The organism is Pseudonocardia yunnanensis (assembly GCF_039534065.1).
GTDB lineage: Bacteria > Actinomycetota > Actinomycetes > Mycobacteriales > Pseudonocardiaceae > Pseudonocardia > Pseudonocardia yunnanensis.
Window position 1 is genome coordinate 114,641 of the sequence record NZ_BAAAUS010000023.1, and the last position, 56,388, is coordinate 171,028.

The 56,388-nt window shown below is 67.8% G+C and carries 57 protein-coding genes and 2 pseudogenes (2 of these 59 only partly in view); 32 read left to right on the top strand and 27 right to left on the bottom strand.

The annotated features are described in order from the left end of the window. Positions 1-768, bottom strand: partial view of an amidase gene (locus tag ABD743_RS20285; protein WP_344723698.1) — the 5' end (the start) only. Its footprint begins 777 nt before the window's first position; only the first 768 of its 1,545 coding nucleotides appear in the window; its start codon is at positions 766-768; the stop codon falls past the left edge of the window. A 48-nt stretch (positions 769-816) separates the two neighbouring features. Continuing rightward, positions 817-1,110 (bottom strand): hypothetical protein, encoded by a 294-nt coding sequence (locus ABD743_RS20290; protein WP_344723699.1) that lies wholly within the window; start codon positions 1,108-1,110, stop codon positions 817-819. A gap of 339 nt (positions 1,111-1,449) precedes the next feature. Here ABD743_RS20290 and ABD743_RS20295 point away from each other — a divergent pair, with 339 nt between their 5' ends. The 3 genes from ABD743_RS20295 to ABD743_RS20305 all read left to right on the top strand — a co-directional run bounded on the left by ABD743_RS20295 (position 1,450) and on the right by ABD743_RS20305 (position 4,410). Then, a complete protein-coding gene (locus ABD743_RS20295; protein WP_344723700.1) occupies positions 1,450-1,863 on the top strand; it encodes a MarR family winged helix-turn-helix transcriptional regulator in 414 nt (137 codons plus the stop codon). A 167-nt stretch (positions 1,864-2,030) separates the two neighbouring features. Then, complete coding sequence (locus ABD743_RS20300) at positions 2,031-3,215, top strand: serine hydrolase domain-containing protein (protein ID WP_344723701.1); 1,185 nt, start codon at positions 2,031-2,033, stop codon at positions 3,213-3,215. A 118-nt stretch (positions 3,216-3,333) separates the two neighbouring features. Then, positions 3,334-4,410 (top strand): class I SAM-dependent methyltransferase, encoded by a 1,077-nt coding sequence (locus ABD743_RS20305; RefSeq protein ID WP_344723702.1) that lies wholly within the window; start codon positions 3,334-3,336, stop codon positions 4,408-4,410. Positions 4,411-4,445: 35 nt separating this feature from the next. On the opposite strand, the gene ABD743_RS20310 is transcribed toward ABD743_RS20305, so the two are convergent. Further along, positions 4,446-6,047: an APC family permease gene (locus ABD743_RS20310; protein ID WP_344723703.1), complete on the bottom strand. Its 1,602-nt coding sequence runs from the start codon at positions 6,045-6,047 to the stop codon at positions 4,446-4,448. Between the two features lie 151 nt (positions 6,048-6,198). Then, positions 6,199-7,170 carry a helix-turn-helix domain-containing protein gene (locus ABD743_RS20315; protein WP_344723704.1) on the bottom strand — a complete coding sequence of 324 codons (972 nt, stop codon included), beginning with the start codon at positions 7,168-7,170 and terminating at the stop codon, positions 6,199-6,201. A gap of 264 nt (positions 7,171-7,434) precedes the next feature. Here ABD743_RS20315 and ABD743_RS20320 point away from each other — a divergent pair, with 264 nt between their 5' ends. The 4 genes from ABD743_RS20320 to ABD743_RS20340 all read left to right on the top strand — a co-directional run bounded on the left by ABD743_RS20320 (position 7,435) and on the right by ABD743_RS20340 (position 9,804). Beyond that, positions 7,435-7,908 (top strand): hypothetical protein, encoded by a 474-nt coding sequence (locus tag ABD743_RS20320; RefSeq protein WP_344723705.1) that lies wholly within the window; start codon positions 7,435-7,437, stop codon positions 7,906-7,908. After that, complete coding sequence (locus tag ABD743_RS20325; RefSeq protein WP_344723706.1) at positions 7,908-8,234, top strand: winged helix-turn-helix domain-containing protein; 327 nt, start codon at positions 7,908-7,910, stop codon at positions 8,232-8,234. Before ABD743_RS20320 ends, ABD743_RS20325 begins: the two co-directional genes overlap by 1 nt. 103 nt (positions 8,235-8,337) lie before the next feature. Next, positions 8,338-9,336: a DMT family transporter gene (locus ABD743_RS20330; protein WP_425566953.1), complete on the top strand. Its 999-nt coding sequence runs from the start codon at positions 8,338-8,340 to the stop codon at positions 9,334-9,336. Positions 9,337-9,618: 282 nt separating this feature from the next. Beyond that, positions 9,619-9,804, top strand: a complete 186-nt coding sequence (locus ABD743_RS20340) for a hypothetical protein (protein ID WP_344723707.1) — start codon at positions 9,619-9,621, stop codon at positions 9,802-9,804. A gap of 593 nt (positions 9,805-10,397) precedes the next feature. Here ABD743_RS20340 and ABD743_RS20345 read toward each other — a convergent pair. Beyond that, on the bottom strand, positions 10,398-11,609 hold the full coding sequence (locus ABD743_RS20345; RefSeq protein ID WP_344723708.1) for a CaiB/BaiF CoA transferase family protein: 1,212 nt from the start codon (positions 11,607-11,609) through the stop codon (positions 10,398-10,400). Between the two features lie 120 nt (positions 11,610-11,729). Here ABD743_RS20345 and ABD743_RS20350 point away from each other — a divergent pair, with 120 nt between their 5' ends. The 4 genes from ABD743_RS20350 to ABD743_RS20365 all read left to right on the top strand — a co-directional run bounded on the left by ABD743_RS20350 (position 11,730) and on the right by ABD743_RS20365 (position 15,407). After that, the gene (locus ABD743_RS20350) at positions 11,730-12,512 is read left to right on the top strand and encodes a crotonase/enoyl-CoA hydratase family protein (protein ID WP_344723709.1); all 783 of its coding nucleotides are present in this window, start codon (positions 11,730-11,732) and stop codon (positions 12,510-12,512) included. Then, entirely contained in the window at positions 12,512-13,837 is a 1,326-nt protein-coding gene (locus tag ABD743_RS20355) for an MFS transporter (protein WP_344723710.1), read from the top strand. The genes ABD743_RS20350 and ABD743_RS20355 overlap by 1 nt, the downstream gene beginning before the upstream one ends. A 74-nt stretch (positions 13,838-13,911) precedes the next feature. Beyond that, positions 13,912-14,607: a TetR/AcrR family transcriptional regulator gene (locus tag ABD743_RS20360; protein ID WP_344723711.1), complete on the top strand. Its 696-nt coding sequence runs from the start codon at positions 13,912-13,914 to the stop codon at positions 14,605-14,607. Between the two features lie 350 nt (positions 14,608-14,957). Continuing rightward, positions 14,958-15,407: a hypothetical protein gene (locus ABD743_RS20365; RefSeq protein ID WP_344723712.1), complete on the top strand. Its 450-nt coding sequence runs from the start codon at positions 14,958-14,960 to the stop codon at positions 15,405-15,407. A gap of 80 nt (positions 15,408-15,487) precedes the next feature. On the opposite strand, the gene ABD743_RS20370 is transcribed toward ABD743_RS20365, so the two are convergent. Both ABD743_RS20370 and ABD743_RS20375 read right to left on the bottom strand, forming a co-directional pair. Further along, positions 15,488-16,981: a SulP family inorganic anion transporter gene (locus ABD743_RS20370; protein WP_344723713.1), complete on the bottom strand. Its 1,494-nt coding sequence runs from the start codon at positions 16,979-16,981 to the stop codon at positions 15,488-15,490. Positions 16,982-17,269: 288 nt separating this feature from the next. Then, a complete protein-coding gene (locus tag ABD743_RS20375; RefSeq protein WP_344723714.1) occupies positions 17,270-17,818 on the bottom strand; it encodes a sigma-70 family RNA polymerase sigma factor in 549 nt (182 codons plus the stop codon). Between the two features lie 753 nt (positions 17,819-18,571). Here ABD743_RS20375 and ABD743_RS20380 point away from each other — a divergent pair. Next, positions 18,572-18,925 (top strand): hypothetical protein, encoded by a 354-nt coding sequence (locus ABD743_RS20380; protein WP_344723715.1) that lies wholly within the window; start codon positions 18,572-18,574, stop codon positions 18,923-18,925. 111 nt (positions 18,926-19,036) lie between these two features. Here ABD743_RS20380 and ABD743_RS20385 read toward each other — a convergent pair whose 3' ends face one another. The 7 genes from ABD743_RS20385 to ABD743_RS20415 form a co-directional block, all read right to left on the bottom strand. Beyond that, positions 19,037-20,362 (bottom strand): ammonium transporter, encoded by a 1,326-nt coding sequence (locus ABD743_RS20385; protein WP_344723716.1) that lies wholly within the window; start codon positions 20,360-20,362, stop codon positions 19,037-19,039. A 56-nt stretch (positions 20,363-20,418) separates the two neighbouring features. Continuing rightward, positions 20,419-22,050 carry a glutaminase A gene (gene glsA, locus ABD743_RS20390; RefSeq protein ID WP_344723717.1) on the bottom strand — a complete coding sequence of 544 codons (1,632 nt, stop codon included), beginning with the start codon at positions 22,048-22,050 and terminating at the stop codon, positions 20,419-20,421. Between the two features lie 433 nt (positions 22,051-22,483). After that, positions 22,484-23,365 carry a LysR substrate-binding domain-containing protein gene (locus tag ABD743_RS20395; RefSeq protein ID WP_344723718.1) on the bottom strand — a complete coding sequence of 294 codons (882 nt, stop codon included), beginning with the start codon at positions 23,363-23,365 and terminating at the stop codon, positions 22,484-22,486. A 204-nt stretch (positions 23,366-23,569) separates the two neighbouring features. Further along, positions 23,570-24,160, bottom strand: a complete 591-nt coding sequence (locus tag ABD743_RS20400) for a DinB family protein (protein WP_344723720.1) — start codon at positions 24,158-24,160, stop codon at positions 23,570-23,572. A 66-nt stretch (positions 24,161-24,226) separates the two neighbouring features. Continuing rightward, positions 24,227-29,206: an AAA family ATPase gene (locus ABD743_RS20405; protein WP_344723721.1), complete on the bottom strand. Its 4,980-nt coding sequence runs from the start codon at positions 29,204-29,206 to the stop codon at positions 24,227-24,229. A gap of 76 nt (positions 29,207-29,282) precedes the next feature. After that, positions 29,283-29,657: a glycosyltransferase gene (locus tag ABD743_RS20410; protein ID WP_344723722.1), complete on the bottom strand. Its 375-nt coding sequence runs from the start codon at positions 29,655-29,657 to the stop codon at positions 29,283-29,285. Positions 29,658-29,685: 28 nt separating this feature from the next. Next, on the bottom strand, positions 29,686-30,717 hold the full coding sequence (locus ABD743_RS20415) for an alcohol dehydrogenase catalytic domain-containing protein (protein WP_344723723.1): 1,032 nt from the start codon (positions 30,715-30,717) through the stop codon (positions 29,686-29,688). A gap of 919 nt (positions 30,718-31,636) precedes the next feature. Between ABD743_RS20415 and ABD743_RS20420 the strand changes: the two genes are divergently transcribed. The 5 genes from ABD743_RS20420 to ABD743_RS20440 all read left to right on the top strand — a co-directional run bounded on the left by ABD743_RS20420 (position 31,637) and on the right by ABD743_RS20440 (position 37,368). Continuing rightward, positions 31,637-32,824 carry a branched-chain amino acid ABC transporter substrate-binding protein gene (locus ABD743_RS20420; protein ID WP_344723946.1) on the top strand — a complete coding sequence of 396 codons (1,188 nt, stop codon included), beginning with the start codon at positions 31,637-31,639 and terminating at the stop codon, positions 32,822-32,824. Positions 32,825-32,910: 86 nt separating this feature from the next. Continuing rightward, positions 32,911-33,840 carry a branched-chain amino acid ABC transporter permease gene (locus ABD743_RS20425; RefSeq protein ID WP_344723724.1) on the top strand — a complete coding sequence of 310 codons (930 nt, stop codon included), beginning with the start codon at positions 32,911-32,913 and terminating at the stop codon, positions 33,838-33,840. A gap of 118 nt (positions 33,841-33,958) precedes the next feature. Beyond that, entirely contained in the window at positions 33,959-35,686 is a 1,728-nt protein-coding gene (locus ABD743_RS20430; RefSeq protein WP_344723725.1) for a branched-chain amino acid ABC transporter permease, read from the top strand. A gap of 114 nt (positions 35,687-35,800) precedes the next feature. Then, on the top strand, positions 35,801-36,649 hold the full coding sequence (locus ABD743_RS20435) for an ABC transporter ATP-binding protein (protein ID WP_344723726.1): 849 nt from the start codon (positions 35,801-35,803) through the stop codon (positions 36,647-36,649). Continuing rightward, positions 36,646-37,368, top strand: coding sequence for an ABC transporter ATP-binding protein (locus ABD743_RS20440; protein ID WP_344723727.1), 723 nt, complete (start codon positions 36,646-36,648; stop codon positions 37,366-37,368). The genes ABD743_RS20435 and ABD743_RS20440 overlap by 4 nt, the downstream gene beginning before the upstream one ends. A gap of 7 nt (positions 37,369-37,375) precedes the next feature. Here ABD743_RS20440 and ABD743_RS20445 read toward each other — a convergent pair whose 3' ends face one another. Further along, positions 37,376-37,819, bottom strand: coding sequence for a hypothetical protein (locus tag ABD743_RS20445; protein ID WP_344723728.1), 444 nt, complete (start codon positions 37,817-37,819; stop codon positions 37,376-37,378). Positions 37,820-37,919: 100 nt separating this feature from the next. On the opposite strand from ABD743_RS20445, the gene ABD743_RS20450 reads away from it, so the two are divergent. Further along, a complete protein-coding gene (locus tag ABD743_RS20450) occupies positions 37,920-38,420 on the top strand; it encodes a GNAT family N-acetyltransferase (RefSeq protein ID WP_344723729.1) in 501 nt (166 codons plus the stop codon). On the opposite strand, the gene ABD743_RS20455 is transcribed toward ABD743_RS20450, so the two are convergent. The 4 genes from ABD743_RS20455 to ABD743_RS20470 form a co-directional block, all read right to left on the bottom strand. Then, positions 38,417-38,953, bottom strand: a complete 537-nt coding sequence (locus ABD743_RS20455) for a dihydrofolate reductase family protein (RefSeq protein WP_344723730.1) — start codon at positions 38,951-38,953, stop codon at positions 38,417-38,419. The two genes, ABD743_RS20450 and ABD743_RS20455, sit on opposite strands and share 4 nt — an antisense overlap. 61 nt (positions 38,954-39,014) lie before the next feature. Then, positions 39,015-39,722: a helix-turn-helix domain-containing protein gene (locus ABD743_RS20460; protein ID WP_344723731.1), complete on the bottom strand. Its 708-nt coding sequence runs from the start codon at positions 39,720-39,722 to the stop codon at positions 39,015-39,017. Positions 39,723-39,751: 29 nt separating this feature from the next. Next, positions 39,752-41,074 (bottom strand): MFS transporter, encoded by a 1,323-nt coding sequence (locus tag ABD743_RS20465; protein WP_344723732.1) that lies wholly within the window; start codon positions 41,072-41,074, stop codon positions 39,752-39,754. Between the two features lie 115 nt (positions 41,075-41,189). Next, positions 41,190-41,414, bottom strand: coding sequence for a hypothetical protein (locus ABD743_RS20470; RefSeq protein WP_344723733.1), 225 nt, complete (start codon positions 41,412-41,414; stop codon positions 41,190-41,192). Positions 41,415-41,581: 167 nt separating this feature from the next. On the opposite strand from ABD743_RS20470, the gene ABD743_RS20475 reads away from it, so the two are divergent. The 3 genes from ABD743_RS20475 to ABD743_RS20485 all read left to right on the top strand — a co-directional run bounded on the left by ABD743_RS20475 (position 41,582) and on the right by ABD743_RS20485 (position 44,119). Beyond that, positions 41,582-42,175, top strand: a complete 594-nt coding sequence (locus tag ABD743_RS20475) for a hypothetical protein (RefSeq protein WP_344723734.1) — start codon at positions 41,582-41,584, stop codon at positions 42,173-42,175. Positions 42,176-42,212: 37 nt separating this feature from the next. Next, positions 42,213-43,256, top strand: coding sequence for an FAD-dependent oxidoreductase (locus ABD743_RS20480; protein WP_344723735.1), 1,044 nt, complete (start codon positions 42,213-42,215; stop codon positions 43,254-43,256). Positions 43,257-43,411: 155 nt separating this feature from the next. After that, positions 43,412-44,119: a DUF1345 domain-containing protein gene (locus ABD743_RS20485; RefSeq protein ID WP_344723736.1), complete on the top strand. Its 708-nt coding sequence runs from the start codon at positions 43,412-43,414 to the stop codon at positions 44,117-44,119. Positions 44,120-44,144: 25 nt separating this feature from the next. On the opposite strand, the gene ABD743_RS20490 is transcribed toward ABD743_RS20485, so the two are convergent. After that, positions 44,145-44,732 (bottom strand): hypothetical protein, encoded by a 588-nt coding sequence (locus ABD743_RS20490; protein ID WP_344723737.1) that lies wholly within the window; start codon positions 44,730-44,732, stop codon positions 44,145-44,147. 244 nt (positions 44,733-44,976) lie between these two features. On the opposite strand from ABD743_RS20490, the gene ABD743_RS20495 reads away from it, so the two are divergent. The 5 genes and pseudogenes from ABD743_RS20495 to ABD743_RS20510 all read left to right on the top strand — a co-directional run bounded on the left by ABD743_RS20495 (position 44,977) and on the right by ABD743_RS20510 (position 47,157). Then, a complete protein-coding gene (locus ABD743_RS20495; RefSeq protein ID WP_344723738.1) occupies positions 44,977-45,474 on the top strand; it encodes a CinA family protein in 498 nt (165 codons plus the stop codon). Between the two features lie 253 nt (positions 45,475-45,727). Continuing rightward, positions 45,728-45,960, top strand: a pseudogene (locus ABD743_RS20500) (FAD-binding oxidoreductase); the annotation flags it as partial. A 31-nt stretch (positions 45,961-45,991) separates the two neighbouring features. Continuing rightward, positions 45,992-46,045: pseudogene (locus tag ABD743_RS44530) on the top strand (hypothetical protein); the annotation flags it as partial. Between the two features lie 62 nt (positions 46,046-46,107). Continuing rightward, complete coding sequence (locus ABD743_RS20505; RefSeq protein WP_344723947.1) at positions 46,108-46,506, top strand: STAS domain-containing protein; 399 nt, start codon at positions 46,108-46,110, stop codon at positions 46,504-46,506. Positions 46,507-46,566: 60 nt separating this feature from the next. After that, complete coding sequence (locus tag ABD743_RS20510; RefSeq protein WP_344723739.1) at positions 46,567-47,157, top strand: ATP-binding protein; 591 nt, start codon at positions 46,567-46,569, stop codon at positions 47,155-47,157. Positions 47,158-47,193: 36 nt separating this feature from the next. Here the strand turns inward: ABD743_RS20510 and ABD743_RS20515 are convergent, their stop codons facing one another. From ABD743_RS20515 to ABD743_RS20525, 3 genes are read right to left on the bottom strand one after another with little or no spacing between them, the layout of a single operon-like run. Beyond that, positions 47,194-48,819, bottom strand: a complete 1,626-nt coding sequence (locus tag ABD743_RS20515) for an efflux RND transporter periplasmic adaptor subunit (RefSeq protein ID WP_344723740.1) — start codon at positions 48,817-48,819, stop codon at positions 47,194-47,196. A gap of 23 nt (positions 48,820-48,842) precedes the next feature. Continuing rightward, positions 48,843-50,063: an ABC transporter permease gene (locus tag ABD743_RS20520; RefSeq protein WP_344723741.1), complete on the bottom strand. Its 1,221-nt coding sequence runs from the start codon at positions 50,061-50,063 to the stop codon at positions 48,843-48,845. Then, positions 50,060-50,764, bottom strand: a complete 705-nt coding sequence (locus ABD743_RS20525) for an ABC transporter ATP-binding protein (RefSeq protein WP_344723742.1) — start codon at positions 50,762-50,764, stop codon at positions 50,060-50,062. The genes ABD743_RS20520 and ABD743_RS20525 overlap by 4 nt, the downstream gene beginning before the upstream one ends. 389 nt (positions 50,765-51,153) lie before the next feature. Here ABD743_RS20525 and ABD743_RS20530 point away from each other — a divergent pair, with 389 nt between their 5' ends. From ABD743_RS20530 to ABD743_RS20540, 3 genes are all read left to right on the top strand, one after another. Then, positions 51,154-51,510 carry a hypothetical protein gene (locus ABD743_RS20530; protein WP_344723744.1) on the top strand — a complete coding sequence of 119 codons (357 nt, stop codon included), beginning with the start codon at positions 51,154-51,156 and terminating at the stop codon, positions 51,508-51,510. Positions 51,511-51,591: 81 nt separating this feature from the next. Next, complete coding sequence (locus ABD743_RS20535; RefSeq protein WP_344723745.1) at positions 51,592-51,945, top strand: YbjQ family protein; 354 nt, start codon at positions 51,592-51,594, stop codon at positions 51,943-51,945. Next, positions 51,938-52,294, top strand: a complete 357-nt coding sequence (locus ABD743_RS20540) for a DUF1707 SHOCT-like domain-containing protein (RefSeq protein ID WP_344723746.1) — start codon at positions 51,938-51,940, stop codon at positions 52,292-52,294. The genes ABD743_RS20535 and ABD743_RS20540 overlap by 8 nt, the downstream gene beginning before the upstream one ends. A 4-nt stretch (positions 52,295-52,298) precedes the next feature. Here ABD743_RS20540 and ABD743_RS20545 read toward each other — a convergent pair whose 3' ends face one another. Next, entirely contained in the window at positions 52,299-52,493 is a 195-nt protein-coding gene (locus ABD743_RS20545; RefSeq protein ID WP_344723747.1) for a hypothetical protein, read from the bottom strand. 200 nt (positions 52,494-52,693) lie between these two features. On the opposite strand from ABD743_RS20545, the gene ABD743_RS20550 reads away from it, so the two are divergent. The 3 genes from ABD743_RS20550 to ABD743_RS20560 all read left to right on the top strand — a co-directional run bounded on the left by ABD743_RS20550 (position 52,694) and on the right by ABD743_RS20560 (position 54,733). Further along, on the top strand, positions 52,694-53,281 hold the full coding sequence (locus ABD743_RS20550) for a GNAT family N-acetyltransferase (RefSeq protein WP_344723748.1): 588 nt from the start codon (positions 52,694-52,696) through the stop codon (positions 53,279-53,281). 143 nt (positions 53,282-53,424) lie between these two features. After that, positions 53,425-54,324, top strand: a complete 900-nt coding sequence (locus ABD743_RS20555) for a TIGR03619 family F420-dependent LLM class oxidoreductase (protein WP_344723749.1) — start codon at positions 53,425-53,427, stop codon at positions 54,322-54,324. A gap of 88 nt (positions 54,325-54,412) precedes the next feature. Further along, positions 54,413-54,733 carry a hypothetical protein gene (locus tag ABD743_RS20560; protein ID WP_344723750.1) on the top strand — a complete coding sequence of 107 codons (321 nt, stop codon included), beginning with the start codon at positions 54,413-54,415 and terminating at the stop codon, positions 54,731-54,733. A gap of 11 nt (positions 54,734-54,744) precedes the next feature. Here ABD743_RS20560 and ABD743_RS20565 read toward each other — a convergent pair whose 3' ends face one another. The 3 genes from ABD743_RS20565 to ABD743_RS20575 form a co-directional block, all read right to left on the bottom strand. Next, the gene (locus ABD743_RS20565) at positions 54,745-55,047 is read right to left on the bottom strand and encodes a methyltransferase domain-containing protein (protein ID WP_344723751.1); all 303 of its coding nucleotides are present in this window, start codon (positions 55,045-55,047) and stop codon (positions 54,745-54,747) included. Between the two features lie 79 nt (positions 55,048-55,126). Further along, a complete protein-coding gene (locus tag ABD743_RS20570) occupies positions 55,127-55,330 on the bottom strand; it encodes a cold-shock protein (protein ID WP_344723752.1) in 204 nt (67 codons plus the stop codon). A 218-nt stretch (positions 55,331-55,548) separates the two neighbouring features. Next, positions 55,549-56,388, bottom strand: partial view of an acyl-CoA desaturase gene (locus tag ABD743_RS20575; RefSeq protein WP_344723948.1) — the 3' portion only. Its footprint extends 63 nt past the window's final position; 840 of the gene's 903 nt are visible here — the last part of the coding sequence; its start codon lies beyond the right edge, outside the window; its stop codon occupies positions 55,549-55,551.

The following is a 56,388-nucleotide window of genomic DNA, read 5'->3' on the forward strand; positions in this document are numbered from 1 at the left end:
TTGACGCGGGTCGTGGCCGTCCCGACCGGCCATGACACCGAGCAGCAGGGCGGCGTCGGCCACGGTGCGCGTCATCGGCCCGAGGTGGTCGACCGTGTGGTCGACGGGGAGCGCGCCGGTGTAAGGCACCAGGCCGTAGGTGGGCTTGTGGCCGACGATTCCGCTGAAGGATGCCGGGATGCGGATGGATCCGGCCTGGTCACCGCCGGTGGCGAAGTCGACGGCACCGGCTGCGACCAGAGCGGCGCTGCCGCTGGAGGTTCCGCCGGAGGAGCGGGTGGGGTCCCACGGGTTGCGCACCGGCCCGGTGCGCGACGTGTGCGAGCCGCCGGAGGTGCAGAGGTCCTCGCACACGGCCTTACCGGTGATCGTGGCGCCCGCGTCGAGCAGCCGGGAGACGATCGTGGCGTCGCGACGGGGGACGAAGCCCTCCATGATGGCGGAGCCGACCATCATCGGTACACCGGCCACGGCTGTGTTGTCCTTGATCGCCACGGTGCGTCCGGCGAGCGGGCCCTGGTTGCTTCCGGTCACGGTGCAGGTGACGTACCACGCGCCGAGCGGGTTGTCCGCGGGCTCCGGGCGGGTCCAGGCCCGCTGCGGAACAGCCGGCTGCATCTGGTTGTGCAACTCCTCGACCGCGTCCCAGGACCGGAGCACACCCTGCACCAGCGGAGCGAAGGACGCCACGTCGGCCTCGGAGAGCCCGAGGCCGTAGCTCTCGGCCACAGAGATGATGGCCGATACGTCGGGCGGTTGAAGGGACATCCAGGATCTCCTCACAGTCGGCCCTCGCGCCCGGCTCGCAGCACGTCGTCAGTGCTGGTAAGGCCGGGATGAAGTCCTCGGCGCTGATGGCGTGTCCGTCGGCCTGGCCGCCTTCGTGACGATGCCGAGACCTGTCCGATCGCCGCTGGTCCAGTTGACGAGCTTCACCGTGGGTCTCGTTCCGGCTGCCGCCCCAGGTAGTAGCCCAGGCGCGAACACCGCCACGCGTAGGTCGGGTGCGGCTTCCATCTGGTCGATCAGCTCCGGGAGCTCGGTGAGCATCTCCGGGTGACCAGGTCGCCTGGTCTCGGCGGTCACGGAGAAATGGCTCGACCGATTCACGGTTTCGTTTCCTCTTCCCTCTTCTGTGCCGCCATGCCTTCCGTCGCCCGTGGGGCGTCGTCAGCGACCGTCTTGTCAGGAAGGAAACGCGTTCTCGGCAGTAGCACAGGTGTAGACGGGCATTGGTGCCGTCCTGTCCTGTACGGTTGGAATTGTTAACTGTACGAGCTCGTACTATCGACGCTAGGCTTCTGTATTGGCTAGGGTCAACGGCCTGGGAGGATGGATTTCGTGTCTCAAGTCACGGGCGGCTGGGTGCCGACCGCGTCGCCGATACACCTCCTGCGAAGGGCCTTTCAACATGTGACGGCCTGTTGGACGGCCACGGTCTCCACGACCATGACCGCTCCACAGTTCGCGATTCTTGACGTCCTGATGACCTATGACGAAGACTTCGACCAATCGATGATCGGTCAGCGCCTGAGCTTGGACAGTTCAACCGGGAGCTACCTGATCAAACGTCTGGAGCGGGACAAACTCGTCGCCACGGTCGTCGACCCGGATAACCGTCGCCGCAAACTGATCACGATCACCGAGAAGGGGTTGACTGTGGTCCGGGGAACCATGGCCGACGCACGTGCCGCCGAAGACCTCATACTCGCCCGCCTGACCCCGAGCGAGCAGACGCAGCTGAAGCGCCTCCTGAAGCGGTTGGTTGGAATTGACGCTGACGACGAGATGACCTGCGACGGGCGTCCGGCGGCAAGCTCGGGAGAGTCGGCCTCGCCAGCGACCACAAGCATCAGGCAGTAACTGGTCTGCCTCCCCTCAGGAGGAAATGCCTCTCCGCAGGCGAGAAAACGCCCCCCATCGAGAAGGTCCGGTGCGGTCAACTGGGGTGACCCGGTTGGGCTCGGAAAGGCGCACATCCCGGCCCTCTGCAAGCGGAGGAACCACATCGGCACGGGGAGGATCTCCGGTTGAGTCCCATTTCTGATGCCTCGAACATCGATCCCGAGGCGATCGACGCCCTGCTCCGCAAGCCTGTCGAGGCCGGGACGGTGCCCAGTCTGGTCGCGATCGCGGCCGACCGGAGCGGTGTGATCTACGAGGGAGCGGTCGGCTCCCGGGTTCCAGGTGCTCAGGAGCCGGTGTCGGCCGACACCGGCTACCGGATGCAGTCGATGACGAAGATCGTGACGACGGTCGCCGCGTTGCAGCTGGTGGAGCGGGGGATACTCGATCTGGATGCGCCCGTCGACACCTATCGGCCGGAGTTCGCCGAGGTCCAGGTATTGGACGGCTTCGACGGCGACATCCCTCGGCTGCGTCGGCCGGCGAGCCGGGTTACGGTGCGGCAGCTGGTCACGCACACGAGCGGGTTGGTCTACTCGTTCTTCAACGCCGACATCGACCGCTGGGAGAAGCTGACCGGCACCCCGAGCGTCGTCTCCGGCAAGGAGATCATCTTCACCGCGCCACTGGCGACCGACCCAGGCACGAGGTTCGAGTACGGGATCAGCACCGACTGGCTCGGCCGGGTCATCGAGGCGGTGTCCGGGGTGACGCTCGACGTGGCGTTCGATCGGGGGATCACCGGCCCTCTCGGGATGCACGACACCACGTTCACCCCGACGGATGCGCAGCGGATGAACCTGTCGGCGCTCCACGCCAGGGGGGAGAGCGGTGAATGGGTGGAGATCGACGACCCGTTCTCCGCTTCTCCGGAATTCTGGGGCGGAGGGTACGGGCTGCACTCGACGCCGCGTGACTTCCTGAAGCTCCAGCGGGTGTTGCTGGGCGACGGCACGTTCGAAGGCACGCCGATCCTGAAGCCCGCCACTGTGGAGGCGGCATTCTCCAACCAGATCGGTGATCTCGAGATTCCGGCGTCGATCCCCACGGCGGACCCCCGGTTGAGCTGCGACTTCACCGTCGGTCCCGGCCTGAAGTGGGGCTACGGGCTGATGCTGAACACCACTGACGCCCCCGGGATGCGCCGGGCCGGCTGTGGCGCGTGGGCCGGGTTGATGAACACCTACTACTGGATCGACCGCGCCGCCGGCATCACCGGCGCGATCTACAGCCAGTTCCTGCCTTTCGCCGCCCCGGAAATGCTGGCCGTCAACGTCGAGTTCGAGAAGGCTCTCTACGCCGGCCTGTGATCCGCCGAGCGCAACGAGGAATACTCGGCCGACGCTCATGAGATTTCAGGAATTGGCTTGTTCGCCAGGAGGTGGAATGACCAGAAATGACCGTATGACTCAGGGCAATGCTGAAGGGATGCAGATCGACGAAACCGTAGCCGGGCTGCTGCAGGAGCGCATCATCGCCGACGCCGGCGGTGCGATGGCCATCCCCTTGGCACTGCTGGGTGACCGGCTCGGTCTGTTCGACGCGCTCGCCGGCGGCGGGCCGGCCACAGCCTCAGAACTCGCCGAGCGCACCGGGCTGGCCGAGCGCTATGTGCGGGAATGGCTCCTGGTCATGGCTGCCTCCAGATACATCACCTACCAGAACGACCCCGAACGGACGTCCGCGTCCACCGCCATGTATTACCTTACGCCCGAGCAGGCGGCTTTCTTCACCGACACCGAGAGCCCCTACTACATGGTGGGCGCCTTCCAGACCTTTTCGTCGGCGCCGCGGACATTCGACAGACTCGTCGAGGCGTTCCGCACGGGCGACGGGATCGGCTGGCACGAGCACGACGACGACACCTACATCGGCAATGAGCGGTTCTTCCGGCCGGCGTACAAGGCCCACCTGGTCCGCTCGTGGATCCCGGCGCTGAACGGCCTGCACCAGCGGTTGATCGACGGAGTGCGTGCCGCGGACGTCGGATGCGGCCTCGGCGCCTCCACGATCATCCTGGCGCAGGCCTATCCCGCCACCGAGTGGACCGGCATCGACTCCCACCCCCGCTCGATCGAGCTGGCCCGCTCACGCGCGGCCGACGCGGGAGTCTCCGACCGCATCGACTTCCAGCAGGCCAGCGCCGCCGAGCTGAGCGGGCCCTACGACTTCGTCGCCTTCCTGGACTGCCTCCACGACATGCCGGACCCCCTGGGCGCGCTGCACGCAGCCCGTGCCGCGATGTTCAGTGACGGATACGTGATGCTGGTCGAGCCCAAGAGCTCGGATGACATCACCGATGGGCTCCATCCGCTCGGACGGATGATGGCCGCCGCATCGGTGTTCGTCTGCCTGCCCAGCGGCCTGTCCGCAGCGCCGGCCACCGGCCTGGGCAACCAGGCCGGCCCGACCAGAACACTGCAGCTCGCGCACGAAGCCGGATTCAGCACCGCGCGGATCGCCCTCTCGACGCCGTTCAACCTCGTCTACGAGCTGCGGCCCTGACCCACCTGCCGCCGCGGTGCGGGGACGCGCACTGGTCAGCTCGCCGCCTCGATCGGCTGGTCGGGGCGGCGCAGGGCCTCGGGGCGGTGGTCCCGCAGATAGGCCGTTCCGCTCGCGACACCCCAGAAGTAGACGCCCAGCGACACCACCGCGACGATCAACGAGTCCCACGGCGCCGGGATCAGCCCCGACCCCTCGAAGCTGCCCAGCGCGGACATCAGGTACAGGAACGCCAAGTGGACGATCAACCACACGCCGCCGGACAGCTCGCTGACACCCTGGTTCTGCCGCACCCAGGTCACCGCGAACCAGATCAGCCCGGCCACCACGATCGGGATGGTCTTGGTCAGGTCCGGCCAGCCGACCCAGTAGATCACCAGGGCGCTGATGACAAAGGCCAGCGGCGCGATCACCGCCATGCCCGGGAGCCGGTTCGCCGGCCCGGTCACACCGGTCTTGCGGAAGGCGAGCAGGCTGATCGAGCCGACAGAGAAGGTGAACGCCACGAGGCTTGCGGTCACCGACACGATCTCGTGCCAGCTCGGCAGCGGCAACAGGAACAAGATGCCTACCAGGAAGTTCGTGATCAATCCTCGGGTCGGCACACCCCATCGGCCGTTCACGGTGCGCAGCCACGCGGGGAAGAACCGGTTCTTGGCCAGCCCGTAGGCGTTTCGCGCATTGGACGCGGTCCAGGCGATGGCCGCTCCCGACGGCGAGATCATCGAGTCGGCGATGAGGGTCCAGTACAGCCAGCTCAGCCCCAGCAGCATGGCCAACTGTGCGAACGGTGAGTCGAAGTCCACCCCGTGCCAGCCGCCGGCGAGCATGCTGCTCGGCACCGCACCGAGGAACGCCACCTGGAGCCCGAGGTAGAGCACGATGGTGACCAGCAACGTGGTGACCAGCGCCGCCGGAATGTGCTTGCGCGGATGGCGAACCTCACCGGAGAGCTCGACGATGTTGCGGAACCCGGTGTAGGCGAACACCATGCCGGCAGAGGCGATGGTGCCCAGCGCTGCCCCGTAGCCGTAGGGGGCGAACCCACCGTGCTGGCTGATGTTGCCGCTGTCGAATCCGGAGGCGATCAACAGCACCACGGTCACGGTGGGAATCAGCACCTTGACCGCGGTGACCACGTTGTTCGTCTTGGCGAACAGGTGCACGCCGAAGTAGTTGATGCCGACGAAGACGGCCATCAGCACGATGGCCAGCAGAATTCCCAGCCCGGTCAGCTGGTCGCCCTGGTAGATGCCGGGCAGATAGGAACTGGCGTATTGCAGCGCTCCGGCCGCCTCGGTGGGCGGGTTGCCCAGGTAACACACCCACATGCTCCAGCCGACGATGCCGGCGGCGAACCGGCCATTGGAGTACAGCGGGTAGCGAACCAACCCCCCGGACTCCGGATGGGCGATGGCCAGCTCAGCGAACACCAGCGCGACGGTCAACATCAACACCCTGCCGATCACCCATGCGATCAACGAGGCCGGCCCGGCGGACTGTGCGGCGTACATCGCCGAGAACAACCACCCGGAACCGATCACACTGCCTAGCCCGGTGGCCAACAACGACCAGAAGCCAAGCGTTCTACGGAACTTTGCGTCTTCGTTCAGTGTGGGTTCCAGGGCCACCGTCATGATCTCAGCTTGGGTGCAGCTAACCGATCGTGCAGACGGGGCCGCCACAAATCATATGATTGGTCCGGCAATGTGCTGCTGAGCGCGGTTGACCCAGTTCTGTTTCATGTGCTTCGTCTGGTCCGGCCGGGCACACTGGGGGCTGGACTGCTCAGCGTGGAGGCATCTCCTGCGTCAGGGTTGCGGGACCGGATCCGTAGTGGCGGTGCTGGCGCCGCCAGCCGGCCGGCGTCGTCCCGTACTGCCGCCGGAACCCCCGCTCGAACGTCCTGCGGTCGACGAACCCCACCGCATCCGCAATGTCCGACGTCCCGAGCCGGGCGTACTTCGGGTCGGACAGCATGATCTGTGCCGCGAGCAGCCGCTGTTCGCGAAGGTACGCACCGGGTGTGGTCCCGATCCGTTCGAACAGGGTGTACATCCGGCTGACCGAGACGTGGTGGCGCCGCGCCAGCTCCTCGACCCGCAGGTGCGGATCGGCCAGGTGTTCGCAGACGTGCGACCGCATCATCTCGAGCAACACGTCATCAGGGCCGTCCCCGCCCGGCACAGAGGGTGTGACGTCTCGCAGTACCATCGCGAGCAGGTCGATCGTGGCCTGCCCGGCGTCCAGCCGCTGCCTCTCGGTGAGCTCGTCGGCAATCTCGAACAGCCGGCCGAGGTAGCCGGATAACATTTGCATGGCCGGGGCTGCAGGGTCCACGCTGCGCGCACACGCCTCGGTGATCTCGGTGGTCCGGAGTGGGAGCAACTCGCGGGAGAAACGCAAGCTCATGCGCTGGGTCTCGGCTGACGAGATCCGCTCGTAGCGGCTACGCGCCTCGGTGAGCACTCCCGTACCGCCCGCCAGCTCGACGTATCGGTTGTGTTGGCCGACGCGGCCCCGGCCGTCGGTGTATATGCAGAAGAGCATCAGGTTGTCGACCGACGCTCTCGCTGCCATCCGGTTGGTTCGGACCGCGGACATCTGCCCCGAATGCGACCGAGAGAGAGTCAGTGTCTTGCCCAGCCCCTGAATCGCCGCCCGCCCGCGGAAGTCCTGACCCGTCCTGACGATCACCGGAAGGAAGAACTCGGGAGCGAGGTGTTCCAACTCCTCACCGGAGTACTCGAGGATCCGCACGGCCCGAGGCTAGCTCCGGTCATCGTGATGCTGAGCAGGCATCGCTGCACACGTTGAGGGCCCTGGCCTGGTCGCCTGTCTGCACGGCATATGAGGGCTCAGGCAGACCCGAACCGGGTTGGGGGCCGATCACCGAGCGCGTCGCCGCTTGATCCCCGGCCCGGGGGTGGTCACGCGGGCGCCCCGCACGACTGCTTTCCTCTGAGGAAAACAGTGTGCTACTTTCCTCGAAGGAAAGCAGTCCAACGATCAAGGATGGGGCCGATGCACCCTCACGATGCCCAGTCGTCGCTCGATGACATCCGGCGCCTCCAGGACAGGACTCGGCAGCAGGTCGTCCGCCAGAGCTTCGCCCGCTCCTATGTCCTGCTCGCAGCGTTGGGACTTCTTGTCGGGCTGGCCTCCATCGATCTCCAGAACCCTTGGCGCACTGCCGCGTTCCTGCTCGGGTTCGGACTCTTCGTCGGAGTGGGGATCGTGCACGAACACCGGGCCCTCGTGCAGCGAAAGCCGACCGGCCTGGAGTGGCTGTTCTGGGTGGGATTGTCGGGTGGGATCATGCTGCTGTTCGGCATCTTCCGGATCGTCGGCTGGGCGGTGTTCGGTCTTCAGTCGCAGGGGCTGCTGTCGCAGGGCGCCGTCGCCGCCGCCGCCACGGCTGTCACCTATGTCGCCATAACGCCCCTGATCCGCCGGGCCTTCACGGTGATCGTGCTGCGCGACGGCGGACGCGCCTGATGGACCCCCGCTTCGACGAGTTCCTGCATGTCCCGGCGCGGTTGTCGATCGTCGCCCTGCTGGCACCGGCCGCCTGGGTGGACTTCGGTTTCCTGAGGGACACGATCGGGACCAGCGATTCGGCGCTGTCGAAGCATGTCTCAGCATTGGCCGAGGCCGGATATGTCACGGTTCGCAAGGACCAGCAAAGCCGCGCGCGACGCACCTCCGTGCAGCTCACCCCGCAAGGTCGGCACGCCTTTCAGCAGCATGCGGCTGCGCTGGAGCACATCGTCGCGGCCGCCCATGCCGCTCATGGAGCCACCGAGGCCGGCCGTCCGAGCTAGCGCCGGTCACTTCGTCGTAGAGCGTGATCGCTGGTAGCTCTCACCCTGGCCGGCGTCCGCGACAGTCAGGTGAGAATCCGGTGGGCCAGCCACTGGAGCGGTGATGATCGCGGTTCTCCTGGCGAGCGCCCTCATGATCGGGGGTTTGCTCGCGGTCCAGGCCTCGGCGAACCTCCAGCTCACGAAGGCGGTCGGCACGCCCTACGGCGCTGCCACGCTCCAGTTGTGGGTGGCGGCCGGGCTGCTCGGGGCTCTCGCCGTCGCGACCGGGACGTTCGTCGCCCTGACGCGCCTCGGCGACGTGCCCTCGTGGTACCTGCTCGGTGGGCTCGCTTCGCCGCTGTACATCACCAGCGGCATCCTGCTGTTCCCCCGGATCGGGGCCCTTGCCGCCGGCGGGCTCTTCGTCACCGGTCAGATGCTCGCGTCGATCGCGCTGGACGGCTTCGGCCTGTTCGGGATCGCACGGCAGACGCTGGACGCCGGGACCCTGGTGGGATCCGTCGCCGTGCTGGCCGGTATCACCGCGATCGTCCGTGGCCGGCGTGTGAAGATCCCGGCTGCCATCGGACCCGGACGTCCTGCCGACGCGCGACCGCCACTCGCGCACGCGGGTGTCACGCCTGGCTGGCTCCTGCTCGGGCTGCTCGCCGGGGCTGCGCTGCCGATCCAAGGTGCGGTCAACGCACGCCTGCGGACCGTCGTCGTCGAGCCGGTCGCAGTGGCGCTGGTCAGCTTCCTCGTCGCGGCGCTGACGATCACGATCGTGTTCGCGGTGCTGCGGGCGACCGACCGCACGCCCACGCCACAGCTCGCCCGGCTGGGCGGTATGCCCTGGTGGGGATGGTTGGGCGGGGCTCTGCGCCGTGGGGTACGTGACCGGCACCTTCATGCTGCTGCCCCAGATCGGCGCAGCCGTCACGGTGGCGCTCACCGTGACGGGCCAGCAGCTCGCGTCCGCCCTCATCGATACGCGCGGGCTGTTTCGGCTGCCGCAGCGGACCTTCACCGCGGCCCGCGGGGTCGGGTTGCTCCTACTCGTGGCCGGGTCCTTGCTCATCCAGTTGTTCTGAGGGGCTCTACCTGGCGATTACTCCCATGAGGACGAAACGAGGAGATCGTGGTGACGCTCATCGGCAACCTACGTGTGGCCCGGCCCACACGTAGCGGACGGGTCATGATCGGCTGTTGCCCTCCTGGAGGTTCTGCATCCATGACAGATGATCTCTGGTCCAAGCCTGATGGAGGGCGCACCTACAACGGGGCTGCCTCGCCCTGGCCCTTGTCGGAGATCCCATCCCCTCAGGGTGGTCCCACGCTCCCCTGGTATCGGTCCAGAATCAGGGAAGAAGATAGCGAGCGTGCACGGCGAGATGCTCGTTTCGTGACCATCGGCGCCCTGGGTGGCTTGGCGCTCGGAGCGCTCACGGCGACTGTCCTGGCGGTAACCGTCCCGGAAGCGATGGGACGCCCGTGGATCGAGATGTTGGTGGTTCTCACCGGTGTAATCGCCGGGATCCTCATCGGGCTGATGCCAGGTCTCCGGTTTCACGCCGGCAAACTCAAGTAGCTCCGACCGGAACTTGATCAAGCCGCCGGATGGACACCCATCCAGCGGCTCGATCCGTTGTGAACGTTGTCTTCTTCGAGGAAACCAGCGTCCCTCGGCGCCGGTCCGACGTGGTCGGGTGAAGTGATGAGATACCCCTCGAACCCCACCTACCGTCCGGCCACGCCCTCCCCCGAAGTCACACCCGGCCTGTGCACGCATACGTTTCTACGGTGGAAGCTTCATCCGGCAGCGGTGTATCTCAGGCCGGTACGGGCATCTGACCGATCCAATATCGACTTTCGCGCACTCCCATCCATCTTTTGACTTTCTGAATGTTTTCGTCACCTCGAGGTCGGCAGCACGGTAGGGCGTGCCTGTCCGATAGTGGATGTGCTCGCAGAACACAGGGCGAGCTAGCATTTCGGGGTCGAATGTCAAGCGATAACCCATTGCTTGCGAGATCAGGACGGCCTGCTCGTCCGTCTCAAAGGCCAATGTCAGCTGGGGGGCTGCGCCGACCTCCCACTGCCGCACCACCCCTGAACGCCACTACGCAGCCAAGCCCGAGCTCCGCAGACTCGATCACCTATCGAATGCTGGGTGACGTGGCACTAGCTGCTGGTTCCGAACTCCGCTCGAATCGCCTCGCCGTGCTGGTCCAGGCTCGGCACAGCCCCGACCGGCGCTGCGGGGACGGACCACAGCGCGGGCGGTGCGGGAACGAGGGCGGTGCCACCTGGCGTCGTGACGACGAGATTGCGCAGTTGGGGGTGCTCGGCGAGACCGCGGACGTCGTTCACCCTGGCACAAGCGATGCCGGCTTTGCGGAGCGCGCCGGTGGCCGTGTCGAGATCGACCGAGCTGGTGTACTGGCTCACCAGCTGGTCCACGGCTTCCCGGTTCTCCACCCGAGCGACGTTCGTCGCGTAGTCGGGGTTGTCAGCGAGGTCGGGTGAGCTGAGTACGACCGACGCGAGGCGTCGCCATTCGGCGTCGTTCTGCAGCCCGACCATGACCAACCCACCGTCAGCGCACGGGTAGGCGCCGTACGGCGCGATCAGCGGATGCGACAGGCCGAGTCGCGGCCAGATCTGGCGGCCCGAGTGTTGGTGGTGCAGCAGCGGCACCGCCATCCACTCGGCCATTGCCGCGAACAGCGACACGTGGATCCCTGAGCCTTCGCCGGTCTGCACGCGGAGGAGGAGCGCTTCGAGGATCGCAGCGTGCGCCGAGAGCCCGGCGGCGATGTCGCAGGCCGACACTCCGATTCGCCCCGGGGCATCCGGGGTTCCGGTGACCGAGGCGACACCACTCTCTGCCTGGATCAGCAGGTCGTAGGCCTTGTCGTCGCGGAGCGGACCGTCGCGCCCGTAGCCGCTGATGTCACAGGTGATCAGGTGTGGGTTTCGTGCACGCAGTGTTGCGCTGCTCAGGCCGAGCCGGTCGACGGCCCCCGGGGCGAGGTTCTGGATGAACACGTCGGCCTGATCGATGATCCTGAGCAGGATCTCCAAGTCCCCGGGCGCCTTCAGGTCGAGCGCGACGGACTCCTTGCCGCGGTTGGCCCAGACGAAATACGTGCTGTCACCGTGGACGAGCGAGTCGTACCCGCGGGCGAAGTCGCCCCCGTCGGGTCGCTCGACCTTGATGACCCTGGCTCCTGAGTCGGCGAGTCGGCAACTCGCCAACGGCGCCGCCAGCGCCTGCTCGAGACAGACGACCAGAGTTTCGGAAAGAGTGTTGGGCATCGCGTCCCCCCCATCGCGTCGGATCGACAGTACTACTAGGTAGGATCCCAGGTAAGCGTGCTTGTAATCACGCATTGCCGGTCGTTGCGGCTGCTCCAGATACCGAGTGGTATGTCAGTGCAGCGAGGCATCCCGGGTCCCGCCCGCCAAAGGACGGCCGCGCCGCGATGCACCCCGGACGAAGGGAGCAACGTCATGACAGAGGTTGGACAAGCCGACGGACCAGATGTGCTGGTGGAGCGCAGTGGAGCGGTCGCGATCATCACCCTCAACCGGCCGGAGCAACGGAACGCTCTCGACTCCGCTTCATCACTGGCGCTGACGTACGCGCTGCGCGAGTTCGAGCAGGACCCGGATGCGCATGTCGGCGTTCTAGCGGGCGGTGGGGGCCACTTCTGCGCCGGCGCGGATCTCAAAGCTGTCGCGAACGGTGAGATCTTCGATCCATGGGGGGCCGGGGAGAACGGCCCATGCCGCGACCAGCTGAGCAAGCCACTGATCGCGGCCGTCGAGGGGCATGCGTGCGGGGGTGGCCTCGGCCTCGCTCTTCGGTGTGACTTGCGGGTCGCTGCGACGTCGTCGCGTTTTGCGGTGCTGTCGCGTCGCTGGGGTGTCCCCGTGAGCGACGGAACCGCCGTGCGCCTTCCGAAGCTCGTCGGGATGGGACGCGCTCTCGATCTCCTCCTGACCGCCCGCGAAGTGCCGGGCCCGGAAGCTGTGGCGATCGGGTTGGCCGACCGGGTCGTCGACGACGGACGCGCGCTCGAGGAAGCCGTCGCGCTCGCCGAGCGGATCGCGGTCTTCCCGCAGGCCGCGATGCTCGCCGATCGGAAGTCGACGTACGAGGCCTTCTCGTTGCCGACTGCTCAGGGGCTGATGCGAGAGGCAGAGATCTCCCGTGCGGCCCGGCTGGACTCGCCGGCGGGGGCAACGCGATTCGCCAACGGCGCTGGGCGGCACGGAGTGCTGGGCGAGTGATGGTCTCCGAGAAGTCGGCGCAACGACCGCCGGACCGGCTCGCAATGTTGACCGCCATCGGCATCGGAAATGCCATCGAATGGTACGACTGGAACATCTACGCAATATTCTCTGTATTCTTCGCCGCACGGTTCTTCACCAGCGGAGATGCCAGTAGCGAACTACTCAGCACACTCGCTGTCTTCGCGGTGGGGTTCGTCGCACGTCCCTTCGGGGGCCTGCTCTTCGGATGGCTGGCCGACCGGACCGGACGGCAGCCCGCCATGACGTTGACAGTGGTCACCGCCGCAGCAGGAAGCCTGATCATCGGTGGCACGCCGTCAGCGGCCACGATCGGCATCGCAGCACCGATCGTGCTGCTGGTCGCCCGGCTCCTCCAAGGGCTCGCGCAGGGCGGTGAACTTCCCGCAGCACAGACCTATCTCGCCGAGGTCGCACCGCCGGCCCGGCGGGGCCTGTGGTCGAGCCTCATCTACTTCTCCGGCTCCCTGGGCACACTGCTCGGCACGGCCCTCGGCGGGCTCCTCACCGCCGTGCTGAGCGCCGACGACATGAGGTCGTTCGGGTGGCGGATTCCGTTCCTGCTGGGGGGCGTTCTCGGATTGTTCGGGGCCGTGATGCGACGACGGATGACCGAAACGGCCGTCTTTCGGCGCAATCGGGCGTCCGCGCCGTCGATCTCACTGCGGCGGCAGTTCGCCGGCAACCCGAAGGCCGTGCTGCGTGTAATTGGTTTCACCGCAGGAGGGACGGTCGTCTACTACGCGTGGGCGGTCGCCACAGCCCCGGTCGCCATTCAGCAACGCGGCACCGATCCGGCGGGAGCACTCTGGGCCGCGTCGGGCGCCACCGCGCTCTATATCGTCGTCCTCCCGTTCTGGGGTGCCCTATCCGACCGCGTCGGTCGCAAGCCGATCCTGCTGGGCAGCGCGGTGCTGTCCGCGGTGCTGTTCTTTCCGTTGCAGGCGTTGATCCAGGGAAGGACGTGGCAGCTGTTCGTGGCGATGGGCATCGCGCTCCTGCTGGTCGCCGGTGCCTCCGCCATCGGGCCGGCCTATTTCGCGGAGCTGTTTCCCACCGGCATCCGCGCCGTCGGGCTGGGCGTGCCCTACTCGTTGACCGTCGCGCTGTTCGGGGGAACTGCGCCGTACCTGGAGACCTACCTCGAGCAGCACCACAACGGTGCGGCCTTCTCGGGGTGGGTGATCGCGCTGCTCGCGATCTCGGTCATCACGATCGCGCTGACACCGGAGACACGGGATCGGGACCTCACCGTCGACGAGTCGGTCGGGCGGGGCGCGCGGGCCGAGTGCATGCGAGGGTGAGGACGAGCCGGGGGCGCGGTCGCGCGGGAGATGGACGCCGAGGTTCGGCGGCGCGGCTTGGTAGCGTCCGGGACATGTCGAAGCCGCCACCCGACGGACCCACGCGAGTGGCACAGACCGACGGCGCCGATTCGACGGCCTCCCAGCAGACCCAGCGACGGGCGGAGATCCTCGACGCGGCTGCGCGGGTCTTCACGGAGTTGGGCTTCGCAGCGGCGTCGGTCGATGCGATCAGCCGGGACCTCGGCGCTACGAAGGGCTTGATCTACCACCACTTCTCGAGCAAGTCGGAACTCTTCGTCGCCGTGAACCGCACGGCCATGGAGATGCTGCGCGCCGCTCTGCTGCGCCCGGGCCTGGAGGAGTTGGCACCCCCCGACAAACTCTTCTCGATGGCGATGGCCCACGCGCTGCTCATGATGGAGCAACTGCCGTATCTCCGCGTCGCAGGCCAGGGGTTCGAGTCTGTCCTGTCGGGCCGTACGACGGCCGTCGAGCGTGCCACCCTCGCTGAGGTCATCACGCTGCGCGACAGCAATGAAGCGATCTACATCGACGTCCTCAGCGAAGGCCTCGCGGACGGATCGTTCCGGAACATCGCGCCGAGGCAAGCCGTCAAACCGCTGCTCGGCGCACTGAACTGGACCTCACGCTGGTACACGCCACGGCCCGGTGAGACCCGTGCCGATCGTGAGGCACTGGCCCGTCAGATCGCCACCTTCGTCGTGCGGGGAGTCGTTCAGATCGGTAGCTTCTGGGCTCCTAGCTGACTTCGACCAAGCGTTGCCCTCGGGGGGTATACCCGCACCCGACCGTATCGTCAGAATGCCGAGGCATGAGTTACGACCGGTATCAAGGTCCGCCGGGGCCGCCGCCTCGCCGTGGTCCCGCGGCGGCTCGCCGACCGGATCAACCGTATCCAGGCGAGGCGCGCGGCCGTCGCCCGCAACCGCCGCCCGACCCTGGCGCGTACCAGCAGTCCGCGCGGGGGCTCGGTGGATATCCGCCGCGGCCGCACGGCCCTGGCGGATACGTGCAGCCGCCAGGTCCCACCGAACCGCCGACGACACCGGTTCGTCAGTCGAGCCCGCCCACGAGGTACTACGAGCAACCTGCTCCGGTGCCGTATGAGCAGGATCCCGACCCGTACCAGCGCGAGCGGCCGCCAGCGCGGTATCAGGTTCCGGCTGAGCCGTACGAACCGGAGCCGAGTTCGCGTGACTACCCCGGCCAGGCGTATCGGCAGCCCGAGGAATCTCCGCTGGAGTACCAGCGTGAGCGCGATCGCCGTGCCGACCGGACCGCTGTCATCGCCAACACCATCCGGGTGGCCACGGCTCTCATCGCACTCGTTTTCGTCCTGCACATCGTGTTCACGTTGTTCGGTGCCAATCCGAACAGCGGCTTCGTTGCTTTCGTCTACGGTACGGCAAGGATATTCGTGTTCGGCTTCGGAGATGTCTTCACTCCGGGCGATGCCACGATAGGCCTCATCGTCAACTACGGACTGGCAGCGATCGTCTACCTGGTGGTTGGCCGGGTCATCCACCGAACACTTCGGCAACGCTGAGCGCTCTGTCTGCGAGACCGATCGTCGGGCTGCGTCTCTGACACTGGAATTCTTCCCTCTCGGGAGGGGAGGTTCGGGAGTCAGTGAGCGGGCGTGAGGCTGCCCGCAAGGGCCGCGTGCCGGAGCCTGCTCGGCTCGTTCATGCCGGTGATCGTCGCCGTTTTTCCCCGGGCCGAGTACTTGGTGGTGATGGCGTCGAGTGCGGCGACGGTGGAGGCGTCCCAGATGGTGGCTGCGGACAGGTCGATCACGACGTTGTCGGGATCGTTGGCGTAGTCGAACTGGAAGACGAGGTCATTGCTGGAGGCGAAGAAGAGCTGGCCGTCGACTCTGTAGATCTTTGTCGCGCCCCCGGGGTCGAGCACGCTGGTGACCTGGACGACCCGTGCTACCTGCCGCGCGAAGAGGATCATCGCGACTATCACGCCGACGCCCACGCCGTAGGCGAGGTTGCTGGTGGCCACGGTGACGGCGACGGCTGAGAGCATCACGGCGGTCTCGCTCTTGGGCATCCGGCGGAGAGTGCGCGGGTGGATGCTGTGCCAGTCGAACGTCCCGACCGACACCATGACCATCACCGCGACGAGTGCGGCCATCGGAATCTTTGCGACGACGCCGTCGAGCGGGATGACGAGGATGAGAAGGAACGCCCCGGCGAGAAACGTGGACAACCGCGTCCGGCCACCGGAGACCTTGACGTTGATCATCGTCTGGCCGATCATCGCGCAGCCGCCCATGCCGCCGAAGAAGCCCGTGACGATGTTGGCGACTCCTTGGCCCCAGGATTCGCGGGTCTTGTCGGAGTGCGTGTCGGTGATCTCGTCGACGAGCTTCGCGGTCATGAGTGACTCGATGAGTCCGACCACCGCCAGAGCGAGTGCGTAAGGCGCGATGGTGCGCAGTGTCTCCCATGTGAAGGGCACCGCAGGCAACCCGGGCATCGGCAGGCTGTCGGGCAGCGCACCTTGATCGCCCACGGTCGGCACCGCCATCCCGACGGCGACGGTGAACAAGGTCAGCACGACGATGGACACCAGCGGAGCGGGCACGGCCCTGGTGAGCCGGGGAAGCCCGACCATGATGACGAGTGCGGCCGCCAGCAGGGCGTACACCGGCCAGGGCACGCCGATGAGGTAGGGCAACTGTGAGATGAAGATCAGGATTGCCAGTGCGTTGACGAACCCGACCATGACGCTGCGCGGCAGGAACCGCATCAGCCGGGCGATGCCCGCCACGGCCAGCACGATCTGCAGCAGGCCGCCGAGCACGACAGTGGCGAACAGGTATTCGACGCCGTACTCGCGGGCTACCGGTGCGACGACGAGTGCGACCGCACCGGTCGCCGCCGAGATCATCGCCGGCCGCCCGCCGACGAAGGCGATGGTCACTGCCATCGTGAATGCGGCGAAGAGACCGACCCGTGGGTCGACGCCGGCGACCAGCGAGAACGCGATCGCCTCGGGTATCAGGGCGAGCGCGACGACCAGGCCGGCGAGGACCTCGGTCCGTAGCACCCGGGGGGAGAACCAACTGGGGCGAGCAAGGCGCAGGGTGAAGCCGGCAGAGCGGGACATCGCTTCTTTCCGCAGAGAAAGGGGGAGGAGCCACACGCACTGGGGCCCGAGTCGCGCACCTTACTCTCACGAGAGAGGCGGTATGCGGCCCATGTGATCGCGGCAACGTTGATCACCACGATGGACGCGGGCACCGGCGTTCGGCGAATCAGGTGCCTGCGTAGCATGGGTCTGCGATTGACAAGGGTCGCAGCGGCCCGACGACAGTTGCACACTGCACCTGCGTGTCGAATTCCCCGGAAATCGCCCGGAGAATCGGCCGGAGCGACGTCGGGAGCTGACACTGCGTCAGCCGGGCACGGCCACGGGGGCTTCCGAACGGTCGGGACCCCGCAGCAGTCGGTTCAGAGCGCGCAAGGCGAAATGGGTGCGAGATTTCACCGTGCCGGGCGGAATTCCCAGCGTCTCGGCTGTCTCGCGAACCGTTTTTCCGTGGAGATAGACGTCTTCGAGAACCGCCCGGTGCTCCGGTGACAGCGAGTCCAGCGCCTGGGAGACCAGCATCGAATCCACGACCCGGTCGGCGTGATCACGCTCGACGGGATGAGTCAACTGCGTCTCGACCACTTCGATCGGCCGGGAGTTCTGGGCACGGAACCGGTCGACCACAAGGTTCCGGATCACCGTGAACAACCACGCGCGCACTGCAGTCTTACCCGCGATCGGGACAACGCGATGGCGCCAGGCCCGCACCAGCACTTCCTGCACGATGTCCTCGGCGGCCGAGCGGTCGCTGGTGAGCCGCCTGGCGTAGGCGAGCATCGCCTTTCCATGTTCCTCGAACAGCTTGCGGACCCATTCTTCGTCCGTCACTTCCGACTCGAACAGATCGGTCACCTCGGACGGCATGACGTCTCACCGACGATGTGAACCAACGGACGCACCGGCAAGAAATGCCCTCGCCTCCTGGCCGAATTCTCAATCTGTCGTGGTCTCACGTGCAGTCCTTCCCCGGCATGGTGGCGTCAACAAGAGCGATACATCGACGCTAGCGCCCGTGCGGCACGCGATCATGGGTCACTTCCGGGTAGATCGCAGGGGCCACTTGAGCGTGAACATGCCGAATCGACCGGAGGATGACCAGCGCTCCGGCTGCCATCGGCGCCTGGGAGACGCCGCGGCCACGGCGAACACGAGGCCGATCAGCGCCCACCCCGACATGCGGCGGACCTTCTCCGTCGACGGTCTTACGGTGCGATCCGCCGACGGCATCAACTACACGGAATTGCCCGATGAGTACGCGACCGCGACCGGACGGCCGTTGGGTCGGGGTGGTGAGCATGTCGGGTGCGCCCCACTGGGTGGCCGCGCCGGCCGCATCGGTCCGTGACATATGAGATGTCGCTTTCCTGAAAAATAGACGGGGGCGTCGGAGGCTCTCTCCGCCGGCAGTGATCTTCAAGACAGTGACCACTTGAACGCAGGCGGGCCGCTGATGCGTGTGATCGGCAGCGGATAGCGCATCGGCACCTGGTCCCCGCGAACCGATCAATTGCGCATCGCATTGTTTGCGAACCCCTCGAAACTACAACGGAGCACACAATGAAGACGTTGATTCAGAGAACTCTTGCCGGAGCCACAGTCGCCGCAGTGACCACGGGCGTCGTTCTCGCCGCCACCGCCACCGCCACCGCCACCGCCACCGCCTTCGCAGCTCCCGCTGAAGCGAGCCACTCGACCCTCGCCACCATGGAAAGCGCAGCCGCCGCAGGAGCCGACAACCCGAACGACGACGGAACGGACCCACAGACCCGGATCTCGATCGGAGGGACGATTGCGCGGGGTGAGTTGGGCAGTGCTGCGGGGGACGCGTTGCAGCCGTCCGATCCGCCGCCTGCGGACCCGGCTCCGCCCGCGGGTCCCGCTGACTTCGACGGCCCCGCGCTTCACAATCCGGGACTCCAGCGGTCGATCGACGCGGCAGAGGGCGTGCTCCAACATTGATCCTGACGACAACGCCCGACGTCGGCCGGCCGTGAGAAGGCCCGTCATCAAGGGAATGCCGACTCGACGTGAGGCGTCTGCGATTGGTGCGCCGGTGAACAGGAAACCGCTTCAGCCGGGATTGTGGGTGAGCAGGGAAGTCAGACTGGAGTAGTCGTAGCCGCGTTGTGCGTGTTCTTGTTCATCGATGCCAGCGATCTCGGATTGCTCCTCGATGCGGAAGCCGATCGTCTTCTTGATGAGGATGCCGATGGCAAAGGCCACAGCGAACGAGTAGAGCATCACTGCGCCGGCAGCGGCGGCCTGGCGGCCGAGTTGGATGAAGCCGCCACCGTAGAACAGGCCGTTCTCGCCCAGGGCTGCGGCGTTGACACTCCTGGTGCCGAGGAAACCGATCAGCAGGGTGCCGACCATTCCGCCGACCAGGTGCACACCGACCACGTCGAGGGAGTCGTCGAACCCGAACCTGTACTTCAAGCCCACCGCAAGCGCGCACAACACACCGGCGATCACGCCGATCACGAGCCCACCCACCGGGGTCACGAAAGCACAGGCCGGCGTGATCGCCACCAGTCCCGAAACGGCGCCCGAAGCCGCACCCATGGCGGTCGGTTTGCCGTCGCGGATCTGCTCGACGAGCAGCCACCCCAGCACCGCGGTGCAGGCGGCGACGGTGGTGTTGGTGAACGCGACCCCGGCCAGGTCGTTTGCGCCGAGCGCGGAGCCGGCGTTGAAGCCGTACCAGCCGAACCACAGCAGGCTGGCGCCCAGCAACACGAAGGGCAGGTTGTGCGGGCGCATCGATTCCCGCGGCCAGCCGGTGCGGCGACCCAGCACGATGGCCAGCGCGAGCGCGGCGGCGCCTGCGTTGATGTGTACCGCGGTGCCACCGGCGAAGTCCTCGGCTTTGAGCACGTTCGCGATCCAACCGCCGTGCGATGTCGGGCCGGTGAAGCCGTCGAAGGAGAACACCCAGTGCGCCACCGGGATGTAGACGACGGCCACCCACACGATCACGAACAACGTCCAGGACCAGAATTTAACCCGGTCTGCGACGGCACCCGAGATCAGCGCCGGGGTGAGGACGGCGAACATCAGTTGGAACATCACGAACGCCGTCGCCGGCAGCGCATCCGGCCCCGGCCACGGCACACCGGGCCCGGCGACGCCGACGAGGTGACCGATCGTCGGGCCCAGACCGACGAACTCGTTCCCGCCGAACAGGCCGGCGAACGCATCGTTGCCGAACGACCAGCTGTAGCCGAAGGCCATCCAGAGCACGCCGACCACTGCCAGGCAGATGAAGTTCATCATCAACATGTTCAGGACGCTGTTGCTCCTGACCATGCCGCCGTAGAAAAAGGCCAGCCCTGGGGTCATCAGCATCACCAACGCCGCGCCGACGAGCACCCAGGCGGTATCGCCCGCGTTGAGCATTCTTCAGTCCTCCTGCAGAACGGGTGTCATTGTGGAGAGGTGCCGGGATGGCCGAATTAGGAAACGGCGGCGGCGGGTTTCTCGCCCTGGAAGTCCTGGGTGAGCAGTTGCGCGACGGCGGGGTGGCCTTCGCGTTCGGCATCGGTTGCCGGGGTCCCGCCCCAACGGTCACGGGCGTCGGGGTTGGCCCCCTGATCGAGCAGGTAGCGCACGACCTCGAGTTGTCCTTCCGATGCCGCGAGGTGCAGGGCGGTGCGGCCGTCGTAGTCGGAGACGCTGGGGTCGATGCCCGATGCAATCGCGGCGCGGACGTCGTCCAGATCGCCTTGGCTGGCCGCCCAGCACAGGCGCACCACACCGTCGGCTGTTGTCTGGTTCTTGCGGCGCCTGGGGTCGCGCTTACCGGTTTCGTCGTTGCCGACAAGTCCGTCGTAGGCGTGGAAGTTGTACTTCTCGGTGAGCATCCGCGAGAACTTGATCCCGCGCACCGAGTTCCCGAGCGCATCGAGCCGTGGCGACCACACCGCGATGCCCATGACCTGTGGGACGACGATCATCAGAGCCCCGGACACGCCGCTCTTGGCGGGCAGGCCGATGCGGAACGCGAACTCTCCCGAGTAGTCGTACATGCCGCACGAGGACATGAGTGAGAGGCATTTCTGCACGTTCTCCGTGTGGAAGAGCCGGTTCTCGGTCAGCGGTGAGACGCCGCCTGCGGCCAACGCGGCGGCGGCAGCCGCCAGCGACTCCGTATCGATCTCGATGGAGCAGCACTGGAAGTAGAACTCCAGCGTGTTGACGAGCTCGGTGCCCTTCGGGAACGCGTTCTTCTCCCGCATGAAGTAGCCCAGTGCGAAGTTCCGGTCGGCGCTGTCGCGCTCGGACAGGTACACCGGGTTGTTGAACCCGACGCGCCCGCCGCTCGCGAGTTGCCGCCACATGTCGGCGACGTGGTCGAACCGGTCGGCCATCATGTCCGACGGCCGGATCAGCGAGCTGCACATGATCGCCCCGGAGTTGATCATCGGGTTGTGCGGGATGCCCTTCTCGCTGAGTGACAACTCGTTGAAGCGGACGCCGCTCGGCTCGCAGCCGACATGCCGGTGAACGGTGTCCGCGCCGTGCTCCTCGAGGGCCAGCAAATAGTTGATCGGTTTGCACACCGACTGCAGGCAGAAGTTCACATTGTGGTCGCCTATCGAGTGTCGCTGACCGTCCGTGGTGCAGATCGCGATGGCGAGTCGCTCCGGGTCGACCCTCCCCAGCTGCGGTATGTAGTCGGCAACCGACCCGTCCCGCTCCTCGAGCAGCTCCTGATACATCAACTCGACGTCCTGTGTGAACCGTGGGAAGTCGGGTATCACCAGTTCGCCTCTGATGGCCCGGGAGATGATGCCGCTGTTGCGCTGGCAGACGGCGATGAACCTGTCGAGGTCGAGGCGGCCACTCTCTTGGCCCGGATTGTCGAGTGCGCTCCACGCATCCTGTATTCGCCGGTCGTCCGGCCGAATTCCTGCGCTCTTCAGCCGGGTGAGCACCTCGAACGGCGAGATCTTCCCTTGCGAGTCCTGCGTGAACGAGTCGAAGAGCGCCTTGTAGGTTCTCAGCTTGTCGCCGGGTGCGGATGCGTGTGAATTGCGGCCCCCGATGGTTCCCACTCGAGTAGGAGTGAGCTGCGCCTTGCCCATTTCCGTTCCCCTCCGGATCACGGGATGACGTGGTGATTAAGCGAGCGCCCTGCAGTGAGGTCGGTGCGACTCCGGGTCGGCTTCGCTCTGGATCATACAGAATTTTTTTTGCGTAGATCGAGCCGAATTGGGTTCAGGCTCGCCGTGGATGAGGGGAGTGGTCGGCGTGCCGGATGTCCCGAATCGGGAGGATCTGGCGCTTGACGGTTCCAGGCGGCGTTATGTCCGAGGTCGTGGACGATAGCGAGATAGGCGAAAGACCGAAATACGCCGGATGCACGTCATGAGCTGGTCGGCGGTAGCGGTGACGTCGGCACGGGCCGGAAGGTTTGTCATGCGCTCAGCATGCGTCGACCGGCCGTCAGGCAGAAGCGCGGAACTCTCACGGCATATCAGAAACGCTAATGGTCGCGCCTCCGTACGGCAGGCGCCGTCACACGGGCTGGGTCCGGGTAGCGCGGAGCTCGCTGATCAGCTCGGCGACCAGGGCCGACGGGCGGCACGCATGCACGATGTAGATCTCGCGAGTGGTGGGCGCGCGCAGGTTCCGCACGGCGACGCGGTCGTCGTGGCGCAGCATGCTCGCCGGCACGAGGGAGATCCCGAGACCTGCCGCGATGAGCGCGAGGGTGACCTCGTAGTCCGCCGTCTCGTACGCGACGTGCACCGAACCCAGGGACTCGAGGAACACCCGGTACGACACGCCTGGCGCGCCCGAGATCCAGTCGTCGTCCTGGAGGTCGGCAAGCGCGACCTCCGCCGATCCGGCGAACCGGTGTCCTCGCGGAAGCACCAGACGTAGCGGGTCCCGGAACAACAGTTGCCTGCGCAGGCCTGTAGCCGGGGGCAGGACTGTGCCGGGGTAACGGTGAGTGATCAACAGATCGAGCTCCCGGGCCACGACCAGGCCGTACCCGTCCGGTGGTTCCACGTCGACGAGTGAGAACCGAACCCCCGGCCGCTGCGTCCGGAGCACCGCGAGTGCCTGCGGAAGCACCGTGCGTGCCGCCGTCGAGAAGGCGCCGACCGCGATCTGCTGCGGCTGATTGTTGATCGCCGACTGGACGGCTCGCTCCGCATCGCGAAGCTCACCGACGACCCGTTCACCGTGCTCCAGAAGGATCCGGCCCAACTCCGTCAGTGTCGTACCGGCCCGCCCCCGGTCGACCAGAGGTGCGCCGACCTCCCGCTCCAGCTTCGTCAGCTGCTGGGACAACGCCGATGGCGTGAACCCCATGCGTGTGGCAGCTGCGGCGATCGAGCCGGCGTGTGCGACTTCGACCAGCACGTGCAGGCGAGAGGCGTCCAGAAGCATTAGTGTCTCTGATGTTCCATGAGGATTGCGTACTTCAGCTCAACGAACGGTTGGCGCATGGTGGACCCATGCCACCCCTTCCTACTCCTGCCGGCGTGGTTTGCCGATCCCGGCAAGGCGAGCACGGTTTTCTGCTGCCGGCCTCAATGTCGAACTCGCGCGTAAGTGCCTGGACCGGGAGCGTCCATCAGGAGACCTGACTGCTCACTGCCGGCCGAACTCCTGCGCGACGTGCTCCAGCCGACGGCGATGGTTCTCCCGCCACTCCGGGTCGCCGGATCCCATGTTGTCGTTGTCCTTCCGCAATCCAGCGGCTCGGTCGATGAGCTCTCGGATGATGTCTGCGTGGCCTGCGTGCCGATGGGACTCGGAGATCACGTGCACGAGGATCTGGTGCAGCGTCACCTCGCTGCGGTCGTCCGGCCAGTGCGGGACATGGCCGACCGCGTCCAGCGCCAGCATCTCGATGGTGGCGTCCGAGTGCGCCCATGCGCGGTGGTAGAGGCCGATGATCTGCTCGCGCGTCTCGTCGGCGGTCGCCCACATGTCCGCGTCGGGTTCGGCATCGTCGGCGTACCACGGCAGTGGTTCATCGGAAGGGCGTCCGAAGGTGGCGCCGAAGTACCCGAGCTCGACGCTTGCGACGTGTTTGACCAGGCCCAGCAGGTTGGTGCCCGTCGGTGTCATGGGGCGGCGGACGTCGTACTCCGAGAGCCCGTCGAGTTTCCACAGCAGGGCCTCGCGAGCGACCTGCAAATAGCGGTGAAGGTGTTCTTTCGGATCCGAATCGGTCATGGGGAGCAGCCTTTCACCGGGCACCCCGACCCTGGCGCCAAGGTCGACATCTGGGCGACGGCTTGCTCAGCCGGAACCCGTGTGGGTGGAGGACAGCGGGAGTTCGGCTCGCAGGGTGGTGCCAGCGCCGGGGGTGCTGTGTATCGAGAGGTGACCACCGAGTGCCTCGGCCCGGTCTCTGATTCCGACGAGGCCGGTTCCACCGGCGGGGTTGGCACCGCCTCGACCGTCGTCGCGCACGCGGATCCGCAGCACGTTGCCGGTAGTGGTGCGGGTGGTGTCGATCGTGATGTGGGCGGCCGAGGCATCGGCGTGTTTGGCGGTGTTGGTGAGTGCTTCGGCGACGAGGTAGTAGGCAGCGATCTCGATCTGTTCGGGTAGTCGGCCATCTGCCTGCACGTCCAGTTCGACAGGGACGGGGGAACGGCCGGCGAGAGCTTTCAGGGCGGGGCGTAGGCCGCCTTCGGCGAGGGCCGCCGGATGGACCCCACGGGCGAGCTCTCGCATTTCGTCGAGTGCGATGGTTGCCTGGGTGGCCAGATCGTCGAGCTGCGCGGCCAGCTCGACGTCTTCAGGAGGCACCATCGCGTGCACCGCGCGCGCCTGCAGGACCAGGGAGACCAGCTGTTGTTGGGCGCCGTCGTGCATGTCCCGTTCGATGCGTCGGCGGATCTGGTCGGCGGTGGCGACGATCCGCGCGCGGGAAGTGGTGAGCTCGGCGTAGAGCTGCGCGTTGTCGAGGGAGACGGCGAGCTGGCCCGCGATGAGCGTGACGGCGTCGAGCCGCTCAGCGGTGAAGGCGCCGCGGATGAGGCGGTTCTCCAGTAGCAGCTGTGCCCGTAGGGTGCCGCGGCTGAGGATGGGAACGGCCAGCAGGGCGCAGCATTCGAGGTCGGCGAGGTACGGGTCGCGGGCGAACCGGTCGTCGCGGGTGGCGTCGGCCACGACCAGTGGTTCACCGATGCGCTGGACGTAGCGCAGCACGGACAGCGGCACCGCGGCCGCGTGGTCGACGCCGCTGACGGGCACGGTGCCGCCGCCGGATGTGGGCAGCAGCCAGTCGTGGTGGTCGTCGCTCCACAGCAGCAGGTGCACGCCGGTCGCGCCGGTCATCGCACCGAGCACCTCGACCACGCGAGCGTGCAGGCGTTGGATGCTGGTCTCGGAGCTCAGCGCCTGCGACGTGGACAGGATGCCGAGCAGGTCGAGCGTCCCGGTCGTGACGGTCGCCCGCTGATGAAGAACGTCACCGGGTCGGTCGCCGCGCTCCTCGGCGGTGGCGTCGGGGTGTCGTCGCAGGATCGGGTACGCCCAGTCCAGCTGGCTGACCTTCGCCGTCGCTCCCCAGGCGAGGTACTCCTGGCGGGCCTGGGCGAGCAGGTCGTAGCCGGTCTGTTCGACGCCGTGGGCCAGGTAGAAGCGGGCGGCGTGTTCGGCGATCACGGCTCGATGCCACGGGCGCCGCCGCCGGGCGACCTCGTGCCGTGCGGCGTCGAAGGCCAGCACGGCGGCGCGGAAGTCGCCGATCGCCCAGGCTCGCTCGGCTTCGATCAGCCGCAGCAGGTGCAGAAAGTTGTCGGGCGCGTCCGCAGCGCGGGCGGCCAGCCACCGCGACTCCTCGTCCAGTTCGGAGAGCAGGGCGGTGCGTTCGTCACCGTGGCCTGCGCGGGCTTGGTGTGCGACGGCCAGCCCACGCAGCACGTGGGCCACGGCGGTCGGGTAGTTGCCCAGGACAGCCGGTAGCAGCGGCATCGCCGCTTCGGTGTGCCGTGCCAGGTCGACCGCATTGCCGAAGACGGCGGCGGCGATCGCCCGATTGAGATGCGCATGGAAAAGCGCGAGCGGGTTGTCCGCGTACCTGTCGGTGGGAACCGCCGTGGCGCTCGCGGCCGAGCTTCCACCGCGCAGCACATCGGCCAGCCACAGATGACTGTCGAGCCACTGGCCGCCCTGCTCGCTGCCCGTACGGCGTACGAAGGCCAACCCCGCCTCTACCGCCGCGTTGAAGCTGTCGAGCGTCGGCGCGCATTCGAGCAGGTAGTAGACGGTCGGGTGGTGGGTGTAGCCGGCGTACGCCAGGTCGCCGCCTGCGATCAGCCCCTCGCGGGCGCGCTGAGTGGCGTGGACACCGTTCTCGATGGGCTCGAACCAGCAGCAGAGGATGCCGAACACCCGGCGCGCGTGTGAGGTCTCGGGCTCATAGCCGCGGGCTTCACCCACTGCCAGGATCCGCCGCAACGCCTTGTAGCCGGCGACGCTGTCGCCGCGCTGCGCCACAGCGTGGAAGGAGGCGACGCAGGCGGGGCTGACCAGGGTGGGTCCTGGGCCCTGCTCGAGCCAGATCCGCAGCGCCTCCAGGCTCATCCACGCCTGTATCGCGTGGTCGGCGGCGAAGTAGGCAGCCGGAAGGACCGCGTCGATCAGGCGGGTCACGGCGAGCAGCGTGGGGTCGGAGATCTCCGGTCGCGCCAGATCGTCAGCGGCATCGGAGTGGTCCAGCCATCGGTACAAATACTCGAACTGGTTGTCGAGCTCGGCGTCGAGCCGGTCCCCGGCCGGGACGGTGATGCCGAAAGCGCGCAGCGACTCCAGGCCCAGACCGATCGCCTCGGCAAAGCGGTTCCGATGGGTCAGGCTGCGCACCTGCACCACCGTCGCGTCGGCACCTTCGAGCCGGGTGGGCGCCAGCCGCTCGAGAACGGCGTACTCCTCGTCTGCCTCATCAAGGCGCCCCAGGCTGTAGAGGGTGGCGTGGCGGCCGGTGTGCACCTCGATGAGCGTGGCTGTCTCGCTCGGCCCGATGAGCTGCAGCGCGCCGGCCAGGAGCGCGTTCACCAGGCCGTATTCCCCGATCAACGACGCCTGGTCGGCGGCGCGACGCAGCAGCTGCACCACCAGCTGTCGCTCGGCTGCGTCGGTGACGGCGTCGATCACCGGCAGGTACTGCTCGGCCGCCACCGCGTACAACTCCGGCTGCGCGGCCAGCCGCCGCGCAATGGCCAGCTGCAGCGTGCGTCGCCGCTGCGGATCCAGCCCGCGCAGGATGACCTCGCGGGTGCGGTCGTGGCGAAATCGCACGGCCTCGCGCAGCCCGGGCTCCACCACGAGGACGCCGTCGTCGAGTGCGGGCGCCAGCTGCTGGTCCACCACGCCCGCCGGTGCGTCGGTGACGGTCTGCAGGAGGCTCACCTCCGCTCGCCCGCCCAGGCACGCCATCGCCTCGATCACCGCGCGGGACGTCGGTGGCATCGCCGCGACGCGCGCCGCGAGCAGGCCGGCCACCTCGGACTCGCCCAGCCGAGCACGTGCGGCCGCGTCGTCCCACTGCCACCCGGCGGCCGTCGGGGTCAGTACACCCTCGCGGCGCAGCGCGTTGAGCAGCTCCACCGTCTCGTGCGGATTGCCGGAGGTGTGCCCGTTGATCACCTCGACCAGGCCCGCTGCGGCTGCCTGGTCCGAGTGCAGCATCTCCGCGACCATGGTGGCGAGGCTCGGGACCGGCAGGTTGTCCAACCGCAGCTGTCGTACGCCGGTCTGGTCGCGCCACCGGGGCAGCAGCGCAGCGAGCGGATGTGCCGCGTCCATGTCGGCTTCGCGGTAGGCCCCCACCAGCAACAGGCCGTCGACCGGTTCCTCGGTCAGCACGAGATCGATGAAGCCGAGTGGGGTGCGCCCGCCCCACTGCAGGTCGTCGAGGAACACCACGACCGGTCGTTTCCGTGACGCAACGGCCCGCAACCCCTGCATGCCCACTCGCTGCGCCCGCACCTGCGCGGTGAGCGGATTCCCAGGATCGGGCGGCACCCCCAACAGCGTCGCGAACTCCGGAATCGTCGCGCTCAGCAGGCCCGCGTTGGCACCGAGCGCTGTGAGGGCCCGCTCACGGACCTCGGCCAGCTCGTCCTCCGGCTCGGCCAAGAGCATCCGACCCAGCGCCCGGAACGCCTGGTACACCGCGTTGAACTCCAGATCCCGCCGGTACTGGTCGAACTTGCCGGCCACGAACCAGCCGTCCCTGCCCGTCACCACCGGTCGCAGCTGATCGACCAGCGCCGTCTTGCCCACCCCCGGTGCCCCACCGACCAGCACCCCCCGGCACCGGCCCGCCAGCGCGTCCTCGAACGCCGCCTGCAGCGCCGCCACGTCGGCGTCTCGAGCCACCAGCCGCGATGGCGGGAGCAGCCGCAGCGGGGCATCGTGCTCGCCGATGCGCACCCGAGCCGTCGTCGGACGTGCCTGAGCGTCCCGCACCCGATCCAGGTCGTAGACCACGCCCTCTGCGGTCTGGTACCGGTGATCCGGCTCCTTCTCGAGAAGACGCATGACGAGCTCGGACAACGCGACGGGCACGGCAGGGTTCACCTCGGCAGGCGGCACCGGCACCCGAGCCAGGTGATCGTGCGTGAGGCGCAACGGGTCGCCGGAACCGAACGGCGGATCCCCCGTCGCCAACTCGTACAGCGTCGCACCCAACGCATACAGATCGGCCCGCTGATCCACTGACCGGCCGGTCCGCCCGGTCTGCTCGGGGGCGAGGTAGGCGAGCGTTCCGACGATCTCGGTGTGGTGGGTGAACTCGGGGCGGATCTCGGCGAACGAGGTCGCCAACGCGAAGTCCACGAGCAGCGGGCTGCCGTCGTCGGAGATCACGATGTTGGCCGGGGTGATGTCCCGGTGCAGCACTCCCCGGCCGTGCATCCCCGCTACCGCCCGAGCCAGGCCCGAACCGAGGCGGATCAACTCTCCGACATCCAGCGGCATTGCCCGACCGGCCAGGCTCGTGCCACCCACGTCCGTCAACACGACCGACCTGGGGTACCGCGGCGTTTCCACCAGCTGCGCAATCCCCGCAATACCGCGCAACCGCGCCAGCATCGCCGTCTCGTGCCGCAGCCGACGGTCCGCGTCCGCTCCCAGTGGCTCCTTTCGGACAACCGTGCGCCCGGGCAGGAACAGCCGAGTCACCCGTGTGCGCGCACACTCGTGCAGCAGCACTTCGGCCGGAGCGGGCGGATCCCGGCCCGGCGGCACCCCGCCTGCTCCCATCCGACACCTCCACCAGGTCGGATGCATCTCCCGCCGTGCCTACGCCGGCCCGCCTGCATGCGCAAGTGCGGGGCCCTCAGCGACCACGCTCGGTCCCATCCGGCACGTTCGGTAAGCCCCTGGACACGCGCAGCGTGGCTGATCCGACGCAGGCCTGCGCCGCTGCAGAATCCTTCAGGGCTGGGACGAGCGCCTTTGTCTCGTCAAGGAGCAGGCCGATCGCGCGAACCAGCTCCTTGCCGTGCATCTGCGGGAGCGCGTCACGGCCCATGGATTCCCAGGTGGAGGTGATCGTCACGAAACGGGCACCCGTCTCGGCGATCCGGTCGGCGAACTGCGCCGGCGCCCAGTAGGTGACCTCATGGCCGCGGCGGACGAGTTCCGCGACGATCCCCAGCGTCGGGTTGACGTGCCCGGCTCCCATCGGACCGTAGACAGAGATCGACGCCACGATCGCAGCCTATGAGGTGATTGTCCTGTCAGGCGCCCATGTCGAGGACGATGCGGAAGCAGGCGTCCCCGGCCATCATGCGTGCGTAGGCCTCGGGCGCCTCGGCCAGCGGCATGACCTCGATCATTGGTCGGACGTCGTGGTCCGTGGTGAAGGCGAGGTTGTCCTCGTTCTCGATCGAGCTGCCCGTGAGGCTCCCGCTGATCGAGCGGGTGCCGAAGATCAGGGGAACGGTCTGCACCGAGATGGGGTCGGGTGCGACACCGAGCACCACCATGCGTCCGCGTGGGGCGAGGCCCGCGAGCAGAGGAGACATGGAGGCCCCGGTGGTAGCGGTGGCGATGACGGCGGCGGCACCGCCGAGCTTCTGCAGCGCTTCACCCGGATCCTCGGCGGAGCTGTCGATGTAGACGTGCGCACCCAGCTCGGCGGCGTGTTCGGCTTTCCCGGTACCCCGACCGATGGCCGCAACCCGGTAGCCGAGCTTGCGGGCGTACTGGACGCCGAGATGGCCGAGCCCACCGATTCCCTGCACCGCAACGAGGGCGCCCGGCCGCGCGTCGATCTTCTGCATCGCGCTGTAGTTCGTGAGCCCGGCGCACAGCAAGGGTGCCGCGTCGACCGGGTTGAGCTCGGGTGGGATGCGGACCAACCCACTCGCCCGGACGAAGGTGTACTCGGCGTATCCGCCATCGACCGTGGTGCCGGTCCACGGCTGGTTGGTGCAGTTGACGAAATCGCCACGGCGGCAGAAGTCGCATTCGTTGTCCTGCCCACCCAGGTACCCCACCCCGACCCGCTCGCCGACCTTCCAGCCGCCCACGCCGGGGCCGACGGCGTCGACCACTCCGGCGATCTCGTGGCCGGGGACACGCGGTTCGGACGGGTCCTCGCGCTGACCCTCACCGCTCAGCGCGTCGGAGTGGCACACCCCGCAGGCCTGCACCCGAACCCGCACCTGCCCCGGCAACGGCTCGGAGAGCTCCCGGGTGACGAGGGAGAACTCGCGCTTACCGGTGACCTCGATGGCGCGATACGTAACCTTGTCCGTTCCGGTCATCGCGAGATCTCTGCGGTGCCGCGGCTCATGGATTTCGCTCGTCGGTGGTCTGTGGCGATCGGCATGCATCCAATCTCGACCTTCACGAGCCGGTGTCGCCATTCGTTCCCGGACATGCCGCCCGAGGATCAGGACGGAGCGGAACGTGGCGGACGGTCATCGACGTGATGTGTAGACACGCGAGGTTCACCCCGTCACGACGGGATCGGTCGACATGAAGACCACAAGTCTGCTCAGATCAGTCTCTTGGATGCTGATCTCCGTGCAGAAGTGTGCGACCGTGCAAGCGCCTCCAAGCGGGTGGGTGCGCCGAGAACGCGGTCGATCGATGCGATCCGGCCAACGGGAACTCTCACCCCGAGTGGTGCATATCCGATAGTCTCGGCCTATCGCTCCAGGACTATTCCGGCGGCGCGCTCGATCTGCACATTTTCCCGAGGTTCTCGCTTAGTGTCAGTAATATCAGCAGCGCAGACATATCCATTAGGCGTTTCGATAAGTACAATGTTCATATGCTGACGACTGCGACACGCGGCTGTCCGCATGGGCGTGGCCGTGCCCGATCAATTGACCGGTGGGTCAGTCGTCGCAACATTGTCGTGCCGCAGGCTCCCCTGTTGCGGCATCGGCGGAGATTTGAAGGTCTTGGGCTGCTCTGGCCGGCTCGCGCGGCGAGTCCGGGTTGTGTCGCTCGGCAGCGGATCGGTTCAGGGCGGGCGATTGTGCGAACGCTCCTCGGAGGCGACGGAGCCGGTCGTTCTTGAACAGTGTCCATCAATGGCACGGTTGGTTCGCGATGCACTGCGTGCCCGGATGGGTCATGACCGGATATGTGACACATATTGCGTCGACAGGAGAGGGAGTGGGAGTGAGTCGAAATCGTGCAGTCGCTTGGGCAGGCCTCGCCGTGGCCGGAGTGATGCTGCTTCCGGCGTGTAGCACCAACCAGTCGAGTGAGAGCGCCGACGGGTCATCCTGCGACACCAGTAAGGGGTCGCTGGTCATCGGCCTGATCGCGCCCTTGTCGGGTGGCGTGTCGGCCTACGGGTTGGGCATCAGGAACTCTGCCGACCTCGCGATACGGCAGGCGAACCAGAAGTGTGTGGTGCCGGGGTATCGGCTGGTGCTCCAGCCAGAGGATGACCAGTCGACTCCGCAGGTCGCGGCGCAGGCAGCCACCGAGCTGGCGTCCGATCCGAACATCGCGGCTGTGATCGGAACCTACAACTCGTCGACGGCACAGTCGGTCGCTCCGATTCTCCAGCAGCAGAACATCGTCGAGGTGTCGCCGGGGAACACCGACCCCGTTCTTTCGATGGGGCCGGATGCCGCCACTGCGCCCAAGCGCCAGTTCCCCATCTACTTCCGGGTGGCGACCACCGACCTGCTGCAGGGCCCGTACGGTGCCCAGTATCTGATTCAGAAGGCCGGGAAGAAGCGGATCGCGGTCATCGACGACGGTAAGACCTACGGTGTCGGTATTGCGAACTCCTTTGCGCAGGAGGCGCAGCAGCTCGGCGCCGACGTCGTGGCACGGGAGCGGGTGGGGGAGAACGACACCGACTTCTCCAGCGTTATTGCCAAGATCCGTCCCATGAACCCGGATGCGGTGTACTACGGGGGCGAGTATCCCGTGGCCGGACCGCTGTCGAAGCAGCTCGCCGACGCCGGACTGCCTGTGACGGTGATGGGCGGCGACGGTATTGCCGACAAGCAATACGTTGCCCTCGGGGGCAGGCAAGGTGACCTGGCCACCGGCATCGGAGCACCAGTCGAGTCGCTGCCCGACGCAAAGACGTTCACCGACGACTACGCGGCCGCCGGCTACAGTGAGTCGTACAGTCCTTACGGGGCGCTGTCGTATGACAGCGCGAACGTGATCGTCGATGCGCTGAAGAAGGTCGTCAGCACTGGGGACTTCAGTAGTTCCCGCCGCCAGGACATGATCGATGCTGTCCAGCAGACGAACGTCGACGGCGTCAGTGGCCATGTGTCGTTCGACCAGTTCGGCGATACCACCAACAAGATCCTCACGGTGTACACCGTCAAGGGCGATGCCTTCGTGCCTGTCGAGACCGGCACCTTCGATCCGCAGGCTTCGCACTGACTCCCGGGGGTCCGGGTCGGCACATGTGATGACGACATGCCGGGGGCGGGACCTCCGCCCCCGGCGTTTGTGGAGGGACCGCCCGCTTGCTGTCCACGTTGTTGTCCCAGATCATCAACGGACTGATGATCGGTTCGTTGATCGGGCTGATCGCGCTGGGTTACACGATGGTCTACGGGATCATCCAGTTGATCAACTTTGCTCATGGTGAGATCTTCATGGTCGGCGCGTACGGCGGGTTGGCCACGTTCACATATCTGTTGCCGACGTTCGTGCAGCAGCGCTGGTATCTGGCGTTGCCGTTGTTGGTGATCGCCGGGGCCGCGGTGTCGGTGGTGGTCGGGGTGGCGATGGAGCGCCTGGCGTATCGGCCGCTGCGGAACGCCCAGCGGTTGGCGCCGTTGATCACCGCCCTGGGTGTGTCGGTGGCCCTGCAGGAGGCGGTGCGGGTGTTCTACCCGGGCGCCACTGCGGCGCTCCCGTTCCCCGGCGCCTTCGTGCAGGGAACATTGATCATCCCCCTCGGCGATGGGGTGCCGATCAAGTACTCGGGGATGCTGCTGGTCGTCGTGTCGTTGGCCTTGGCGGTGGCGTTGCAGCTGTTCATCGACCGGTCGCGGATGGGACGCGCGATGCGGGCGACGGCCCAGGACCGTGACGTGGCCCGGTTGATGGGTATCGACCCGGACCGCGTCATCGTGCTGACGTTCGTGCTCGGCGCGGCGCTGGCCGGGATCGGCGGCGTGCTCTACGGCGTCTACCTGAACACCGTCAACATCGACATGGGCTTCCAGAACGGGATCTTCGCGTTCACGGCGGCGGTGCTGGGTGGGATCGGGAGCGTTCGTGGCGCGGTGGTCGGCGGCCTGTCGATCGGGCTGATCAGGGCCTTGGCAGGGCAGTACCTACCCGGTGGGTCGGCCTACGACTACGTGTGGATCTTCGTGGTGCTGATCGCGGTGCTGGTGTTCCGGCCACAGGGCTTCTTCGGCGAGACCGAGCGGGTACGGGCATGACCACTCTCGAGAAATGTACGGCTCGGCGGCCACGCGCGTGAGCACGCTCGACAAGCCTTCGAAATCTGTGGTCTCCCGGGCGGTGCTGAGATCCTGGCTGGCGCAGTTGGCTCGGTTCGTGACCGCGCTGCGGATCACCGGTGGCGTGTTCACACTGGTGGGTGCGCTGCTGCCATGGGCCACGTTCGTGCTGAACAACGGTCCGTATCCGGAGAAGTCGACCCTGGCGTTCTTCGCCGCCCCGATCGCGGTCACCGGGTTCCGGATGCATCTGGCCGAGTTCGGGGTGGCCGCGATCGTGATCGCGCTGGTCCGGGTGCCTGGCCGGGAGCGGATCCTGCGGGCGATCGGGTGGGGTGTGGTCGCGGTCGCCGTGGTGAACGGCCTCTACATCACTGTGGAGGGTGGTGGCCTCGGCGCGATCACCGCCGGCAGCGGGGTCGCGTTCGGCGCGGTCGTGGCGCTGATAGGCGGAGTGTTGCTCATCCTGGGCGCCACCGCGGGCGGGCTCTCACCCGTCCCCGTCTGGAGGTGGCGGCTCAACCGGTACGTGGAGTGGCTGATCCTGCTGGTCACCTTCGGCCTGCTGCTGTTGCTCGTGTCGGCGGTGTTGACCAGTGGCGGGCAGGGCGGAGCCGCGAACGTCTACGCCGGCGCGGTGTTCCTGTCGTTCCTCGGTGCGGTCGGTGGGCTGTTGGGGGCGTTGCACGCCTCGGGCGTGGTCACCTGGATCGGCGCGGTGTCCGAGCGGCGTCGGGTGTTCAGCGTGATCGTGCTGCTGATCGCCGCATTGCTCCTGCCGTTGACCGGTGCGGGCACCGAGTACTGGATGACAGTGGCGGCCAACATCGGGGTGTACGCGGCCACGGCGATCGGGCTGAACATCGTGGTCGGGTTGGCCGGCCTGCTGGACATGGGCTACGTGGCGTTCTTGGGGATCGGGGCGTTCGTCGCGGCGAACTTCTCGGGTGCCGCGGCATCCCGGATCGGGATCCAGTTGCCGTTCCCGCTGGTGATGGTGATCGCGGCTGTGGTCGCCGGCATCTTCGGCGCGATCGTCGGCTCGCCGACGCTGCGGGTGCGCGGGGACTACCTGGCCATCGTGACGCTGGCGTTCGGCGAGATCTTCGTACGCAGCGCGCAGAACAACATCGGTGGCTTGACCGGTGGCGCGAACGCGATCCCGGGGATTCCGCCGGTGTCGTTGTTCGGCACCGACTTCAACGACTCGGTGCAGATCGGCGGGTTGGAGCTGGCGCCCGGCGTTCTGTACTACGTGTTGATCGTGTTCATCGTGGCCGCGGTCATGCTGGTGTTCGCGAACCTGAAGAACTCGCGGCTGGGCCGAGCCTGGATCGCGATCCGGGAGGACGAGGACGCTGCCCGGGCGATGGGCATACGGACGGGGCCGATCAAGATCCTGGCGTTCATGATCGGGGCGACACTGGCCGGGTTCGCGGGTGCGTTCTTCGCACACAAGACCGCCAACGTCTCCTACGACAGCTTTCAGTTCCTCGAGTCGGTGACGTTGCTGGCGGCGGTGATCCTGGGTGGGATGGGCACGATCCCGGGTGCGGTCCTGGGGGCGTCGATCCTCTTCGTATTGCCGGAGAAGCTACGTGAGTTCTCCGACTACCGGCTGCTGCTGTTCGGCATCGCCCTCATCCTGATCATGCGGTTCCGGCCGCAGGGTCTGGTGCCGGACCGCCACCGCCGCGCGGAACTCGTACCCGTGAGCGAACCCGCGACGATGCCGGTGCCCACCGCCGGCCCCGGAGCGACCCGGCAACCGAGCGCCGGCGGGCCGAGCGACCGTCAGATGATCCGGTCGGTGGACCGCGGGTGAGCCGGTGACGCGTCAGGCGGTTGCGGGCGGCCGGAGCAGCGCGTGAACGAATGTCCATTGACCTCGCTGCGAGCAACGATCTCGTAGCGCGGGAATTGTGAAGGCGAGAAAGGCATGACCAGGTCGACGCCGGAGTGGGGGCGTCCACGGCAGACGAGCACCGAGCAGGCGATCCTGCGTGCGGCCGGGGTGACGATGCAGTTCGGCGGGCTGCGGGCACTCAACGATGTGTCGTTCGGGCTGGCCGAGGGCGAGATCATCGGGCTCATCGGGCCGAACGGCGCCGGCAAGACCACGCTGTTCAACTGTTTGACCGGCTTGTATGCGCCGACGTCGGGCGTGGTGTCGTTGCGCGGGAAGGCATTGCCGCAGGACCCGGCGCGGGTCACCGAGCAAGGTGTGGCACGGACGTTTCAGAACATCCGGCTGTTCCCGAGCATGACCGCGCAGGAGAACGTGCTGGTGGGGCGGCACGTGCGGATGCGGCAGAACCCGTTGTCGTCGCTGCTGCACGGTCCGGGGTTCCGCCGCAGCGAGGCCGAGGCGGCAGAGCGCACGGAGGCGCTGCTCTCGTTCGTCGGGCTCACGCGGTTCGCCGACGAGTTGGCCCGCAATCTCCCGTACGGCGATCAGCGTCGGCTGGAGATCGCCCGGGCGTTGGCGACCGATCCGTCCGTGCTGCTGCTCGACGAACCGACCGCCGGAATGAATGCACAGGAGACCGAGGCGACCCGGCAGTTGATCTTCGCGATCCGGGACCTGGGGATCTCTGTGGTGGTGATCGAGCACGACACCAAGTTCATCTTCACCCTGTGCGACCGGGTGCTGGTGCTCGTTCAGGGCGAGGTGCTGGTGGAGGGCTGCCCGGACCAGGTCCGAGGGGATCCGCGGGTGGTGGAGGCGTACCTGGGGGCGCCACCGGAAGAGGTCGAGGCCCAACTCCACCGCGGAGACCACCAGTGAGCTTTCTCGAGGTCCGTGATCTCACCGTGGCTTACGGGGCGATCCAGGCGGTGCGAGGGGTGTCGTTCTCCCTGGAGCGCGGCCAGATCGTGTCGCTGATCGGCAGCAACGGGGCGGGCAAGACCACCACTTTGCGGACGATCTCCGGATTGTTGCGCCCGGAGTCGGGGCAGATCCTGCTGAACGGGGAGCCGATCCAGCGGTTGCCTGCGCACGAGATCTTGGCGCGCGGGGTGGCGCACGCCCCGGAGGGCCGACGGGTGTTCGCGCGGATGACGGTGGAGGAGAACCTGCTACTCGGGGCCTACACCCGCCACGATGACGCCGGGGTGCAGCACGACCTGGCGTGGGTGTACTCCCTGTTCCCGGTGTTGGGGGAGCGGCGGGCGAACAAGGCCGGGCTGTTCTCCGGGGGAGAGCAGCAGATGCTGGCGATCGGGCGGGCGTTGATGTCGCGCCCGAAGCTGTTGATGCTCGACGAGCCCTCGATGGGCCTCTCACCGATCATGACGGAGAAGATCTTCGAGACGGTGCAGGAGTTGCAGGCCGAGGGCACCACGGTGTTGCTGGTGGAGCAGAACGCCCTGGCGGCGTTGGCCTTGGCAGAGCACGCCTACGTGATCGACCTCGGCCGCACCACCCTGTCGGGCACCGGCGCCGAACTCCTCGCCGACCCCCGCGTGCAGGAGGCCTACCTGGGCGAAGGGGTTTCCCCCTGATCCCGCCTCACGGCCTCTCGCGTTGCGTGTGCCGGGCGCGCTTGCCGATCTGTTGCAGCATGCCGCGGGTGATGATCCGGTGGCCGCCGGAGGAGATCACGGCGGCGCGGTAGAGCGCGCCGTGCGGGCCGGGGAAGGCCCCGTGGCTCTGTGCGCGCAGGCGGTCGTCATCGAGGAGAAAGGTGAGCCGGTAGCGCGAGAAGTGGTGGCGTCCCTGCAGCGTCAGGCGATGGCCCGGCTCGGCGTCGACGACGCGGAAGCCCGGAACCGTCTCGCCGGGCCTGCCCTCGAACGCCGGCGTGCCGCGTGCCGGGTCGGCGCCGAGCAGGCGCGCGAAGTGGGTGGCGCCGCTCATCTTGTGGTGAAGCACGTGCATCAGCGCCGACCACACCGCGTCGCGGGATGCTCCGGTGGGGACGGCGTGCTCGTCGATGTACGGAAGGTGCTCCATGAGGCGATCGTCCCAGACGGATCGTCCCGGGCATCGCGGATCGCCACCGCGATCTTTGTCGCGACCGCCGCTGGGACCGATCTCCGGCAGAGTCGTCAGCATGCAAGGACTCGCACTGCTCGACGTTCCCGGCGGAGCCGTCACGCTCAGGCTCGCGGCGGCCGACGACCTACCGGAACTGGTGGCGATGCTCGCCGCCGACCAGCTCGGCGTCCACCGCGAGACCGCCGAGCGCTCGCCCGCGGCGCTCCAGCCGTACCGCGCCGCCTTCGACGCCATCTCCGCCGACCCGGCCCACCTGCTCGTCGTGGCCGTCGACGATCTGCGCCTGATCGGCACGATGCAGCTCAGCTTCATCCCAGGACTGGCGCGGCAAGGCGCGTGGCGGGCCCAGATCGAGGCCGTCAGGGTGCACGAGGAGGCCCGCGGCAGGAACATCGGAACGAAGATGATCGAGTGGGCGATCGATGAGGCGAAGCGCCGAGGCTGTGCGCTCGTCCAGCTCACCACCGACAAGCGCCGCACCGACGCCCACCGTTTCTATGAGCGCCTGGGGTTCGTGGCGTCACACGAGGGAATGAAGCTCCCTCTCATGATCTAGTCGGCGGGCGCGTAGGTCAGGTTGAGCACGCCGGTCGACAGTACGGCGCTGTCGACGAGCTGGAGCCGGTGCGTGGTCGTGTCGTCGAACAACCGCTGACCGCGACCGACCGCGATCGGGTGCACGAGGAGGCGGAGCTCGTCGAGCAGCTCGTTCGTAAGCAGCCACCGAACCGTGGTGGCGCTGCCGGTGATGCAGATGTCGCCGTCGACGGTCTCCTTGAGCCGACGGACCTCGTCGACGTCGCCGGCGAGTGCCGTGGTGTTGTTCCAGGTCGGCTTCTCGAGCGAGCTCGAGATCACGTACTTCGGCATCGTGTTGAAGTAGGTCGCGAACGGCTCGTCGGTGCTCTCCGGCCAGTACGCCGCCCACTCGTCGTAGAGCTTGCGTCCCATGAGGAACGCCTTGTTCGTTTCCATCCCAGCGCCGACGACGGCACCCATCTCGTCGTTGAAGTAGGGGGAGTGCCACGTGTCCGGAGCCTCGACGACCCCGTCGAGAGCGATGAAGAAGTTCGAAACGATCTTGCCCATGGTGGTGGCGATTCCCTCTGTCCGTGTGATCGAGCGCGTGGACCCTACGGTATGAACCCGATCAGCCCTCGGTCTTGTACAGGAGCGACAGGGGCTCCGCGGCGTTCTGCCGCTGCAGCTGCGTGGCGGTGCGGCCGATGAAGCGCGTGAGCGATCTGGACAGGTGTGGCTGGTCGTAGTAGCCGAGCCGGTGCACGACGTCGAGGGGTGTGGCACCTTCGCCGAGGAGGATCGCCGCCTGCCGGGCGCGCTCGATCTGGCGGATCGCACCCTGCGTGAGGCCGGTCGCCGCAGCGATGCGCCGTTGCACCGTGCGTGCGCCGATCCTGGGCTGTTCGCCCGCGACCACGTCATCGACGAGCGGATCGCGCACGAGCACGCCCTCCCGCACGAGCCGGGTGACGAACTGTTCCGCGTTCTCGAAGTCGGGGAGTGCCCACTCGTCGCCCCGGCACACGAAGGCCGTCGCGGTGACGTGCGGGCTGTCCAGGTGCGCGTCGACGAGTCGCGCCGCCGGCAGGTGCGGCATCGACGTCCCGTGGGAGAAGGTGATCCCGAACGACTCCGACTCGTCGGGTACCTCGGCCACGCTCGCCGCGGTCTCCGGGCCGCGGACACCGACGTGGACGCGGCCGTGCTGCTGCCAGACGACCAGCTCCCAGTTCGAGGTCGCCACCGATGTCATCCGCTCGACGCCCGAGCTGCGGCCGCGCCATACCCGCGCGACGTACGGCGAGTCCGACGATCGGTCCTCGCTCTCCAGCGCCATCCCGCCTCCTCGTCACATGTGCGGCCCTGTCAACGTCGATCCACGTCGATCGGGGCGACGCGAGTGATGATGAAGCCGTAGGCGATCATGCCCAACACGAGGAACGCGCCCGCCATCAGCAGCGGGGCCACGAACGACCCGCCCGTGAGGTCGAGCAGAGCGCCCACCGCGATGGACACGACGACCCCGGCGGCGCTGCCTGCGAAGTTCATGATCCCGGCAAGTGAGGCGACGTGGTCGCCGGAGGGCGCCAGCTCTCCGGGGAGCAGCCAGATGCTCGCGTTGGCGAAGGTGAGGGCTCCGTAGGAGACGGACAGCACGGCGATGGCCATTGCGCTGCTTTCGGTGAACAGCGACAGCACGATGCTGGTGGAGACGAGCAACCCGCCGATGATCAGCGTCTTGCGGGCGCGGGTGACCCCCCAGCCCCTGCGGATGAGGGCGTCCGCGGCGAGGCCGCCGAGCCACCCGGTCGGCACCGCGACCAGCGCCGGGATGGAACCGAAGAGGCCGAGCGACGGCAGGTCGAACCCACGTCCCTGGACGAGGTAGGTGGGGAACCAGGTGACGAACCAGTAGATGACGAACGCGACGCAGAAGTTCCCCAGGACCATGCCCCACACGGCCCGGTGCCGAAGCAGGTCGAGCCAGCGGACGCGCGTGGTGGCGGCCGGGTCGTCCTGCACGGTCTCCTGGCCTGCCTCGATGTAGGCGAGCTCCTCGGCCGAGACGCGGCCGTGCTCCTGCGGCCTCCGGTAGAAGAACCACCAGCCGATCGCCCAGATCACGCCGAGCGCGCCCGTCACGACGAACGAGCCGTGCCATCCCAGCATGCTGATGAGCAGGACCACGACCGGTATGGACAGCGCGGTGCCCACCCGCGAACCGCTGTCGTAGATGCCGGTGGCGAGTCCTCGCTCCTGTGTGGGCATCCACTCGCGGACGGCCTTGGCGTTGCACGGGTAGGCGGGGGACTCGCCGATGCCGAGCAGCAGCCGGAGACCGAGCAGCGAGCCGAATCCTCGGCCGAGCGCCGTCGCTGCGGTGAAGACCGACCACAGAACCGCCGCGAGCGTGTAGCTCGTCCGTACGCCGACCTTGTCCACGAACCAGCCGGCGAACAGCTGGAAGACGGCGTAGGTCCAGAAGAACCCGGAAAGGATCAGGCCGAGTTCGGTGCTGGTGAGCCCGAAGTCCTGCTGGATCTGCGGGGCCGCGGCGCTGAGGTTCGCCCTGTCGACGTACACGATCGCCGTGCCGACGAAGAGCAGCGCGACCATCATCCAGCGGACGTTCCCGGACGGCCTGCGCGTGGTCCCGGCAGCAGTCGTGCCGCTCGAACTGGTGGACATGGTCCTGGCTCCGTTGCTCGTGCTGCGCCCGGCGTGTTAGCGCTAACACGGCTTTTGTAGTGACCATGCCGCCGGCATGTCAAGGTGTGGAAGGCCGCGCGGGCGAGCCGCGATCTCAGATCAGCCGGTCACCGGGCAACGGGCTCGGCGCCGGCCGCTCCTCTTGTGCGTCGGTCTCGATTCGAGCCCGGTGGGCGGCGGGATGCCAGATCTCGTCGAAGGGCCCCATGAGTGACCCGCCACCGCCGCGGCGGCGAACACGAGACGCGATCCATGCCAGGCCGGCCAGGACGACGCCGAAGATGCCCAGGGTCATGAGGAGCGCTACCAGGCCATCCACTCGCCGGACGCTACCTCTGGGAGCGCCCGCACATCGCGCTCTGGGTGCTTCTCACGTCGGCCGGTCCGTGCTTGTCGCCGATTGGGCTACAAGCCGCAGGAATCACCGTGTGGCAGGGTCGGCTGCACCGTCGAATTCGTTCTTCTGCAGTGAGGAAGGTGAACCCCGTGCCCAAGCGGCCTGACGAACGCGAGCCCCGCGGCGACGTGGTGATCCGATTGGACACTCCCGAGGAGCTTTTCGCGGCCGACCCCCGCTCGCTGCTCTTCGGTTCGCGCCGGCTGGACAGCGGGGTGGAGGAACTGGTGGATCTGTTCCTGGCCATGAAGAAGAAGGTCCGCACTCGCCGCATCGTGCTCGAGATGGCGGGTGAATGCTCCCCCGAGCTGGCCGCGTGCCTCGAAGGATCTCTGCGCCGCTACTGCCGGCTACGGATCGAGCGGGCGACACGGCAGGGCGCGGTGATCTGGCGAAGCGGAATGCGCGCCCTCGTCAGCGGCTCGCTGCTGTTCTTCGCGGGCGTGGTGCTCTCCTTCGGCTTCACCCGTCCTGGGGAGGACGAGTTCTGGGCGGAACTGCTCGGAAACGGCGTCTTCCTGGTGGTGGCCTGGGTCGGCCTCTGGTATCCGCTCGACCTGCTGTTCATGGCCCGGCAACCGGTGAAGCGGGAAATACGCGTGCTGACCGAAGTCCTCAAACTGCCCGTGGTGGTGCAGTCCCAGGGTGCGGCAACGCCCGGCGACGCCACGGTGGCGTCGTGACTCGATCACGGGAGACGCGCGCCGTACGCTGAGTTCGGTGAGGGTCGCGGTCGTCGGCGCCGGAGTGGTCGGGCTGTCCACCACGGCCGCGTTGCTGCAGCGCGGTGTCGACGTGGTGTGTTACGAGCAGGCGGGCGAGCCGATGGCACAGCGGTCCGCCGGGTCGTCGCGCATCTTCCGGCTGGCTCATGCCCTGCCGGACCTGGTGCGGCTCGCCGCGGTCGCCCGCGCCGGATTCGGCCGGTGGGAGAAGGCGAGCGGCACCTCGTTGATCGGCCCGAGCGGCTGTGTGATCAGCGGCGAGCAGATGCCGGTGTGGGCGGCGGCGATGGCTGCCGCCGGCGCTGCGCACGAGGTCGTCGACGGAGCGGCTGACGGCCTTCGGCTCCCCGCGCTCACACCGCCGTCCGAGGCGTTGCTCGACCCGGCGGGCGGCGTGATCGACGTCGACGCGGTGCGGACCCATCTGACGGAGCTGACCAGGGGCGCCGTTCTCCGCGCGCAGGCGTACGCGCTCGAGAACTCCCGCGCCGGCACCACTGTGTGGAGCTCGGCAGGCGAGGCCCGATTCGACGCGGTTCTGCTGGCGGCGGGAGCCGGCACATCGCCGCTCGCCGCGCAGGTCGGCATCTACACGCCGCCCGCGCTGGCACACCACGTGCGATTCACGTTCCCGTTCGACTCGCCTGTGGCGTGGCGGTGCTGGATCGACACGCCCTCCACCGACCTGGGCACCTACCAACATCAGACCGGACCCGGAAGCTGGGCCGTGGGAGGGCACCTCGATCCCGCACTGACGGCGTGGGAGGTAGGGCGCGAGGCGGCAACGACCGCGTCGCGCGACGCCGTGCTCGCGTACGCGCGACGGCACCTCGCCGTCGAGCCGCGCATCGTCGACAGCCTGTACTGCGTGACCACTCCCGGCCTGGGCGACGGATTCGAGTTCCGCCGGAACGGGTCGATCCTTGCGGTGTACGGCGAGAACCTGTTCAAGTTCGCACCCCTGTTGGGAGACGTACTCGCCGCTGCATGCGTCGACGGGTCGACCCCTGCGGTGCCGGATGTCGCACTGAACTACTAGCGCGCGCACCGAATACGCCCGAGCGTAACCGGCCGGCGACAATTCGGCACCATGGCTCGTCGAAAAGCGGGGCCAAGATCAGCGCGGTTGACGACGGCAGGCAGACTGCAGCACCTCGTCGTCCATTCGATCCGCGATGAACAAGGAAACAATAAGTGAACGAGCAGATCACGCCTGTGGCCACCGCCGAACCGGACGCTGCCGAACATCCGTCGGACACCCGCTCCCACCAGGTCTCACCGGGCCGATGGGTGACGCGTGTGGTCGACGTCCTGCTGCTCCTGGCCAGCCTGGGGACGATCCTCAATCCCGAGGACCCAGCGGTGGACGACTCCGCCTACGTGCTCACGAGCCTGGCGTGGATTCTCTTCGCCCTGTGCTACATCGGGATCCGGGTGTCGCGGGTGCGTCGAGCCCGACGTGGAGACCAGCGCTGGCCGGAGCGGCTGGCGGGCCGCCGCACGAGCTACCTCATCACACTGGCCACGGCAGTCACCCTGCTCAGCGCCGGCCTCGATATCGCGACGGTCGAAGGCAGCGATGACGTCCAGGACGTCGTCCGGTCGTTCGGGGTGATCATGGTGCTGCTCGCGTGGGCGATCCTGCACCTGAGCTACGCGGAGCGGTACGCCCAGCTCTACCTGAATGCCGACGAGCCTCCGTTCTCATTCCCCGAAACGCCGGCGCCGACTCTCCTCGAGTTCGTGTACTTCTCATTCACGGTCGGAACGACGTTCGCCACGTCCGACGTCGAAGTTCGCTCCACCCGCACGCGGGGAATAGTGCTCTGCCACGGACTGCTCGCGTTCGTCTACAACACCGCGATCATCAGCATGGTGGTGGGCCTGCTCACCGGGAACTGATCGCTCCGAGATCCGGCTCGGAGGTTCACGGCAATAGCAGCTTCTCGACGGCCAGCTGCTGCACCTGCTCCACGACGCGTTCCTCGTTGGCCGCCCCGGTGCTCTCCAGGATCACCATGTGCTCGGGCAGGAACACCTGGCGCTGTAGCGCCAGCTTCCGCTTGAGGCTGTTGTCGGTGTACCGGATACGCACGTCGGTGGCGGGGTACTCGTTCATGGTGAGCTCCTGGGAGCTGATGAGAAGGCCGTCGTAGATCTCGGCGGAGAGCTCGGCGGAGCGTTGCATGTCCGCGTGCGTGATCGGCTTCCCCAGCATGTCGTCGGGCCTGCGGACGATGGTGATGCGGGTCTCGACCTCGACCGGGCCTTCTGTCGAGCGATAGGCGAACATCGGGAGGCCGGCGTCGGACGGCACCGGACCCAGCAGTGACGCCGTGACGCCGCTCTCCACGTCATGGACGGGCGTCCACGAAGTGACCCTCCACTGCCTGGCCTTCCACTCCGCTTGTACCCCGGCGTCCGGCGTCGCGCAGCCCGCTATGCACGTTGCCAGGACGGTGAGGACGATCGAGGTGACGACCCGGGCGAAGCCGTACTGCGGGGACGTGCGCATCGAGTCCTGTTCGGGGGTCGAAAGGGGCGGTCCGTCAGGAATGACGGATGACAGCGGCGTCGTGGACATGGACCATGGTTCTATTGTCCGATTGGGTTTCCCAGGCGGTGAGACGTTCGTCCCGCGAGTTCGGATCTCACCGGTAGCCTGCACTACATTCTTACCTGCGGATTCTGCCGGACGTCCCGTGTCGTGCACCACTGCGGTGGCGTCGCAACATTTGCGACCGTCGTAGGTTGGCCGAATGCCGTCCACATCGCTCACCACGCTCTCAGCTCGGGTCGCCGAGCAGCTCATCTCACGCCGACAGACCGTCGCCGTCGCCGAGACCTCTGCCGGGGGGCTGATCTCGGCCGCGCTGCTCGCCGTCCCCGGTGCCTCGGCCTACTACCGCGGCGGCACGGTGACCTACACCAGGGACGGCGTCGCGGCGCTGTTCGCGGGCGCAACCGACATGGAGCCCGGCGATCGAGGCGCGTGCGAGCCGTTCGCGCGCTACCTCGCGGCGTCGGTGGCCGCGAAGCTCGATACGGACTGGGCCGTGAGTGAGGCGGGCGCGGCGGGACCGTCGGGCAACCGGTACGGGGACCCCGCGGGGCACACGTGGGTGGCGGTGGCGGGGCCGGACGGATTCCTGCGCGCTGAGCATCTCCTGACCGGCAGCGACGACCGTGAGGCGAACATGGAGGCCTTCGCCGCCGCGGCGCTGAACGCACTTCTCACCTCGCTGACGGCCGACTGATCGTCCGGGCCGACCACGCACGGGACGCAATAAGCGCAACAGCCCGTGTGCAGAATTTCCGTTCACGAACTGTGGGCTATCGTCGCGGTGGGGCCGCTGGGTACATATCTGTGACCGCCGATCCGAGGAACAGGCGCCAGAAGCAGTGAATCCCTTGTCCTGTTCCTCGGGTTCGGGACGTGCACTGTCGAAAAAGGGCAGGGAAACCCTCGATCCCGACGTGGCCGGACCGGTTCTGGTGCCGGGTGATGACGGGCTCGCCCCGCTGACCGGGTCGTCGCCGACGGTCGGGGTCATCGGGTACACGCTCGGTGGCGGGCTCAGCCTCACCATGGCCGGGCCCGCGGCTGGGCGGCCGATCATGTGCGGAGCATCGACGTGGTCACCGCCGATGGCGTGCTGCGCCACTCGCCGGATTCCGAACCGGACCTCTTCTGGGCCCTGCGCGGTGGAAAGAACAACTTCGGTGTGGTGACCGCGCTGGAGTTGATCCGTCAAGGCGCGATACGACCCGCGGAACACCTTCCGCTTCAATCACAACATTCCACCGGACGGTGCCGCGGCCATCTGACGGCCGCGGGTCATCCGCGCCGCGGTGAACCGCGCCACCCGTCCCCGGTACGGTCTGGACTGGTGAACAGCGGTCAGGACGGAATGCCACCGCCCGAGGAGTTGATTTCGGTCCGCCGGGCCACTCGTGGCCGGGCCGTGGTCCTCACGGTCGAGGGCGACGTGGACGTCGCCACCGCATCGGTGCTCCGCAAAGCGGTGGACGAGGCGCTGACCGAGGCCGGGCCGCACCCACTCGTGATCGACCTGACCGGAGTGACGTTCCTGGCCTCCCGAGGGCTCCGCACCCTGGTGGAGGCACACCGGGAGGCGAGCGCGTCGAGTCCGCTGCGGGTGGTCGTCGACCACACCCGTCCCGTCATCCGACCCCTCCAGATGTCCGGGCTCGACCGGATCCTCACGTTGTTCCATGACGTCGAGGATGCGTTGAGCGGCCGGCCGGAGGTCGACGTCTCCGAGTGACGGGCAGCACGTGAAAACCCCGGTCGGCGCAGGCCACACCCAGACGGCACACTGGCCGCTATGCCGCCCCCCTGCGACGTCGACCCAGAGGGATGGGGGCCGCTAGCCGGTCCGGACCCGTCGCCGAGCCCAGCACACCTGGCGAGCTCGGCGGCCGGCGCTGCGTCCGTCACGGAGACCACGTTCACCTTCCGGGTCGCCGCGCACGTCACCTCTGCCTGGCAGACGCGGGCACGGATCCGGGGGTGGCTGGAGGCGTTGCAGTTCCCTGCTGAGTGGGTCGACGACGTCGAGTACATCGTGAGCGAGGCCGTCAGCAACTCCGCCGAGCACGCCTACCCCCCGGACAACTCCGACGGGCAGATCACGATCGAGGCAGAGGCATTCCCCGTGCGCGAAGCCGGAGTCGACCACGAGGAACTGTGGCGGGTGCGGGTGCGGGTGGCGGACGGCGGGCGGTGGAAGCCGCTGAACCCCGAGCAGCAGCACCGTGGCCACGGGCTGGCCGCGATCGCTGCGCTCGCCGCCGAGGTCACGATCCGCCGTGGCGAGGAGGGGGACTCGCGGGGCACGGAGGTGATCGTGGTCAGCCCACCTGCACCACGGCGTGCCCGAGTGGAGCGCCTCCGGCGGGGCCCGTCGGCTCCCTGAGGAACGAACGGGCCCCGTCGACGACCACTGCCGGAATCAGCTGGTGGAAGGCCCCTGCGGCAGCACGAGCTCCTGGCCCTCGGTGAGCCCGGAGACCACCTCGGTGAACTCGTCGCCGACGAGCCCGGCCTGGAAGGGGGTCGGGATCGGCGCGCCGTCCGGTCCCCGCACGTCGACGACCAGGCGGCCGGCGTCGGTGCGAGTGGCGGCGGACGGCACCCGCAGCACGTTGTCCACGGCCTGCACCATGACGTTGGCGAGTGCGGTCTGCCCGTCGTGCAGGCGGTCGTCGTGCTCGGTGAGCACGATCGTCGCGTAGTACCGGACGACCCCGGTGGCGGAGTTGCCCGACGGCGCGATCGCGAGCACGGTGGCGTCGGCCCGCAGGTCCGGCACGGCGTCGACGGTGACCTCGACCCGCTGGTTGGGCGCGATGCGCGACGCGTCGGACTCCTCGAACGGCACGACGAGCTGGAACGAGTCGATGTTGTTCAGCACCATGAACGTCCCCGCGCCCGGCGCGGGGCTCGGCCCGCCGCCCCCGGAACCACCCGACGCCCCGACCTCCGGCAGTGCCGCGCTGCTCCCGGGCGCCATGGCCGTGGTTCCGGATGCCGCCGCGACGTACTCGCCCGTCGCCCCGTTGATCACGGACACGACACCGGCGATGGGAGCCCGCAGCACGGTGTTGTCGACGTCGCGCTGGGCCAGCGCCACCTGCGCCTCGGCGTCACGGACGGCGGCCTCCTGGGCGGAGGTGTCGGAGGGCTTGTCGCTGCCGGCGCCGTCGAGCTCGTTCTGAGCAGAGACGATGCTCTGCTTGGCGTTCTCGATCTGCAGCCGCCCCGACGCCGCGTCGACGTTCTCCCGCTCGCGGGCCGCGTCCAGCGTGGTCTGCGAGGAGAGGACGACGCGCTTGGCGTCCTCCACCGCCTGCTTGTCGGCAGTGATGCGCTCGCACGCCGGGTTGGGGGGTGGTGTGGTCGGGGTCATGGGGGGGCTTGCAGCGGCGCTCGCATTGGGCTGCTGGCCGCCCATCCCGAGAAGGCCGGTCGACGACTTCTCGGCGTCCTTGTTGTGCTTATCGTCCTCGGACTGCGAGTTGCGTGAGCCACTCCCGCAGGCCTTCTTGTCGTCGTCCAGCCGCTCCTCGGCCAGGTCGAGCGACTTGCGGTCGAAGTCGAGCTGCTTCTCGGCCCGGTCCGTGGCGGAGGAGTTCGCGTTGTTCGTGGCGTCCACCGAGTCCTCGGTGGCGTCGAGGATGTTCTTGGCCTGGTCCAGCGTCGCCTGGGCCGCGTCGATGGAGTTGCCGTTGCGGATCTTGTCCAGCTGCGCCTGCTGCTGCGCCACCCCGGCCTTGCGCTGCTCGAGTGTCTGCTGGAGGGCGAAGTCGTCGAGCCGGGCCAGCTCCTGGCCGGCCTCCACCTTGGTGCCGACGCCGACGAGCACGTCCTTGAGCTTGCCCGCCTGGGGGAAGCCGAGGTTCTGCTGCGTGATCGCCACAAGCGTTCCCGACGCCGACACCGTGGTCGCAACAGTGCCCCGATCCACCCGCAGGGTGGGCGGAGGCGGCTGCTCTGCCGTGCACGCGGTTGCGCCGACCACCGCCATGACGGCGATCGAAAGCGTCACCCGGGCACGCCGCCGGGTCGATCGGGACATGAGAGCTCCTGCCATGGTCACGTTCACTGGTAGCGGAGGGCCTCGATGGGGCGCAGCCGTGCCGCGCGGTTCGCCGGATAGCCGCCGGCGACGAGGCCGATCAGCAAGCTGATCGAGAAGGAGAGGACCACCGATCCGACGGACACGACAGGTGGTGGGAAGTCCGGGACGAGCTGGGGCAGCACAGCGGCACCCGCGAGCGACGCGCCGACGCCGATCAGGATCCCGACCAGGCCGCCCAGCCCGCTCAGGAACATCGACTCGAGAAGGAACTGCTGGAGGATCACCCCGCGGCGGGCCCCGATCGCCTTGCGGATCCCGATCTCCCGGGTCCGTTCGGTGACGGTGACCAGCATGATGTTCGCGACGCCGATGCTGCCGACGACGAGCGAGATGCCCGCGACGGCACCGGTGAACAGCGTCAGGAACGTCAGGAACTGCGAGGACTGGTCGAGCAGGCTCTGCAGTGCCTGGACGTTGAAGTCACGTTCGGCCGGCTCCCGGATGCCGTGCCGGGCGGACAGGATGTTCGTGATCTGGTCGGTGGCCGCCGGCACCGTTGCCACGGAGTCCGCCCGGGCGATCATGCTGCTCAGGCTGTCGCCGCCGCCGAGCAGGTAGCTGCGCGCCGCCCCCAGCGGCATGATCGCCACGTCGTCCTGCTGGCCGCTGACTTCCGCGACCCCGATCACCCGGAAGATCGTGCGGCCGAGCCTGATCTCCTTGCCCAGCGCGGAGGCCGCGTTGCCGCCGAAGAGCTCGTTGACCGGGTTGGGGCCGAGGATCACGACCTTGGCCTTCGTCCGGACCTCCGACTCGTTGAAGTTCCGGCCGACCTGCAGGTCGCGGTCGTTGACCTCGAGGTAGTCGGCGGTGGTGCCGACGATCGACGTCCGGTACTGGCCACCGCCGACGACCTGGAGCAGCCCGGTACCGCCGACGACCGGCGTGACCGACTCGACGTTCGGCGCCTTGGCCGAGTCCTGCAGCGCATCGAGGTCGGCGTCGGTGAGGTCCCGGGCGCGTCCGCCACTCGGCGCGCTGCCCTGGGTGGGGTTCACGGTGATCTGGGTGGCCAGCGATCCGAAGATGTCGTTGAAGCCGGACTGGATGCCGTTGCCGAGGGCGACGAGGATGATCACCGCCGCCACGCCGATGACGATGCCGAGCGTGGTGAGCGCCGAGCGGAGCCGGTTGGCCCGGAGACCGCGCATTGCGATCCGGGCAGTCTCGAGCAGGTTCATCGTTCGGCCCCGACTCCGCTGCGCACGCGGTTGCGAACGTCGCGAACGATCTTGCCGTCGCGCAGTTCGATCACCCGCTTGGCGAACTCGGCGACCTCGTCCTCGTGGGTGATCAGCACGACCGTGCGTCCCGTGTCGTTCAGTTCCACGAGCAGTCGCATGATCTCGACGGTGGACGCCGAGTCGAGGTTGCCCGTCGGCTCGTCGGCCAGGATCATCGCCGGATCGGTGACCAGCGCCCGCGCGATCGCGACGCGCTGCTGCTGGCCGCCGGACAGCTCGTTGGGCATGTGGTTCTGGCGCTCACCGAGGCCCACCCGCTCCAGCGCCGCGCGAGCCCGCGCCCGGCGATTGCGGTGGCCGACCCCCGCGTAGACGAGCGGCAGTTCGACGTTGCGTACCGCCGACGTCCGCGCGATGAGGTTGAAGGACTGGAAGACGAACCCGATCTGCTGGTTGCGGATCTCGGCGAGCCGGTTCTCCTTGAGCTTGCTGACGTCGATCCCGTTCAGCGAGTACTTGCCGGACGTCGGCACGTCCAGGCAGCCGAGGATGTTCATCATCGTGCTCTTGCCCGACCCGGACGGGCCCATGATCGCGACGAGGTCGCCTTCGTCGATGGTCAGGTCGACCGCGCTCAGCGCGTGAACCTTGATCGGTCCGGTGCGGTAGAGCTTGGAGACGGCCTCGAGCTCGATCACTTTCCCCCCATCGTGGGAACGACCGAAACAGGAAAGTCGTCCCCGCTACTCAAACGGCGCAAAGCCGTCGGAGTTACAGCCCTGAAGTCCACTCGACCGAGGGGTAGGGCGAGTTATGTCGTCACGCTCAGTAGGCCCACCGGCGCCCGCCGCTGCCCCGTACCAGGTCGAACCCGCCGCCGCACGGCAGAAGGGCCGGGGTTCGGCCACCGGCCGCACTCACAACGAGATGTGACGCACAACACGTTGATCGCCGGTTCACGGCTGAAACGGGGCGAGCTTCCTCGCTCGCATTCCGGTGAGTGGCCCTAGGCCGGGCGGGCGAATGGGTGAGCGCTTACGTGGCCGTGATATAGCGATCGTGGAATATTGGCAGAATCCTTACGCCGATGGTCAGTCCTGCCAGTTCCCTGTCGAGTCGCGTCACGGCAGCCTTGACGGAGCGGTTCGACGCTCTCGAAGGGATGACGACGATGGCCGGACGGGTTCGTGACCTGATCGACAGGGTCCGCACTGCGTTCTGCAACTTGAACGAGCTGGAGCAGCGGCGGGAGCTGCTCGACCGGCCCTGGGAGGAGGACTTCCTCCACTGGGCCGCGGACGGAACCCTTCATGGCGAACGGATCCCGCCGGCCGGCAGGCGCCGGTACAGCACCACGTCGGGTGGATGGTGCCCGAGGCTCGGGTGCCCCGCGGCCGGGGAGGAGCCGACCCGCCGCTTCCCTGGCCGGATGGTCGACGAGTGAGCGCGCGCCGCGGGACTGCCGGGCAACCGATGTAGCAGGCACGTTGCCGGGAAGTGATCGATCCGGCGCTATTCTCCGGTTATGTCCCGGGCCGGAGCTGTCTCGTACTCCTTGCCGATCTCCACCACGTTCGAGTTGGCGGGCATGCGCGTGGTGGAGAGCCGGGGGAGCTGCTTCGGGCTCGTCGTGCGAAGCATGGGCCTGGCGAAGAGCTTCACCGCCGGGTTCCAGACCTTGCGCCAAGGCGAGGTGGCGCAATACACCGAACTGCTCGAGGACAGCCGCCGCCACGCGATCGACCGGATGGTCGACAACGCTCGGCTGCTGGGTGCCAACGCGATCGTCGGGATGCGGTTCGACTCGTCGGAGATCGGCAGCAGCCTCACCGAGGTCGTGGCCTACGGCACCGCGGTGGTCGTCGAGCCCGATGCCTGACGCGGACGACGGCCCTGTCAGCGAATCCGAGCAGGCCGAGCTCGTGCAGGCGTTACGGCGCCACCTCGCCGACGGTCGCCTGGACATCGAGCAGTTCGACGTCCGGGTGGCCCGCGTGTACGGCGCACGGACCCGCGCGCAAGCTCGCCGGGCTCTCGACGACCTTCCGCTGCTGGGAGTGCCGTCCACCCGCAGGCGGTTCAGGCGCCGGCACGGCGAGAGCGCCCAGGTGCAGCCGCACTGGGTGGCCACCGAGGAGTTGTTCCGCGATCCGGCAACCGGCCGGGTGATGCGTGTGTGGATCGATCCCACGGACGGCACGCGGCACTACGCGCAGGCCGAGCCGTAACGGCTCAGGCCGCGGCGGCCGCGCCGTCACCGACCGGTGTCCGGCCGGCCCGTTGCGGATCACCGGCCCACTCCACCGACGGCTGAGCCGTGACGGTGACGGTGCTGCCGCAGTTCCAGCACCTCGGCTCGACGGCGACGTCCCGGCCTTCCACGTCACAGGACGCGCAGTACCAGTGTGCGACGACTCGAAGGGACACCGTGGCCTTCCTGATGGTCCGCGGAGCCACGCTGTTCCAAAGGGGCATCGGGGCTGTCGGTTTGGCGGGACTGTCGTGGTCCAGTGCACACCGCCGAATTGGGTAGTGCAAGTCAGTGCGTATGGAGCCCTGCCGGGACGTCCGGATTGCCGCACGTGATCGCTACCATACCGCATACAGTATGCGGTAGCGTCGTGGCCGTGACCGACGCCTGGAAGCACCGCCCGACGTTGTCCGGTGAGCACGTCGTGCTCGAGCCCCTCGCTCCTGAACATGCCGAAGGTCTCCATGAGGCGGGGTCGGACCCCGCCATCTGGACCTGGCTCGCCGCCCGCCAACCCGAGGACGTCGGGGGGATGCGCAAGCTCGTCGACAGCATCCTTGCCGACGGCAGTCGCCTGGCCTGGGCACAGGTCGACGCGAAGACCGGCGAGGTCGCCGGCACGACGTCCTTCTACCAGATCGACGCGAACCACCGGGTGCTCTCGATCGGCCATACCTGGATCGGCAAGCGGTGGCAGCGCACGCCACTCAACAGCGAGTCGAAGCTGTTGATGCTGCGCCACGCCTTCGAGGAGCTCGGCGCCAACAGGGTGTCGCTGGAGACCGACATCCGCAACGAGGCGTCCCAGCGCTCCAACGAGAGGCTCGGCGCCCAGAAGGAGGGCGTGCTGCGGGGCCACCGCATCCGGCCAGACGGCACGGTGCGCGACACCGTCGTCTACTCGGTGATCGCCGAGGAGTGGCCGGAGGTGTCCGAGAGGCTGGTCGCGCGGCTCACGCGGTAATCGCACACTCCCGCGGCGACATGGACACCTGTCGCGATTCGGCCGCGAGCCGATTCCGCGTCATGTGTCCATGTCGCCCGCAGGCGAGATCGGGGTGACGGCGATCTCCTGCTCGGTCGAGCGACGAGCGTTAGGTTCTGTGGGTGCAGATTGGTTTGGGAGCGCCCGTCTCCGGCGCGTGGGCCACACCGGAGAACCTTGCCCGGTTCGGGGTCGAGGCGGAGGAACTCGGCTACGACTCGCTGTGGACGTTCCAGCGCCTCCTCGTCGGCGAGAACCAGCAGTTGGCGCCGGTGTACCAGAGCGTGCTGGACCCCACGGTGGCGCTGGCGTTCGTTGCAGCGCGCACGTCGCGGGTGCGCCTCGGGGTGGCGGTGATCAACCTTCCATTCATCTCCCCGGCGTACATGGCGAAGCAGGCGGCGACGCTCGACCGGTTGTCCGGGGGGCGGCTCGACCTCGGTCTCGGGGTGGGGTGGTCGGCCGAGGAGTTCGCCGCCGCCGGTGCGTCCACAGAGCGGCGGGGGCCCCGGACCGTGGAGTACCTCGAGGTTCTCCGCACCCTGTGGGACGACGAGGTGAGCCGGTTCGACGGCGAGTTCTACACGGTGTCACCGAGCCGGATGGAGCCCAAGCCGGTTCAGCGCCCCGGGCCGCCGGTGCTGCTCGGCGGCAAGGCGCCCGCTGCCCTGGCCCGCGCCGGCCGCATCGCCGACGGGTGGATCAGCGCCAGCGCCACCGACCTGAACGCCATCAGCAAGGACATCGCCACCATCCGCGAGGCCGCGGAGAAGGCCGGTAGGGACCCATCCGTCCTCCAGTTCGTGTGCCGCGGAGTCGTGCGCCTGGACGGCTCACCGGACAAGCGGCTGTCCGGCCCGGCCGACAAGATCCGTGAGGACGTTGCGTGGCTGGGTGAGCAGGGCCTCACCGAGGTCTTCTACGACCTCAACTGGGATCCGGAGATCGGCAACCCCGACGTCCCGGTGGCCGCGGCCACCGACCGCGCCGCGGAAATCATGCAGGCGCTGCGGCCACGCTGACCCGGTACGTCCCGGCAGGCGTGCGATCCTGGCACGCATCAGCTGGCCGCTTCCCCCGGCCGTCGATCATCGTCGGTGGAGGGAAGCCGTGTACCAGTCGTGGGCGTCGACCACGGGCAGGCCGCCGCAGCCGTTGGACCGGCCGGTCTGGGTGGACCTGTCGGCCTTCTACGGGCCGACGGACGACTCGGTCGCCGGTGCCGAGGATCCGCCACCCGGCGGGTGGCTCGTCGCCACCGGCCGCGTGCCCGGACTGCTGAAGTGGTGGGCCCGTGCTGTCGACGGCCGGTGGTTCGGCAAGGTCAACTTCGCGGTCTGCGATTCGTACGGCGCCGTCGTCGCAGAACATCTGGCCGCGCTCGTCCCGGCCTCGGCACTGACGCCGCGCGAGGCCGACCAGCACCGGTGACGGTGTCGTGATCACAGGCTCCAGGTCACGAACCGCAGATCTCGATGCAGCGGCCGGGCCACCGCCACCATCTCCGGCGACAGGTCGATCCCGAACGTGGTCACCCCCAGGGCGTTCAGGTGCGCCGTCACGCTGCCGGGTCCGCACCCGAGGTCGGCGACCGGCCCCGCGGCCTGCGTGAGCTCGGCGAACCAACCGAGGAGAGCGCGGTCGGGCGGCTTGCTCGCCAGCTCCTCGCGGAACTGTTCGGCGTAGCCGCCGGCCACGGCGTCGTAGGACGTCCGGGTGGCCTGGAGGAAGTCCGGTCCGATCACGATCGGGCACCGTAGTCCGCCCGCAATGTCAGGAGCCCGCCTCCCAGAGGGGAGACGGGCTCCTGGCCGAACAGGTGGATCAGACGACGCGAACGCCCGTGGCCTGGGGGCCCTTGGCGCCCTGACCGATCGTGAACTCGACGCGCTGTCCCTCGTTGAGGTCGCGGAATCCGCCGGCGTCGATCTCGGAATAGTGCACGAAGACGTCAGCGCCGCCGCCGTCGACCGAGATGAAGCCGAAGCCCTTCTCGCCGTTGAACCACTTCACAGTTCCCTGTGCCATGTTGTCTGCTCCTCGCAGGTTGGGTTCCGCACTGTGCGGAGCCCGGTCGGCAACGGCGGCCTCCGCCTGTGTCCTCGTGACGCCGGCGGCGGCCACTGCTTCGTTCCTGCGGGCGTGCAAAACACGAACACCGAAACTCGACGACCTACTGCCTCTAACTGGAAAACTCCGGGATTCGTTCCGATATTGCCCGGATTTTTTTACGCCGAGCAAAGTTGTCAGCCCACAGGCGCGGTGCTGAGCTTGGCCAGGCGGGAGGTGGTGGGCCAGCGCACGTCATGCGCCCAACCGATTTTCTCCAGAGCCCAGATCACGCGGGCGGACAGATCGATCTGTCCGCGCTGCACGCCGTGGCGGGCGCAGGTGGGGTCGGCGTGGTGCAGGTTGTGCCAGGACTCGCCCATGGACAGGATCGCGAGCGGCCACACGTTGGTCGCCTTGCCCTGAGCGGCGAACGGGCGCTCACCGATCATGTGACAGATCGAGTTGATCGACCAGGTGACGTGGTGCAGCACGGCCACACGGACCAGTCCCGCCCAGAAGAACGCCGTGACGGCGCCCCAGAACGACATGGTGATCAGGCCGCCCAGCAGAGCGGGAGCGAGCAGGCTGATCACGGTCCACACCGGGAACAGCAGGCTGATCCGCGCGATGTCGCGGTCGGCGAGCAGGTCGGGAGTGAAGCGGGCCGCGTTGGTGCGGTCCTTCCCAAACAGCCATCCCAGGTGGGAGTGGAAGAAACCCTTGGCCAGCGCAGCAGGCGTGGTGCCGAACAGCCACGGCGAGTGCGGGTCGCCTTCCTTGTCGGCGTAGGCGTGGTGGCGGCGGTGGTCGGCGACCCAGGTGATGACATCACCCTGCAGAGCCATGCTGCCGGCGATCGCAAGGCCGTTGCGTAGGCCGCGGTTCGCCTTGAAAGCGCGGTGGGTGAAGTAGCGGTGGAAGCCCACCGTCACGCCCAGGCCGGAAATCAGGTAGAAGCCGACGGCCAGGCCGATGTCGAGCCAGCTCAGGCCCCAGCCCCAGGCCAGCGGCACTGCCGCGATCAGGGCCAGCAT

Bases quoted from the DNA above. Each gene is read 5' to 3' on its own strand.
- ABD743_RS20295 (WP_344723700.1), top strand. From the start codon at position 1,450: ATGACCGCTCCACAGTTCGCGATTCTTGACGTCCTGATGACCTATGAC.
- ABD743_RS20305 (WP_344723702.1), top strand. From the start codon at position 3,334: ATGCAGATCGACGAAACCGTAGCCGGGCTGCTGCAGGAGCGCATCATC.
- ABD743_RS20310 (WP_344723703.1), bottom strand. From the start codon at position 6,047: ATGACGGTGGCCCTGGAACCCACACTGAACGAAGACGCAAAGTTCCGT.
- ABD743_RS20320 (WP_344723705.1), top strand. From the start codon at position 7,435: ATGCACCCTCACGATGCCCAGTCGTCGCTCGATGACATCCGGCGCCTC.
- ABD743_RS20325 (WP_344723706.1), top strand. From the start codon at position 7,908: ATGGACCCCCGCTTCGACGAGTTCCTGCATGTCCCGGCGCGGTTGTCG.
- ABD743_RS20330 (WP_425566953.1), top strand. From the start codon at position 8,338: ATGATCGCGGTTCTCCTGGCGAGCGCCCTCATGATCGGGGGTTTGCTC.
- ABD743_RS20345 (WP_344723708.1), bottom strand. From the start codon at position 11,609: ATGCGTGATTACAAGCACGCTTACCTGGGATCCTACCTAGTAGTACTG.
- ABD743_RS20350 (WP_344723709.1), top strand. From the start codon at position 11,730: ATGACAGAGGTTGGACAAGCCGACGGACCAGATGTGCTGGTGGAGCGC.
- ABD743_RS20355 (WP_344723710.1), top strand. From the start codon at position 12,512: ATGGTCTCCGAGAAGTCGGCGCAACGACCGCCGGACCGGCTCGCAATG.
- ABD743_RS20360 (WP_344723711.1), top strand. From the start codon at position 13,912: ATGTCGAAGCCGCCACCCGACGGACCCACGCGAGTGGCACAGACCGAC.
- ABD743_RS20370 (WP_344723713.1), bottom strand. From the start codon at position 16,981: ATGTCCCGCTCTGCCGGCTTCACCCTGCGCCTTGCTCGCCCCAGTTGG.
- ABD743_RS20385 (WP_344723716.1), bottom strand. From the start codon at position 20,362: ATGCTCAACGCGGGCGATACCGCCTGGGTGCTCGTCGGCGCGGCGTTG.
- glsA (WP_344723717.1), bottom strand. From the start codon at position 22,050: ATGGGCAAGGCGCAGCTCACTCCTACTCGAGTGGGAACCATCGGGGGC.
- ABD743_RS20395 (WP_344723718.1), bottom strand. From the start codon at position 23,365: ATGCTTCTGGACGCCTCTCGCCTGCACGTGCTGGTCGAAGTCGCACAC.
- ABD743_RS20400 (WP_344723720.1), bottom strand. From the start codon at position 24,160: ATGACCGATTCGGATCCGAAAGAACACCTTCACCGCTATTTGCAGGTC.
- ABD743_RS20405 (WP_344723721.1), bottom strand. From the start codon at position 29,206: ATGGGAGCAGGCGGGGTGCCGCCGGGCCGGGATCCGCCCGCTCCGGCC.
- ABD743_RS20415 (WP_344723723.1), bottom strand. From the start codon at position 30,717: ATGACCGGAACGGACAAGGTTACGTATCGCGCCATCGAGGTCACCGGT.
- ABD743_RS20420 (WP_344723946.1), top strand. From the start codon at position 31,637: ATGCTGCTTCCGGCGTGTAGCACCAACCAGTCGAGTGAGAGCGCCGAC.
- ABD743_RS20435 (WP_344723726.1), top strand. From the start codon at position 35,801: ATGACCAGGTCGACGCCGGAGTGGGGGCGTCCACGGCAGACGAGCACC.
- ABD743_RS20445 (WP_344723728.1), bottom strand. From the start codon at position 37,819: ATGGAGCACCTTCCGTACATCGACGAGCACGCCGTCCCCACCGGAGCA.
- ABD743_RS20450 (WP_344723729.1), top strand. From the start codon at position 37,920: ATGCAAGGACTCGCACTGCTCGACGTTCCCGGCGGAGCCGTCACGCTC.
- ABD743_RS20455 (WP_344723730.1), bottom strand. From the start codon at position 38,953: ATGGGCAAGATCGTTTCGAACTTCTTCATCGCTCTCGACGGGGTCGTC.
- ABD743_RS20460 (WP_344723731.1), bottom strand. From the start codon at position 39,722: ATGGCGCTGGAGAGCGAGGACCGATCGTCGGACTCGCCGTACGTCGCG.
- ABD743_RS20465 (WP_344723732.1), bottom strand. From the start codon at position 41,074: ATGTCCACCAGTTCGAGCGGCACGACTGCTGCCGGGACCACGCGCAGG.
- ABD743_RS20490 (WP_344723737.1), bottom strand. From the start codon at position 44,732: ATGCGCACGTCCCCGCAGTACGGCTTCGCCCGGGTCGTCACCTCGATC.
- ABD743_RS20495 (WP_344723738.1), top strand. From the start codon at position 44,977: ATGCCGTCCACATCGCTCACCACGCTCTCAGCTCGGGTCGCCGAGCAG.
- ABD743_RS20510 (WP_344723739.1), top strand. From the start codon at position 46,567: ATGCCGCCCCCCTGCGACGTCGACCCAGAGGGATGGGGGCCGCTAGCC.
- ABD743_RS20515 (WP_344723740.1), bottom strand. From the start codon at position 48,819: ATGTCCCGATCGACCCGGCGGCGTGCCCGGGTGACGCTTTCGATCGCC.
- ABD743_RS20520 (WP_344723741.1), bottom strand. From the start codon at position 50,063: ATGAACCTGCTCGAGACTGCCCGGATCGCAATGCGCGGTCTCCGGGCC.
- ABD743_RS20530 (WP_344723744.1), top strand. From the start codon at position 51,154: ATGGTCAGTCCTGCCAGTTCCCTGTCGAGTCGCGTCACGGCAGCCTTG.
- ABD743_RS20535 (WP_344723745.1), top strand. From the start codon at position 51,592: ATGTCCCGGGCCGGAGCTGTCTCGTACTCCTTGCCGATCTCCACCACG.
- ABD743_RS20540 (WP_344723746.1), top strand. From the start codon at position 51,938: ATGCCTGACGCGGACGACGGCCCTGTCAGCGAATCCGAGCAGGCCGAG.
- ABD743_RS20570 (WP_344723752.1), bottom strand. From the start codon at position 55,330: ATGGCACAGGGAACTGTGAAGTGGTTCAACGGCGAGAAGGGCTTCGGC.